Below are 56485 nucleotides of genomic sequence, written 5' to 3'. Positions count from 1 at the left end.
GGCCTCGGCGAACTCCTCGTGGCCGGGCGTGGTCCCGGAGGCTCCGGAGGCGAGCAGCAGCACGGTGTCGTTGGTGGACATGCAGCCGTCGGAGTCGACGCGGTCGAAGGTGACCCGGGTGGCGTCGCGCAGGGCCTTGTCGAGCGCCTCGGAGTCGAGGTCGGCGTCGGTGGTGAGGACGACGAGCATGGTGGCGAGGCCGGGGGCGAGCATGCCGGCGCCCTTGGCCATGCCGCCGATGGTCCAGCCGTCCTTCGTCACGACGGAGGTCTTGTGGACGGTGTCGGTGGTCTTGATGGCGATGGCGGCCTTCTCGCCGCCGTGCTCGGACAGTTGGCCGGCGGCCGTCTCCACGCCCGCGAGCAGCTTGTCCATGGGCAGCAGTACGCCGATGAGTCCCGTCGAGCAGACGGCGATCCCGCCCGCGCCCGTGCCCAGCACCTCGGCGGCCTTCTCGGCGGTGGCGTGGGTGTCCTGGAATCCCTTGGGGCCGGTGCAGGCGTTGGCGCCGCCGGAGTTGAGGACGACCGCGGTCAGCTGCCCGCTCTTCAGCACCTGCTCGGACCAGAGCACGGGAGCGGCCTTGACGCGGTTGGAGGTGAAGACGCCGGCGGCGGCCCGTCGGGGGCCGTTGTTGACCACGAGGGCCAGGTCGGGGTTGCCGTTCTCCTTGATCCCGGCGGCGATGCCCGCCGCCGTGAATCCCTGTGCTGCCGTCACACTCACGGCGCAACTCCGATCGTCGTCAGTCCCGTGGTCTCGTCGAGACCCAGGGCGATGTTCATGCTCTGGACGGCACCGCCCGCGGTGCCCTTGGTCAGGTTGTCGATGGCGCTGATCGCGATGATCCGCCCCGCGGCCTCGTCGAGGGCGACCTGCACGGCCACGGCGTTGGAGCCGTACACGGAGGCGGTGGCGGGCCACTGCCCCTCGGGGAGGAGGTGCACGAACGGCTCGTCGGCGAAGGCCTTCTCGTAGGCGGCGCGCACGGAGTCGGCGGTGACGCCGGGCGCGGCCTTCGCGGTGCAGGTGGCGAGGATGCCGCGGGGCATCGGGGCCAGGGTGGGGGTGAAGGAGACGGAGACCCGCTCGCCGGCCGCCGCGCTGAGGTTCTGGATCATCTCGGGCGTGTGCCGGTGCCCGCCGCCCACGCCGTACGGCGACATGGAGCCCATGACCTCGCTGCCGAGCAGATGGGGTTTGGCCGCCTTGCCCGCGCCGGAGGTGCCGGAGGCGGCGACGATCACCGCCTCCGGCTCGGCCAGGCCGGCGGCGTACGCCGGGAAGAGGGCGAGGGAGACGGCGGTGGGGTAGCAACCGGGCACCGCGACACGCTTGGACCCCTCCAGCGCGGCGCGGGCACCCGGCAGTTCGGGCAGGCCGTACGGCCAGGTGCCGGCGTGCGGGGAGCCGTAGAACCGCTCCCAGTCGGCGGCGTCCGCCAGCCGGAAGTCGGCACCCATGTCGATCACGAGCACGTCCTCGCCGAGCTGTTCGGCGACGGCGGCGGACTGTCCGTGCGGCAGCGCGAGGAACACGACGTCGTGCCCGGCGAGCACGTCGGGGGTCGTCTCCTGCAGCACCCGTCCGGCGAGCGGCGGCAGATGCGGCTGGAGCGCGCCCAGTCGCTGCCCGGCGTTGGAGTTGCCGGTCAGCGCGCCGATCTCCACCCCGGGATGCCCCAGCAGCAGACGCAGCACCTCCCCGCCCGCATACCCGCTCGCTCCGGCCACCGCCGCACGTACCACCATGGGAAAACCCTCCTCCTGGATGGCATGACTATACGGCTCTCCGCAGGTTTATGCAATACGATCGACGGCAGGATGGGGGGAGGCAGGAAGATGTCGATCGGTCGTGGGGCGGTGGAGATGTCGGAGCGGGGTGCGACGGGCGGGGGCCGGCCGGTGGGTGAGGTGCTGGTGTATCTGAGGGGGCGGTGGCGGGCGGAGCGGACCGTGCGGGATCTGGCGAGCGGTGAGGAAGGGCGCTTCGAGGGGACGGTCGTGTTCGGTCCGCTGGAGGGTGGTGGGCTGCTGCACCGGGAGTCCGGCCGGTTCACCTGGCGGGATGTGACCCGGCCCGCCGAGCGGACCCTGCGCTTCCTGCCGGGTCCGGGCGGCACGGCGGACGTGCGGTTCGCCGACGGGCGGCCGTTCCACGACCTGGATCTGACGACGGGCCGGTACGTCGCCGAGCACCCCTGCTCGGCGGACCTCTACCGGGGCGAGTTCACGGTGTACGACGCCGACCGCTGGCGGGCGGTATGGCGGGTGCGGGGCCCCGCGAAGGATCTGGAGCTCACCACCGACTACGCGCGCATGGGCTGAGCCGAGGCCCCTTCCAGGCGCAGGCTCCAGCGGCCCGCCCGGCCGGCCACACTGATCGTCGACAGCGAGCGGACGTCGATGCTCCAGTACGTGGCGGGCGGTGCCTTGAGCACGTACACCAGGGCCGCCCGGATCACCGAGGGCTCGGCCACCGCGACGACCGTGCAGTCGCCGTCGGCCGGCCGGGTGTCGAGCCAGCCGCCCACCCGGCCGATGAAGGCCATCAGCGACTCCCCGCCGTACGGCGTGGCCCGCGGGTCGGCGAGCCAGGCGTCCACGGCTTCCGGTTCCCGGGCCATCGCCTCGCCCAGGGTCAGGCCCCGCCAGCGGCCCATGTCGCAGTCGCGCAGGGCGAGCTGCACCAGCGGCGCGTATCCCAGACCCTCACCGGTGGCGCGGCTGCGCGGAGCCGGTGAGCAGTAGCGCAGATCGGCCGCCGCGAGCGGCAGCAGCTCGTGCGCGGCCCGTTGCACCTCGTGCCATCCGGCCTGGTCCAGCGGCCGGACGTCCTCGAAGCGCTCGGCGAGCACCGAGGAGCTCCCCGCGGCGGCGACGAACGTGACCCGAAGTGCCATGCCGCGATCGTCAGCCGCCGGAGTGAACAGGTCAAGGGGTGCCGCCCCGCCGTCACTCCGGGTGTCCCGGGCCCTACTCACCGGTGGGGCCCGCCGCCCTCACGCGAAGGGCAGCAGCATCCAGTGGTCGGGCCGTTCCAGCGGGCGGAACCCCAGCCTGGCGTAGACGCCGTGGGCGTCGTGCGTGGCCAGCACGACACGCTTCACCCCGCAGGACCGCAGCTCCTCCCGTACGGCCGTGACCAGGGCGGTGCCGACTCCCTTGCCCCGCACCGAGGGGTCGACGTACACGTCGCACAGCCAGGCGAAGGTCGCCCGGTCGGTGACGACCCTGGCATACGCCACCTGGTCCCCCGAGACGGTGTCGTAGACGCCGAAGTTCGAGGAGCCGTCCATCGCCCGGTCCTGCGTCTCCCGGGAGCGGCCCAGGGCCCAGTAGGCGTCGGTCGACAGCCATCCGTGCACGCGGGCCGCGTCGATCCTGGCGGGGTCGGTGGAGATCTCGTAGCCCTCGGGCAGGGGCGGGGTGTCGGTCATGGCGGGATGCTCGCAGGCCGCCCCGGGCAGCGTCGAACGTTTATCCCACCGCGTCTACCCCAGGACCTCGTCGCAGGCGGTGCGCAGGCGCCGTACGCCCTCCGCGAGCTCGCCGGTGCCGGCCACCGCCGCGAAGCTCAGGCGGAGGTGCCCGGCCGGGGGCTCGGCGGCGAAGTAGGGGCGGCCGGGGGTGACGGCGACGCCCGCGCGCAGGGCGGCGGTGGTCAGGGCGGACTCCGCGATGCCCTCGGGCAGCCGCAGCCACAGGTGGTAGCCGCCGGACGGGATGTGCGGCAGGGCGAGTTCGGGCAGGTGGAGGCGGAGCGCGGCGGTCATCGCGTCGCGGCGGGCCCGCAGCGCGGCGGAGACCGCGCGCAGATGGCGCGGCCACGCGGGCGAGCCGACGAGTTCCAGCGTGGCCTCCTGGAGGGGCCGGGGCACGAAGAAGGTGTCGACGACCTGGATGGCCCGCAGCCGCTCCAGCACCGGGCCGTGCGCGGCCAGGGCGCTCACCCGGAAGCTGGGCGAGGTGGCCTTGGTCAGCGAGCAGACGTGCACCACCACCCCGTCGGGGTCGTCGGCGGCCAGCGGGCGGGGCAGCGGGCCCGCGTCCTCGTGCACCAGCCGCCGGACGAAGTCGTCCTCGACGACGAAGGCACCCGCCTCGCGGGCGATGCGCAGCACCTCGCCGCGCCGCTCGGGGGCGAGCACGGCGCCGGTGGGGTTCTGGAACAGCGGCTGGCAGACGAAGACCCGGGCGCCGGTCGCCCGGAACGCGTCCGCGAGCAGGGCGGGCCGTACGCCGTCCGCGTCCACCGGGACGGGCACCGGGCGCAGGCCGGCCGCGCGGGCGATGGCGAGCATGCCGGGGTAGGTGGGTGACTCGACGAGCACGGGCGCGCCCGGCGGGGCGAGCGCGCGCAGGGCGGTGGTGAGCGCGGACTGTCCGCCCGAGGTGACCAGCACCCCGGCTGCCGTGACCGGGCCGCCGACGCTCCGCGCGAACCACTCGCGCAGCTCCGGCAGCCCCTCCATGGGCGGCCGGCCCCAGGCGCCCGGGCGGCGTCCGGCCCGGGACAGCGCCGCCGCCATGGCCCGCTCCGGCTGGAGGGAGGGGTGCAGATAGCCGCCGTTGAACTCGATCACCCCGGGCGGCGGCGCGGCCAGCGAGACCAGCACGCCGGAGGCGTCCACCGAACGCGGAACCAGTTCGGCGGCGCCGTCGGCGCTGAGGGCGACCTCCTGCCAGGAGGTGTCGCCGGCGGGGGCGGCCGGGGGCCGGCTGGGGGCGCGGAAGGCGCCGGCGCCGGGCCGGGTGACGACCAGACCCTCCGCGGCGAGCACCGCCAGCGCCCGGGAGACGGTCACGGGACTCACCCGGAACCGCTCCACCAGGGCCCGACTGGACGGCAGCTTTCCACCCGGGGAGTAGCGGTCCAGCTCTCTTCTCAGCTGTTCCGCCAGTTCGGCGACGCTGCTACGCTCTTGCATGAGAGCACAGAGTAGCGCTACCGCAGCGTCTTCGATAGCAGTGCCCGCCCTCCGGGACGGCCGCCGCTTCGGCACCCTCCAGGCCGCCCTCGGCGTCATCGCCTTCTCCCTCACCTTCCCGGCCACCGCGTGGGGCCTCGAGGGGTTCGGGCCCTGGTCGCTGGTGGCCGTGCGCAGTGTGCTCGCGACGCTGATCGCGGGCGGTTGCCTGTTCGCCCTGCGCGTATCGCCGCCCGGCCGCGAGCACTGGCCGGGGCTGGCGGTGGTCGGCGCCGGAGTGGTGCTGGGCTTCCCGATGCTGACCACCCTGGCGCTGCAGACCTCGACCACCGCGCACGCGGCCGTCGTGGTCGGTCTGCTCCCGCTGACCACCGCCCTGCTGTCCGCGCTGCGGACCGGCTCCCGCCCCTCGCGCACCTTCTGGGCGGCGGCCCTCGTCGGAGCGGTCGCGGTACTGGCCTTCACCGTGCGGCAGAGCGGCGGCGCGCTGACGACGGCCGACCTGTATCTCTTCGCGGCCCTCCTGGTGTGCGCGGCCGGTTACACCGAGGGCGGCAGGCTGGCCCGGGTGATGCCGGGCTGGCAGGTGATCGGCTGGGCGCTGATGCTGTGCCTGCCGCTCACCGTGCCCGTCGCCGCGGTCGCGCTGACCGTCGAGCCGGTGCGGCTGACCGCGCACGGCGTGGCCGGTCTGCTGTGGGTGGCGGCGGGTTCACAGTTCCTCGGGCTGATCGTCTGGTACCGGGGCATGGCGGCCATCGGCATTCCCAAGGCCAGCCAGTTGCAGCTCGCCCAGCCGCTGCTCACACTGGTGTGGTCGGTGCTGCTGCTGAACGAGCAGCTGACGGTGGCCGCCCCGCTGACGGCCGCGGCGGTGCTGGTGTGCATCGCCGTCACCCAGCGGGCACGCGGTGGAGAGGAGGGCCCCATGCGCGCAACCACGGGTGACCAGCTTGTCCAGCACGGCAGGGTGGTCGGCCAGCCGGACAAGGTCGGTGAGATCGTCGAAGTGATGGGCGAGGAGGGGAACCCGCCCTATCGCGTCCGGTTCGAGGACGGGCACGAGGGCGTGTGCTCCCCCGGCCCCGACACCGAGATCCGGCACCGGACCACGACCCGGCGGTAGATCAGCGCGGGGGCCGCGCCGGCTTGCGGTAGTGGTCGGCGACGACCCGCGCCATCGCCCCGTTCCGGTCGGCCGTCACCTCACGGGCGGCGAAGAAGACGTGACCGCTCACCTGCGGGTGCTCCGCGGCCAGCGTGAGGTGGCGGGACAGCTCGGCCGGGTCCCGCCAGGCGGCGGGCTGCGCCGGGTCGCCCGCCTTGTAGAGCGCCTCCCCCGCGTACAGCCGGGTCCCGGAGCCCTCGACGACCTCCGCCCACCAGGGGAGCAGCTCGGCGTAGTCGGCGGGGGCGAAGCCGATGTGCCAGTACAGCTGCGGGCAGATGTAGTCGATCCAGTTCTCCCGCGCCCACCTGCGGGTGTCCGCGTGCAGGTCGTCGTACGTCTGCACGCCCGCGCGGGTGTCGGAGCCCCGCTCGTCCGTCTCGGCGTTGCGCCACACCCCGAACGGGCTGATGCCGAAGCGGGTGCCTGGCCGGATGGCCCTGATCCCGGCGGCCGTCTCCCGCACGAGCCGGTTCACGTTGTCCCGCCGCCAGGCCGCCCGGTCGGGGAAGGCGCCGCCGTGGGCGTCGTAGGCGCGGTCGTCGTCGAAGGTCTGGCCGGCCACGGGGTACGGATAGAAGTAGTCGTCGAAGTGGACCGCGTCGACGGGGTAGCGGCGCACCGCGTCCAGCATCGCCTCCCGCACGAAGGCGCGGACCTCGGGCAGCCCCGGGTTGTAGTAGAGCTTGCCCGCGTAGGTGACCAGCCAGCCGGGGTTGCGGCGGGCCGGGTGGGAGGCGGCGAGCCGGGCGGGGTCGGCGTGCAGGGCCACCCGGTAGGGGTTGAACCAGGCGTGCAGCGCCAGGCCGCGGGCGTGGGCCTCCTCGACGGCGGTGCCGAGCGGGTCCCAGCCGGGATCCTCGCCCTGGGTGCCGGTGAGGTACTGCGACCAGGGCTCGTGGGGCGAGGGCCACAGGGCGTCGGCCGTGGGCCGCACCTGGAAGACCACGGTGTTGAGCCGGGCGCGCACGGCCGCGTCGAGGTGGGCGGTCAGCTCGGCCCGCTGGCGGGCGGCGCTCAGGCCCGGCCGGGAGGGCCAGTCGCGGTTGGTCACGGTGGCCACCCACATGCCGCGCATCTCGCCGGCCGCCGCTCCGCCCCGCCCCTGGCCGCCGGGCGCACCCGGTGCCGGCCGGGGGGCGGCGGACGCCCGGGGCACGGTCGCCAGCGCGGCCAGCGCCAGCCCCGCGAAACCCCTGCGTGACACCCACCCCATCGTGCCCCCTCGTACGTCGTCGAACCCGCTGGTCAGGCATCGGCTCCCGCCCAGGATGCCCCACCCGCGCGATCGATCATCGATACTTCGGAGTAACGTGCACGAACGGAGCAGGACCCGGGACCCGGCACCCTGCCACAGCCGTAAGCAGAAGCGAAAGGGACGATGTGACCGACATCGAACGCGTCGGAGTGGTGGGCTGCGGCCAGATGGGCGCGGGGATCGCCGAGGTCTGCGCCCGTGCCGGACTGGACGTGATGGTCGCCGAGACCACCGGCGAAGCCCTGGAGATCGGCCGTACCCGGCTGTTCAGCTCCCTGTCGAAGGCGGCCGAGCGCGGCAAGATCTCCGCGGAGGAGCTGGAGGCCACACAGGCCCGGCTGAGCTTCACCACCGACCTCGGCGAGTTCGCCGGCCGCGATCTCGTGATCGAGGCCGTGGTGGAGAACGAGCAGGTCAAGACGGAGATCTTCCAGGTGCTGGACCAGGTCGTGACCCGGCCGGACGCGATCCTGGCCTCCAACACCTCCTCCATCCCGCTGGTGAAGCTGGCGGTCGCCACCTCGCGGCCCGACCACGTCATCGGCATCCACTTCTTCAACCCGGCCCCGGTGCAGAAGCTGGTCGAGCTGATCCCGGCGCTCACCACCTCCGAGGGCACGCTGAGCCGGGCCCAGGTCTTCACCGAGAAGGTGCTGGGCAAGCACGCGATCCGCGCCCAGGACCGCTCCGGGTTCGTGGTGAACGCGCTGCTGATCCCGTACCTGCTCTCCGCGATCCGGATGTTCGAATCGGGCATCGCGAGCCGTGAGGACATCGACAACGGCATGGAGATGGGCTGCGCCCACCCGATGGGGCCGCTGAAGCTGTCCGACCTGATCGGTCTGGACACGGTGGCGTCGGTCGCGTACTCGATGTACGAGGAGTACAAGGAACCGCTGTACGCCGCTCCCCCGCTGCTCCAGCGGATGGTCGACGCGGGCCGGCTGGGCCGCAAGAGCGGCTCCGGCTTCTACACGTACGGCTGAGCGGCGCTCCGGGGCCCGGCACCTTCCGTCAGGTGCCCGGCCCCGGGGCGTGTCAGGGCCGGTCGTCCTGGCCGAGCCTGAGCTGGTGGAGCAGGAGTAACGCGGCGGCCATGTTGGCGGCCGGGACCTCTCCGCGGGCGACCATGTCGGGGACCAGTTTGAGGGACACCCATTCCCGGCGGTCCGACTCGAAGTCGTCGACGGGGTGCCCGACGTACTCGCCCTCGTCGGCCCAGTAGACGTGGTGCCGGGCGTCGGTGAGGCCGTTGCACGGCTCCACGCTCATGAGGTGGCGCAGGGGCCCCGGCCGCCAGCCGGTCTCCTCCTCCAGTTCCCGCGCCGCGGCCCCGGCGACGTCCTCGCCGTCCTCGACCACGCCGGCCGCGAGTTCCCAGCCCCAGCTGTCGGTGATGAAACGGTGCCGCCACAGCAGCAGGACCTCATTGGCCTCGTTCACCACCGTGGCGACGGCGACGGGCCGCAGGCGTATCAGGAAGTGGTCGAGATGCCGGCCGTCCGGGAGTTCGACATCCGCGAGATTGACGCTGAACCAGCGGTTCGAGTACACAGGCTGTTCGTTCCGTTTCGTCCACTGCACGGTTCTGCCACCTTCCGACGAGTGAGTGGCAATATCGCAGCAACGGCCGTTCCGGCAGCAGGCGCACGGGAGGCCGCCCCCGGCGCAGCGGAAGGCGCGACGACGGCGCACATCGGGACGCGGGAGCCGTGAACTGGGGGTTGTCCGACAGGGCCCTGGCTAGAGCGGTACGCGCAGTGCGCCGTCGATGAGCTCGGCCGCCTCTGCGGTGCCGGCGCAGCCGCTGCGCACGAGGTGCTCGCGCACCGCGCGGAGTCTGTCGCGCAGCCGCTGCGACTCCATTCCCCGGGCCTGTTCGGTCATCTGCACCGCGATGGCCACCGCCTTGTCGGCATTGCCCTGGCGCAGTTCGATGGTGCTCAGCATCGCCAGCCGGTGGACCCGGCCCCGGTCGTGCGCGGGGGTGTCCACGGCGGCCGCGGCGTGCTCGCCGGCCGCCGTCAGCTCACCGAGGCTCAGCAGGGCCTCCGCCACCTGGACGTTGACCAGGCCGGGCTGGACATAGCCGGTCTCGTCGGGTTCGTACCCGCGCCGGATGCGCTCGGCGGACCGCTCGGCCCGGCGGATGCAGGACAGCGCGCTCGTGCCGTCGCCCAGGTGTGCGTACGCCTTGGCCTGCATCGCGTACAGGTCGGCGGCGAGGGCCGGGGTGATGCGGGTGCCGGCGGCGCGCAGCGCGGCCTCGGCGAAGGCGACGGCCTGCCGGTACTCCCGCATGAACAGCGACTGGTTGACCAGCAGCGCGATCACATAGGCGCCGAGCCCCCGGTCGCCGCTGGCCTTCGCCAGCCGCAGCGCCTGGTGGAAGTAGCGCTGGGCGAGGCCGTGCGCGTCGGAGTCGTACGCGCAGATGCCGGCGATCGCGACCAGGCCCCCGGTGGCCCGGTGCAGCTGGCGGCCGGTGGCGTCGGTGTAGCCGCCGCGCAGCAGCGGGGCGGCCTCGGCGTTGAGGAACCCGACGATCCGGGCGCGGGTCGCCACACCGCCCGCCTTGCGGTACAGCTGCTCGTAGTGGGTACGGGCGGCGCGCAGCATGTCGAGATCGGTCGGGGTGACCCGGTGCCGGCCGCCGCGGGAGACGTCCACGTCCTCGGGCGGGTTCTCCCACTCCCACACGGGCATCACGGCGGGCGTGCCGGTGACGGCGGGCGCGCCGAGTACGTGGGGGCGGCGCTGCTGGTCGGAGCGCCACAGCGCGGTGGCCCGCTCGACGAACCCGGAGAGCGACCCGGTGTGCGGGGCCGCCGGTTCGCCGGGCACGCCGAGCCCGATGTCGTCGAGGGTGACGGGGCGTCGCAGCCGGGCGGCGAGCACCTCGCAGATCAGGTCGGGCACCTGGCCCCGGGGCCGCTGTCCCTTCAGCCATCGCGCCACGGCGGTGTGCTCGTACCTCAGGGACAGGCCGCGCGCCCGTCCGGCCTGGTTGACGTGCGCGGCCAGTCCGGCGTGCGAGACGCCGGCCTCGTCCAGGATCGCGTCGAGCAGAGTGTTGGGCTGCATGTCGGGCCCCCCGTTGGCTCGGTGCGGACAGATTAGTGGCTGCCCGTTCACATGGGGTGTGAACGGAGTGCCCGCATCCGCAGTGTGCGCGCGCTGTCGCGGAGAGTTTCCGGCCGGTTGACTGAATTGCCTCGAAAGAGGCCGGCCGGGCCGCCGGCTCCCCCTCGTACAGTGCGGCGGCCCGTTCCCGCGCCGTCCGCCCGGCTGCCTGCCCGACACTCCGTGGCGGGGCGGACGGCCCCGCCGGCCCTACGACGCCCGCAGGCGCGCCTCCTCGTGGAGGTTCGGGGCGGGGTGGCGGGCGTGGCGTTCGTTTCTGAGGACCAGGAGGGCCACATCGTCCTTCGGTGGGCCGACCGAGTGCCGGAGCAGGGCCGTGAGGACCGTGCGCAGCACCGACTGCGGGGTGGGCGGGCGGGTGCCCGCGGCCTGGGTGAGGACGTCCGCGAGCGGGAAGAAGCGGCCCTCGGTGTCGCGCGCCTCCTCGGCTCCGTCCGTGTGCAGCACGAGCGCGTCGCCCGGCAGCAGGTGCCCGCAGGGGACGGCGGGCAGTTCGGCGGGCAGCGGGAACGGGCCGAGGGGCGGCAGCGGATCGGCGCGGGCGAGCGGTTCGGCACCCTGCCCGGTGAGCAGATGCGGCCAGGGGTGTCCGCAGTTCAGCGCCCGCACCTCCCCGTCCGGGAGGATCTCCAGCAGCAGGAGGGTGACGAACTCCTCCCCCACCGCCGGGTCGGACTCGGCACGGGCCCGCTCCCGCAGGTGGCGGGCCATCGCCCGCTCCAGCCGGCGCAGTACACCGGCCAGTTCGGCCTCGTCGTGGGCGGCCTCCCGGAAGCTGCCGAGGACGGCGGCCGCGGTCCGTACGGCACCGAGCCCGTGTCCCCGGACGTCACCGATGACCGCCCGCACACCGTGCTCGGTGGCGATCACCTCGTACAGGTCGCCGCCGATCCGGGCTCCCCGGTCGGCGGACAGATGCACCGCGGCGACGGCCAGCCCGTCGACCCGCGGCGGCGGTGGCCGCAGCAGCACGCTCTGCGCGGCCTCCGCGATCCGCCGGGCCCGCCGCAGTTCGCGCAGCAGTCTGCTCCGGACGTGCATCACGAGACCGGTGATGACCGTGCACAGGACGGCGCTGCTGACCAGACGGGCGCCGAGGGCGTCGTCGTGGGCGAGCGGGCAGGCCAGCCGGTAGGTGACCCCGGCGGCGCCCCAGGCGAGGGGCACCAGCAGCGTGAAGGCCCGTGAGAGGAACCGGGGAGGGACCCAGCGGTAAGCCCCGGGCTTGAAGCGGATCATGCCGATGGCCCCCCATATAGGCCCGGACAGCGCAGACCGGCCTCGAGAGGCCGGTCTGATTCTGTCGACCGTTTGGCCTGATCCTGACGCATCACCCCGCACAGTCACCCGAACGAGTGAGGTGACCGGCGGGGACACAGAGGTGTGGGGGGCGTGCGCCACTGCGCACGCCCCCCACACCCTCGTGACCTGGTGGTCGTCAGCCCCGGAGGACCGCTCCGGTGCGGTCGGCCGCGAGGGCCACCGCCGCCTCGCGGGCCGCCGACGCCTCGTCGACGGTCAGCGTCCGGTCGTTCGCGCGGAAGCGCAGCGCGTACGCCAGCGACATGCGGCCCTCGCCGAGCTGTTCGGCGTTCTCGTACACGTCGAACAGGCGGATGGACTCCAGCAGCGCGCCGGCGCCCTCGCGCAGCGCGGCCTCGACGTCCGAGGCCGGCACGAACGCGTCGACGACCAGCGCGACGTCCTGGGTGGCGACCGGGAAGGTGGAGATGCCGGGCGCCTGCGGGGTGTCGTCGCCGACTCGCTCCAGGGCGTCCAGGTCCAGCTCCATGGCGCAGCCGCGCGCGGGCAGGCCCAGGGCCTTCAGGACGCGCGGGTGCAGCTCACCGGCGTGGCCGATGACGCGCTCGGCGCCGTCGACGGTGACGGTGAGCTCGGCGCAGCGGCCCGGGTGCCAGGGCCCGTACTGGCCCTTGCGGATGCCCAGTTCGGCGCCGGCCTCGCGGGCGACGGTCCGGGCGGCCTCGACCGCGTCGGCCCAGTCGGCCGGGCGGCCCTTGCCCCACCAGCCGGCCTGCTCGCGGGCACCGGCCAGTACGACGGCGACATGCCGGGGCTGGTCGGGCAGCGCGGCGTTCAGCGCGGCGATGTCGTCCTCGCTCGGACGGCGGTCGACCGGCAGGTTCGCGGCGGTCTTCCGCTCGCCCCGCGGCTGGAAGACCAGGCCGGTCTCGAACAGCGCGAGGTCGTGCGAGCCCCGGCCGTCGTTGCGGCGCAGCGCGCCGAGCAGGCCCGGCAGCAGCGAGGTGCGCAGCGCGGGCTCCTCGTCGCTGAGCGGGTTGACCAGCTTGACGACACGGCGGGCCGGGTCGTCGGCCGCCAGACCGAGCTGGTCGAAGACCTGCTCGCCGACGAACGGGTAGTTCGGCGCCTCGACGTAGCCGGCCCCGGCGAGCGCGCGGCCGATGCGGCGGTGCAGCCGCTGGCGGGCGGTCAGCCCCCGGCCGGCGGGCGGCCTGGGCAGCGTGGAGGGCAGGTTCTCGTAGCCCTCCAGGCGGATGACCTCCTCGGCCAGGTCGTTGGCGTCGGTGAGGTCCGGCCGCCAGGAGGGGACGGTGACGATCAGCTCGTCCTGGCCGTACACGTCGCAGCCGACCTCCTGGAGGCGGCGTACGACGGTCTCGCGTCCGTACGTCACACCCGCGACCTTGTCGGGGTGGTCCGCGGCGACGGTGACGGTGTGCGGCGCCGACGGGGCGATGACCTCGGTGACGCCGGCCTCGGCGGTGCCGCCGGCGAGCAGCACCAGCAGGTCGACGGTGCGCTGTGCGGCAGCGGCGGCGGCCTGCGGGTCGACGCCGCGCTCGAAGCGGCGGGAGGCCTCCGAGGACAGCTTGTGCCGGCGGGCGGTGCGCGCGACGGACACCTGGTCGAAGTGGGCGGCCTCGATCACCACGTCACCGGTCGACTTCTCGGCGTCGTCGTGGTCGGCGATCTCGGTGTCGGCGCCGCCCATGACGCCGGCGAGGCCGATCGGGCCGCGGTCGTCGGTGATGACGAGGTCCTCGGCGTGCAGCTTCCGCTCGACGCCGTCGAGGGTGACGATCTTCTCGCCCTCCTCGGCCCGGCGCACGCCGATGGTGCCCTGGACCAGGCCCCGGTCGTAGGCGTGCAGGGGCTGGCCGAGCTCCATCATCACGTAGTTGGTGACGTCGACGGCGAGCGAGATCGGGCGCATGCCGACCTTTTGGAGCCGGCGCTTGAGCCAGATGGGCGAGCGCGCCTCGGGGCTGAGGCCGGTCACCGTACGGGCGGTGAAGCGGTCGCAGCCGGCCGGGTCGGAGACCTTCACCGGGTAGCCGAAGGCGTTGGGCCCGGGCACGTCGAGGAGGGCCGGGTCGCGCAGCGGCAGGCCGTAGGCGATGGCGGTCTCGCGGGCGACGCCGCGCAGCGACAGGCAGTCGCCGCGGTTGGCGGTGACGGCGATGTCGAGGACCTCGTCGACCAGCTCGAGCAGCTCGATGGCGTCCTTGCCGACCTCGGTCTCCGGCGGCAGCACGATGATGCCGTGGGTGCCGTCGTCGCCCATGCCCAGCTCGTCGCTGGAGCAGATCATGCCGTGGGAGACCTTGCCGTAGGTCTTGCGGGCGCTGATCGAGAAGCCGCCGGGGAGCGTGGCGCCGGGGAGCACGACGACGACCTTGTCGCCGACGGCGAAGTTGCGGGCGCCGCAGACGATCTCCTGGGGCTCACCGGTGCCGTTGGCCTGGCCCACGTCGACGGTGCAGAAGCGGATCGGCTTCTTGAAGCCCTCCAGTTCCTCGATGGTCAGCACCTGGCCGACGACGAGGGGGCCCTTGAGGTCGGCGCCGAGCTGCTCGACGGTCTCGACCTCCAGCCCGGCCGAAATGAGCTTGGCCTGTACGTCACGGCCGGTCTCCGTCGCCGGCAGGTCGACGTACTCCCGCAGCCAAGAAAGCGGGATCCGCATCAGATCTCCATCCCGAACGGCCGGGTGAACCGGACGTCACCCTCGACCATGTCTCGCATGTCCTCGACGTTGTGGCGGAACATCAGCATCCGCTCGATGCCGAACCCGAAGGCGAAGCCGCTGTACTTCTCGGGGTCGACGCCGCAGGCGGTGAGCACCCGCGGGTTGACCATGCCGCAGCCGCCGAGCTCGATCCAGCCCTCGCTGGAGCAGGTGCGGCAGGGCCGGTCGGGGTTGCCGACGGACGCGCCCTTGCAGACGTAGCAGAGCATGTCCATCTCGGCGCTCGGCTCGGTGAAGGGGAAGAAGTTCGGCCGCAGCCGGGTCTTCATCTCCGCGCCGAACAGCGACTGCACCATGTGGTCCAGGGTGCCCTTGAGGTCCGCCATGGTCAGGCCCTCGTCCACGGCGAGCAGCTCGACCTGGTGGAAGACGGGGGTGTGCGTGGCGTCCAGCTCGTCGGTGCGGTACACGCGGCCGGGGCAGATCACGTAGACCGGCAGCTCGCGGTCGAGCAGGGAACGGATCTGCACGGGCGAGGTGTGGGTGCGCAGCACGACACCGGACTCGGTGCCGCCTTCGGGGCCTTCCACGAAGAAGGTGTCGGCCTCGCCGCGGGCCGGGTGGTCCGGGCCGATGTTCAGGGCGTCGAAGTTGAACCACTCGGCCTCGACCTCGGGGCCCTCGGCGACCTCGTAGCCCATGGCCACGAAGATGTCCTCGATGCGCTCGGAGAGCGTGGTGAGCGGGTGCCGGGCGCCGGCCGGTACGCGGTCGTGGGGCAGTGTGAGGTCCACGGCCTCCTCGACCAGGACGCGCGCGTCGCGCTCGGCCTCGAGCTCGGCCTGGCGGGCGGCGAGGCCCTTGTTCACGGCACCGCGCGCCTGGCCGACGCGCTTGCCGGCGTCGGCCTTCGCGTGCGGCGGCAGGGCGCCGATCTCGCGGTTGGCCAGCGCCAGCGGGGACGTGCCGCCGGTGTGGGCGACCTTGGCCTCCTGGAGCGCGTCGAGGGAGTCCGCGGCGGCGAAGGCGGCGAGCGCCTCGTCCCGCATGCGCTCGATCTCTTCCGGTTTCAACGCCTCGACCTCGACAGGGTCGTACGACTTATTGGGTGCCGACATCTCTTCCCGTGCTTCCGATTGTCCCCCAGCTACCGCTGGGAGGTGCCCCCAGGCTGATGGTCCCCGTACCGACTCGTGGACGGTGCGTCCAGGTTTCCGGGACACAAAGGTGCCAAAGGCCGAGTCTAACGGTGCCGGGGTGGGCGAATGCGCCCGTGGGGCGGGGGCGGTCCCTCAGGTGAGATACGCCGGTGCCGCCACGGGCAAGGTGAATCGGAACTCGGCGCCGCCGCCGGCGGCGCGTCCGACCGTGATGGTGCCGCCGTGGGCTTCGACGATGCCCTTGACGATGTACAGCCCGAGGCCCGTTCCGCCGCGTTTGCTGCCCCGCCAGAAGCGGGTGAAGACGCGGTTCATGGACTCCTCCGGAATGCCGGGCCCTTCGTCGCTCACCGTGACCGACGTGGCTGCGTTGTCGGCGTTCTCCCGTTCGCGGGGGGACGCCGAGGGCGTGATGTCGATGGTGACGGTTCCCTCGCCGTGCCGCACCGCATTTTCCAGCAGGTTGCTGAGCACCTGGTCGACCTTGTCGGGGTCGGCCCACAGGTCGGGCAGGGGGTGCTGCACCCGCAGCAGGAACCGGTCGGCCCGCTGTCCGGCGGCGACGTGGGCCTGGATGTGGCGTCCGACGGCTGCCCCGATGTCGACGGGCTGGCGGCGCACCTCCAGGCGTCCGGAGTCGATGCGCGATATGTCGAGCAGTTCGGCGATGAGCCGGGTGACCCGGTCGGCGTCGGCGTCGACGGTCTCCAGCATCAGCCGCTTCTGGTCGTCGGTGAACCGCTCCCATTTGGCGAGCAGGGTGGCCGTGAAGCCCTTGACGGAGGTGAGCGGTGAGCGCAGTTCGTGGGCGACCGTGGCGATCAGTTCGGCGTGGCTGCGCTCGGTGCGGCGCCGGGCCTCGGTGTCGCGCAGGGTGACGACGACGCGGCGGACGGGGCCGGTGGGGCGGGTGCGGACGTAGCGGGCGGAGACGAGGACTTCGCGGCCGCCGGGGAGCAGGAGGTTGCGTTCGGGCTGGCTCACGCGGATGGCGAGGCCGCCGTAGGGGTCGGTGAGCTGCCACCAGCGGCGGCCCTCCAGGTCCTCTAAGGGCAGGGCGGTCTCCAGCCGCCGGCCGAGGGCCTGCTCGGCGGGTACGGCCGTGATGCGCACGGCCGCCGCGTTGAAGCAGATCACCCGGCCGTGCTCGTCGGCGACGACGAGTCCGTCGGGCAACTGGTCGGGGTCGATGCCGAGTTCGGCGAGATCACCGGGCCGGGGCGCGGGCGGACGCGCGACCCGTCGTGCTCCCGGTGCGCTGCTCGTGCCGACACTCATCCCCGTACCCCACCTCTCGGAACGTCCTCGGGGTGCCCCGTGCTCGGGACCGGCCGAGAGCTTGGGGAGGGTCCCCGGGCTGGTCAGCCTACTAGGTGCCGGTGACGGAGCGGCACCCTCCGGCGGCGCGCTGTGCACGTGCCGACGCGTAGAGACATACGGCGGCGGCGGTGGCCAGGTTCAGACTCTCCGCCCTTCCGTGGATGGGGACGCGGACGACGGCGTCGGTGAGGGCGCGGGTCTCCTCGGGCAGCCCCCAGGCCTCGTTGCCGAAGACCCAGGCGGTCGGGCCGCCCATGGTGCCCTTGTCGAGCTCGTCGTCGAGGTCCCGGTCTCCGGCGCCGTCGGCGGCCAGCAGCCGTACGCCCGCGTCCCGGAGTCCCCGGACGGCCCGTTCGACGGGCACCCCGACGGCGACGGGCAGATGGAACAGGGAGCCGACGGAGGCGCGTACGGCCTTGGGGTTGTACAGGTCGACGGAGGCGTCGGTGAGGACGACGGCCTCGGCTCCGGCGGCGTCGGCGCACCGCAGTACGGTGCCTGCGTTCCCGGGGTCGCGTACGTGCGCGAGGACGGCGACGAGCTTCGGCCGGGCGGCGAGGATCTCGTCGAACGGCGTGTCCAGGAACCGGCAGACGCCGACCAGCCCCTGGGGGGTGACGGTGGTGGAGATGTCGGCGATGACGTCCTCGGAGGCGAGGTGGATCCGGGCACCGGCGTCCCGGGCCCCGCCGATGATGTCGGCGTACCGCTCGGCCGCCTCGGGTGTGGCGAACAGCTCGACGAGCGTGTCCCCGTACCCGGCGGCCTCCCGCACGGCCTGCGGCCCCTCGGCGAGAAACAGCCGCTCCTTCCCCCGAAAATTCCGCTTGCCGAGCCGCCGGGCAGCAGCCACACGCGAGGAACGGGGGGAGATCAGCTCGGGGCTGACGGAGGGCATCTGCTTCTTCACTTTCGTGGAGTCTCGGGAAACGCGATGGTGGAACGCTCGCCTACGCGCGCAGCACGCGCCGGACGCCGGAGCTGCCGTTCCCCGGGGGCGCGGGGAACTGCGCGACCAGCCACGACCGACCCGCGGCCGGACGACGCCGCGCCGTCAGGCAACAACAGGACCCGCAGGCTTTCCAGCTTGCGGGTCCTGCACTCACGTCCGGCTCAAAGCCAGCGCAGCGTCACGCGGCCTTCGGCGCGTTGACGTCCGCCGGCAGCGCCTTCTGCGCCACCTCGACGAGCGCCGCGAAGGCGGTCGCGTCGTTGACGGCCAGCTCGGCCAGGATCTTGCGGTCGACCTCGACGTTCGCGGCCTTCAGACCCTGGATGAAGCGGTTGTACGTGATGCCGTTGGCGCGGGCGGCGGCGTTGATGCGCTGGATCCACAGCTGACGGAAGTCACCCTTGCGCTTCTTGCGGTCGTTGTAGTTGTAGACCAGCGAGTGGGTGACCTGCTCCTTGGCCTTGCGGTACAGACGCGAACGCTGACCGCGGTAGCCGGAGGCCTGCTCGAGGATCGCCCGGCGCTTCTTGTGGGCGTTGACTGCCCGCTTGACGCGTGCCACTTGTTAACTCCTTGTAGCGGGGCCGTGGTTGTCGTCACACGGCCCGGAAACGATTGGGTCCCGGTGTCGGTGGTTCAGGCGCTGGGCGCCCGACCTCACTTGCCGAGAAGCTTCTTGATCTTCGCGGCGTCGCCCGGGGCCATCTCGGCGTTGCCGGTGAGGCGACGCGTCACGCGGGACGACTTGTGCTCGAGCAGGTGGCGCTTGCCGGCGCGCTCGCGGAGCACCTTGCCGGAGCCGGTGATCTTGAAGCGCTTGCTGGCACCGCTGTGCGACTTGTTCTTCGGCATAGCGCCGTTCTCTCCTCGTCGGTGGCGCTCCGGTGCCCGGTCACGGAAACCGGGCACGGTGGAGCGTCGTACTTGTTTCGGTTGCTTCCTGGGGCTCGCGCCCCGGGGAGTCACGCCTCGGCGGGCTCCTCGGCCGCCTCGGCGGCCTCGGTCTCCGCGGCATTCTGCGACTTGCCGGGGTTGGCCTTCGCTTCTGCCTTGCGGGCTTCCTGCGCCTGGCGGGCCTCGGCCATCGCCTCGGTCTTCTTCTTGTGCGGACCGAGGACCATGATCATGTTGCGGCCGTCCTGCTTCGGGTTCGACTCGACGAACCCGAGGTCCTGGACGTCCTCCGCGAGACGCTGCAGCAGTCGGTAACCGAGCTCCGGCCGGGACTGCTCGCGACCACGGAACATGATCGTGATCTTGACCTTGTCGCCCTGCTTGAGGAACCGGACGACGTGACCCTTCTTGGTGTCGTAGTCGTGCGGGTCGATCTTCGGCCGGAGCTTCATCTCCTTGATGACCGTGTGCGCCTGGTTCTTGCGCGCCTCACGGGCCTTCATGGCCGACTCGTACTTGAACTTCCCGTAGTCCATGAGCTTGCACACGGGCGGACGGGCGTTCGCCGCGACCTCGACGAGATCGAGGTCGTACTCCTGCGCAAGCTCCAGGGCCTTGGCAAGCGGAACAATCCCGACCTGCTCGCCGCTGGGACCGACAAGTCGCACCTCGGGAACGCGAATCCGGTCGTTGATGCGGGGCTCGGCGCTGATGGATCCTCCTCGGTAGCACCACGCGACGGTCTGGCGGACAGCCGCGTAACGTCTGTGTTCGTTAGACCTAACCGCGTCGAAGCAAAGAAAATGCCCCGGACGATCACAGGCGGGGCTCCTCGAACTACCGGAGCACCGCCACGGGGACCGCGGGGCGCGTCATCGGGCGGATCGCCGCCTCGGGGACGGGACCGCCTGACCGGTGACCCGCCGCCCTGAGGGCGGCCAGGTGGGAGTTCGAAGCCTCCACTTGTGGGCCGGGCTCGTGCGCCGCGAGGCATACGGGTCCGACCGGTCGTTACACAAGGTTAGCAGCTCCCGGTGAGGTGCACCAACCGGCCGTCCCCCGCCTCCTGGCGTCGGGGCCACGCCCGGCTGCGCCTATCGTGTGGGGCATGAGTGACACCTCCCCCTCGGACACCCCCGAGACCCCCGGCAACCCCGACTTCGACGCCATGGCCCGCGACATCGCGGAGGTCCCCGCGGTCGAGGTGATCGTGACGGTCGCCGTCAACCTGATGAGCGCCGCCGCCGTGAAGCTCGGTCTGACCGAGGAGGGGGACTCGCACAAGGACCTGGACGAGGCGCGCAAGCTGGTGCACGCGCTGGCCGGCCTGCTGGACGCCTCGGCGACCGAGATCAGCTCCTTCCACGCGGCCCCGCTGCGCGACGGCCTGAAGTCCCTCCAGCTCGCCTTCCGCGAGGCCTCCCTCGTCCCGGACGAGCCGGGCAAGGGTCCGGGCGAGAAGTACACGGGCGCGGTCTACGGCTAGGACATCGCGGACAGCTCAGGAACGTACGTACAGGGGCTCGCCCGGCGGCGTCGCCTCGGCCGGCAGGACTGCCAGGTCGAGGCCGCGCACCAGGCGGGCCCTCAGTGTCTCGTCGGCGGCGAGCCGCTGGGCCACGGCGCGGGCGGCCTCGGCTGCGGGGACGGCCGGGTCGAGGACCAGGGCGAGGGTGCCGTCGGCCGGTCCGGGCCCGAGGTGGGCGCGCAGCACGACGGGTTCCGCGGCCACGGCGGCCCGTACGGCCTCGACGACGGCCGGGTCGGCGAGCGGGTCGGTGCTGGTGCGGCCCTCGGCGAGGGCGAGCAGGGCGGGGCCGGTCAGCTCGAAGGGCACCGGGCCCGACATGTCCAGGACGATCGTGTCCGCCTTCTCGTGCGCGGCGGCCTGAAGCGCCTGGTGCAGCGGTACGGCGACGGGGCGGGCCGCCGGATCCCAGCGGGCGAGCGACTCGGTGGAGGTGAAGGCGGGCAGCGCGGTGCGGGCGCCGGCCTTCAGCGTGGGTACGGCCATGTCGCTGGTCTTCTCGCGGCGCAAGCCGTTCTCGTCCTCCTCCACCTCACCGAGCAGGGCCACGACGGGGACGAGCAGCCGGGCGCCCTTGAGCGCTTCCAGGACGGGGCCGACGGCGTTGCCGTCCTCGGCCCAGGCGGCGAGGGCGGCGCTCAGCCGGGGGTCGGCGCTGCCGTCGTCGTCGCGGAACGGGGAGTCGGGGATGTTCTTGTTCGCCACGGGCACCGAGCCTATCGGCCGGCCGTGACAGGCTCGGACGCGGCTTCTGCTTCGGTTTCGGTTTCGGATGCGGCTCGGGCTTCGGGTTCGCCTACGGGATTCGGGTTCGGGTTCGCCTACGGGCTTCGGCTTCGACGGAGGGAGACGACGGTGGCGGACGGGGCGCGGGTGTCCGTGGCGGTGCTGGACCTGGGATCCGGGGAGAGCGTCGCGCACGGCGACGGGGTGTTCGTCACGGCCAGCGTCGTGAAGGTCGACATCCTGGCGGCGCTGCTGCTGGCGGCGCGGGACGCGGGACGGGTCCTCACCGGGGCGGAGCGGTCGTGCGCGGCGGCGATGATCGTGCGCAGCGACAACGACGCGGCGTCGGCCCTGTGGGAGGGGATCGGCCGGGCGGCGGGCCTCGACGCCGCGAACGCCCGCTTCGGGCTGACGGAGACCGTGGGCGGCGACGGCACGCTGTGGGGTCTGACCCGCACCACGGCCGCCGACCGGCTGGCGCTGCTGCGGCAGGTGTTCGGCCGGGACTCGGAGCTGGGCGGGGCCGCGCGTGCGTACGTGGGGGAACTGATGGCGGGGGTCGTGCCGGAGCAGGCGTGGGGCGTGCCGTCCGTCGCGGACGGGGGTACGGCGTGGGCCGTGAAGAACGGCTGGCTGCCGCGGGACGCGACGGGCCTGTGGGTCGTGAACAGCGTCGGCCGGGTGACCGCCGGTGGCCGGGTGTGCCTGGTGTCGGCGCTGTCCGACGGCAACGCGACGAAGGAGCGGGGGGTGGCCCGGGTGGAGGACGCCGTACGGACGGCCGTCGCGGCGCTGGAGTGCGGTGCCCGTACGCCGGATGCCGGGCACCGCGCGGTCGGCGTACCGCCGCGGCACTGAACCGCCACGGCCCGCCGGTCGTACGCGGGCCGCACGGACTGCTACGGCTCCTGCCGGTCCGCGCGGCGGCCGCGCCACAGGACGACGGCGGCGACCAGCAGGACGCCACCGGCGCCGCCCGCGAGGGGGGCCGCCCAGTCGGCGGTGCCGTCGTCGGAGTCGTCGGTGTCCGGGCCGGGGCCGAAGTACTTCTCGCCGTAGGCGGCCGACCGCAGGCCGTCCGGTTCCAGACGGGCCGCGGCCTCGATCGCGGCGGCCGGGTCGACGAAGCCGAAACCCCGGGAGTCGTCGCGGCCGCCGTCGGGGGCGTTGCGGGCGGTGTCCTCCAGGAGCCGTTTGACCTGGGCCGGAGTCAGGCCGGGGCGGGCCGCCTCGATGAGGGCGGCGGCGCCGGAGACGAACGCGGCGGCGGCGCTGGTGCCCCAGCCCTCGTAGTACTTGTGGTCGGGGTCGGCGATGATCACGTCGACGCCGGGAGCACTGACCGTGGCGTACCAGCGGCGGGTGGAGAACGGGGCGCGGGTGCCGTAGCGGTCGACGGCGGTCACGGCGATGACACCGGGGTAGGCGGCCGGGTAGGAGACGCGGTCGCCCTTCTCGCCGCCGTTCCCCGCGGAGGCGACGACGATCACGCCCTTGCGCAGGGCGTACTGGATGGCCTCGTCCTCGCCGGGTTCGGGGTGTGCGGAGGCGGAGTCGTCGCCGAGGGAGAGGTTGATGATGTCGGCGCCGTTGTCGGCGGCCCAGCGGATGCCCTCGGCGAGGGCGTTGCCGCGGGTGCTGCGGGCCTTGGCGCGGGAGGGGTCGCCGTCCTCCAGGATCACGCGGACGGGCAGGATCCTCGCCTCGGGCGCGATGCCCATGACGCCTTCGGCGTTGCCGGGGCCGTGGCCGTGACCGGCGATGATGCCGGCCATGGCGGTGCCGTGGCGGGCCCAGGCGCGGTCGCCCTCGCTCGCTCCGAAGCCGACGAGGTCCTTGCCGGTGAGCACGTTGCCGGCGAGGTCGGGGTGGTCGGCCTCGACGCCGGTGTCCAGGACGGCGACGGTGACGCCCGCGCCCTTCGTGGTCCGCCACGCCTCCGCGGTGTGCAGGGCCTCCAGACCCCACTGGCGGTCGCGGATGCCGTCGGCGTGCGCGGAGGCGGCGGGCAGCAGGACGAGCGTGGCGGCGAGGAGCGTGCAGAGGGCCGCGGCGGGGCGGCGGCCGGTGAGGGGCCTCATGACGGCTGCTCCGTCGCGGTGCCCGCCTTCTTGCGCAGGCCGCGTTCGACACGGTCGGCGAGTCCTCGTGCCTCGTGGCCGAGACCTGCCTGGGCGGGGCCGGTGGTGGCTCCGGACTCCATGGCGTCCTCGGCGGGCTGCGGGCGGTCGACGGTCCGGCCGTCGGTCCAGCCGGTGACGGCGTAGACGACGACGGGGGCGTCGGTGAGCACGGAGATCGTCCAGGAGGCCCGCTGTCCGGGGCCGAAGCCGGCGGCGGCGGTGCCCTTCGCGGCGTACGGCAGGGGCATCAGGTCGGTACGGCGGTCCAGGCGTTCGGTGTCGAAGCGGCGGGCGAGGGCGCTCATGCCGGCGGCGTCGGCCTCGGTGAACAGCAGGCCGACGGTGGTGACATGGCTCCGGGTGGCGTCGGTGTAGGTGGCGCGCAGCAGGCGTGCGCAGCCGACGGGGTCGAGGACCTTGCGCAGCAGGGGGTCGAAGGCGCCCTTGCAGCCGCTGTCGGGGGCCACGGCGATACGGGTCCAGGAGCGGTCGGCGCCGCCGGGTCCCGCGCCCTTGCCCTGCACGGTGGGCGGGAACAGCTGGTCGACGGGCACGTTGTGCCACATGTCCCCGGCGGCGGCGAAGCCGTGCCGGGTGCCGGGCCCTTCGGAGCCGTCCGTGAGCCAACTGCCCGTGACGGCACCGCCGATGAGTCCCGTCCCGAGGACGAGACAGGCCGCGGCGGCCACGATCTGCGACCGGCTGCGCCGCCCGAAGGGCCGGGGCCGCGCGTGCTCGTCGTATCCCTCGGGCTCGCCGAGGGACACGACGGTCACCCGCCCGGGCCCGGGCACGCCGTCCGGTGCCATGGGCGCGCTCCAGGAGAGCGCGGGGTCGGGGACGCCGTTGGGATGCGGTGCGCCGGTGCGTTCGTCGGGTGCGGGCTGCCGTGCGGGGGCGGGGTGGTGTTCCGGGCCGGGGCCCGGGCGCGGGCCGGGCGGCGCCGGGGTGGTTCCGCCCGGCCGGTCCGCGGGGACGGGGCGCAGGCGGGTGGTGGTCTCCGACGCGGTCTCCGCGGCGGGCCGGTGGGTGGGCTGCGGGGGAACGGCGGAGGGCCGGTCCGGGGAGCGCAGGCCCCGGCCGACGGTCGGCGGGGCGTCGGGGAAACGCGCGGAGGCGCGCGGCGGCGGGGGCGCCACGGGGTTCGTACCGCCCGGCAGACCGGCCCCGGCACGGGACAGGGGGACACCCGCGGAACCGTCACCGTCAGCGGCCGCACTCCCACGGCCGGCCCGACGCCCGTCCGGCCCGGTAACCGCCGTCGTCGGATCGGTGCCGCCGAACTCGGGACCGCCCTGCGTGCTCCCGGAGTGCCGCCGCGGTTCGTCACCCGCGCCTCCGGCAGCCGGGGCCGACGGGTCGGCACCGGCAGCGGTGCCGCCGAACGCGCGCGGAAGCCGACGGGCGCCCGTGACCGGCGCGCTCCCGCTGCGCCCGTCCGGGCCCGCACCGTTCGCTGTCGGCGGGACGGTCTGGCCGGGGGCGGGGGCCGGCTCGCGGGTGTCGAAGGCTCCGGGGCCGCCCGAGGTCCGGCCCTGCGGGGCGGGCTCCGGCGGGGCCGGGGGGTGGGCGGGGCGTGGGGGGACGGTGGGGCGCGGGGGGAGGGAGGCGCGGCGCGCTTCCGTGCTCATGCACCCCCCGTTTCCTCGTGCCCGGGCCGTTCCTGCCTGCGCGGGCCGGCGTCTTCGCTGTCAGGGGCCCGGCACGGACTCGTCCCGGGCACAGATACCCGCACGGACGGCGCGTCATCCCGCCCGGACTGCCGGGCCGGCCCCGATCCGCCGTGCGTGCGCGTCACTCTACGGCGTGATCCGCGTCGGACGGGAACCAGTCGGCAGGCCCGCGGCATCTGCCCGGAACGTCCCCCTACCCTGCGGTAATCCTGTCTGGCAGGCTGCGGTCATGACTGCGCGCGCCGCTGACCGGGTCCGTTACGACAGGGCCACGGCTCAGCTCGAAGCCCCTCTCGCGATCGTGGACCTGGACGCCTTCGACGCCAACGCGGACGATCTGGTCCGCAGGGCCGGGGGCAAGCCGGTCCGGGTCGCCAGCAAGTCCGTACGCTGCCGTGCGCTGCTGGAACGGGTGCTGGCCCGGGAGGGTTTCGCGGGCGTCATGTCGTTCACGCTCGCCGAGTCGCTGTGGCTGGCCCGCTCCGGTTTCGACGACGTCCTGCTCGCCTATCCGTCCGCCGACCGGGCCGGGTACGCCGAACTCGCCGCCGATCCCAAGCTCGCAGCGGCCGTGACGGTCATGATCGATGATCCGGCGCAGTTGGACCTGATCGACGCCTCCCGCGCGGGCGGCGACGAAGTGGTGCGGGTGTGCCTGGAGTTGGACACGGCGCTCAAACTGTTCGGCGGGCGGCTGCGGGTCGGCGCCCGGCGGTCCCCGCTGCACTCCCCCGCCCACATCGCCGAGATGGCGCGCGCGGTGGCGCGGCGGCCCGGGTTCAGGGTGGTGGGGATCATGGCGTACGAGGGTCATGTGGCCGGTGTCGGTGACGCGATGGCCGGGTATCCGCTGCGGTCCTACGCGGTGCGGCTGATGCAGTCCGCCGCGCGGCGTGAACTGGCCGTGCGGCGTGCGGCGGTGGTGGCGGCGGTCCGGGAGGTCGTACCGGATCTGGAGTTCGTCAACGGCGGCGGTACGGGCAGTGTGCAGCACACGGCCGCGGAGGACGCGGTCACGGAGATAGCGGCCGGTTCGGGGCTGTACGTGCCGCGGCTGTTCGACAACTACACGTCGTTCAGCGGGCGTCCGGCGGCGCTGTTCGCCCTGCCCGTCGTACGGCGGCCGGGTGTCGGTGTGGTGACGGTGCTCGGCGGGGGCTATCCGGCGTCCGGCGCTCCCGGCTCGGACCGGCTGCCGGTGCCGTATCTGCCCGAGGGGCTGCGCTACGACGGGCGGGAGGGGGCCGGCGAGGTGCAGACCCCGCTGCTGGGCTCGCCCGCCGACGATCTGCTGATCGGCGACAAGGTGTGGTTCCGGCACGCCAAGGCGGGCGAGCTGTGCGAGCGGTTCGACGCGCTGCGTCTGGTGGAGGGCGACGCGGTGACGGCGACCGTGCCGACGTACCGCGGCGAGGGGCACACCTTCCTGTAGCGGTTCAGCCGGGCGGGCCGACGCTGCTGCCGACGCCGCCGCCGGAGGCCGCGTCGGTGACCGAGCGGATGCCCTTGGTGATGCGGTCCATGTCGGCCAGGGGCGGGCCGTCCTCCCCGGCGTCGAAGACGTACCGGACGAGGACCGGTGACTCGGTGCCGACGCTGGAGGCGAACACCATCGACTGCACATGGCCACCGGGTCCCTCGGCGGTGGTGACGCGCCAGCGCACCAGGTACCCGGCGCGGCCCGCGACCGCGACCGGGCCGGACTTCACGACCTCGTGCGACTCCAGGCCGCCGTACGGCTGTTGGCCCAGGGCGTCCTCGCCGAAGGCGTCCTCGGCCGCGTCGGAGATGTCCTCCTCGGCGAGCGTCTGGGGCGAGGTCGTGCCGCTCTCGGTCACGGTGCGGGAGATGACGAGGCCGTGGCGGCAGACGGAGCCCTCGCCGGGGCAGTCGTAGGTGCCGTCGGTGCTCATGACGACGTCGTCGACGGCGATGTGCTGGGGCCTGACCCAGCCGTCGAGGAGCGGGAAGGTGATGCCGTTGAGCTCGTCCTCGACCACGGACGGGTCGTCGGCGGGCGGCTCGGACGTGGACGGCGACGGGGGCGGCGGCTCGGTCGCCGAGGTGGTGGCGGCCGGGCCGGTGCGCGCCTCCGGGTCGCCGTCGTCCCCGCCGAGGACCACCGCGCCGGTGACGATCGCGGCGACGAGCACGGCCCCCGCGGTGGCGAGGGCGACCGTCTTCGCACGGCCGGTACCGCGGGGGCCGCCCGTGCCGCCCGCGGGCGGGCCCGGTGGCACGGGCGGAGCCCCGGGCGCGCGCCGGTGCTCGGTCCAGGCCGTGCCGTCCCACCAGCGTTCCAGGTGCGGGGCATGCGGATCGCGGTACCAGCCGGGCGGTGGCGTCATGCTCATCCGGGCACTGTAGAGCGCTCGCTAGAGCGGTGTGACGTACGCACCCGAGATTCCGCCGTCCACCAGGAAGTCGGTGGCGTTGACGAAGGAGGAGTCGTCGCTGGCCAGGAAGGCGACGGCGGCGGCGATCTCCTCGGCCTCGGCGAACCGGCCGAGCGGGATGTGCACGAGCCGGCGGGCCGCGCGCTCGGGGTCCTTGGCGAACAGCTCCTGGAGCAGCGGGGTGTTGACCGGCCCGGGGCACAGGGCGTTGACGCGGATGCCCTCGCGGGCGAACTGCACGCCGAGTTCCCGGGACATGGCGAGGACGCCGCCCTTGGAGGCGGTGTACGAGATCTGCGAGGTCGCCGCGCCCATGCGGGCCACGAAGGACGCGGTGTTGATGATGGAGCCCTTGCCCTGGCGCCGCATATAGGGGATGGCTGCCTTGCAGCACAGGTAGACGGAGGTGAGGTTGACCTCCTGGACGCGTTTCCAGGCGTCGAGGCCGGTCTCCAGGATGGAGTCGTCGTCGGGCGGGGAGATCCCGGCGTTGTTGAAGGCGATGTCGACGCTGCCGTAGGTGTCGTACGCGGTCCGGAAGAGGCCCTCGACCTGCTCGGGGTCGGTGACGTCCACGTCGACGAAGATGCCGCCGGTCTCCTCGGCGGCGGCCTTCCCGCGTGCCTCGTCGACGTCGCCGCAGACCACGTGGGCGCCCTCGGAGGCGAGCCTGCGGACGGCGGCGAGGCCGATGCCGCTGCCGGCTCCGGTGACGACGGCGGTGCGGCCGGTCAGCCGGCGGCAGATGTTCTCTTCGCTCATGTGCCCTCAGGCCTCCGTGCTGATGAAGACGTTCTTGGTCTCGGTGAAGGCGGTCAGCGCGTCCGGGCCGAGTTCACGACCGACGCCGGACTGTTTGAAGCCGCCGAAGGGGGTCCAGTAGCGGACGCTGGAGTGGGAGTTGACGGACAGGTTGCCGGCCCGGACGGCCCGGGAGACGCGCAGGGCGCGGCCGACGTCCCGGGTCCAGAGCGAGCCCGCCAGGCCGTAGTCGGTGGCGTTGGCGAGGCGTACGGCGTCGGCCTCGTCGTCGAAGGGGAGGACGACGGCGACGGGACCGAACACCTCCTCCACGGCGACGCGGGCGTCCGGGGCGACGCCGGTGAGGACGGTGGGCGGGAACCAGTAGCCGGGTCCCTCGGGGGCCTTGCCGCGGATACCGTCGAGGGCGTCCGTGCCGTAGGAGCGGACGCGGTCCAGCTGGGCGCGGGAGATCAGCGGGCCCATGTCGACGGTCTCGTCGGCCGGGTCGCCCACCCGGACGGCCTCGATCGCGGGGGCGAGCAGTTCCAGGAACCGGTCGTGGGCGGAGCGCTCGACGAGGATGCGGGTGCGGGCGCAGCAGTCCTGGCCCGCGTTGTCGAGGAAGGACAGGGGCGCGGCGGCCGCGGCGGCCTCCAGGTCGGCGTCGGCGAAGACGATGTTGGGGCTCTTGCCGCCGAGTTCCAGGGTGACGCGTGTGAGGTGTGCCGCGCTCTTGGCCCACACCTGTTTGCCCACGGAGGTCGACCCGGTGAACACGATCTTGGCGACGCCGGGGTGTTCGACGAGGGCGTCGCCGGCGACCGGGCCGTGTCCGGGGAGCACCTGGAACAGCCCCTCGGGGAGGCCGGCCTCCAGGGCGAGCGCGGCCAGGCGCAGGGCGGTGAGGGGGGTGGTCTCGGCGGGTTTGAGGAGCACCGCGTTGCCGGCGGCGAGGGCGGGCGCGGTGCCCCAGGCCGCGATGGGCATGGGGAAGTTCCAGGGGGCGATGACGCCGACGACGCCGAGGGGTTCGGGGAAGGTGACGTTCACCCCGCCCGCGACCGGGATCTGGCGGCCGGTCAGGCGTTCCACCCCGCCGGCCGCGTAGTCGAGCAGGTCGCGGACGTTGCCGGCCTCCCAGCGGGCGTTGCCGAGGGTGTGGCCGGCCTCGCTGACCTCCAGGCGGGCCAGTTCCTCGAGGTGCTCGTCGACCGTGGCGGCGAACCGGCGCAGCAGCCGGGCCCGGTCGCCGGGTGCGAGGGCGGCCCAGGCGGTCTGCGCGCGTGCGGCGCGTACGACGGCGGCGTCGACGTCGGCGGGGGTGGCGGCCGGGACGGTGGCGATGACCTCCTCGGTGGCGGGGTTGCGTACCTGGAGTCCGGTGGGCTGGTCGGGCAAGGAGGGCCTCACATGCGTTCGAAGGAGCGGCGCAGTTCCCAGTCGGTGACCGCGGCGTCGAAGGCGTCGGTCTCGACGCGCGCCATGTTGCGGTAGTGGGCGACGACCTCCTCGCCGAAGGCGGCCTTGGCGATGGCGCTGGTCTCCCACAGTTCGGCGGCCTCGCGCAGGGTGGTGGGGACGTGCTCGTAGTCGGCGGTGTAGGCGTTGCCGGGGCAGGGCTCGGGCAGTTCCAGTTTCTGCTCGATGCCGTACAGGCCGGCGGCGACCATGCCGGCCACGGCGAGGTGGGGGTTGACGTCGCCGCCGGGCAGCCGGTTCTCGAAGCGCAGGGAGCCGCCGTGGCCGACCACGCGCAGAGCGCAGGTGCGGTTGTCGCGGCCCCAGGCGACGGCGGTCGGGGCGAAGGAGCCCGGCTGGAACCGCTTGTAGGAGTTGATGTGCGGGGCGTAGAGCAGGGAGAACTCACGGAGCGCGGCGAGCTGGCCGGCCAGGAAGTGGCGCATCACCTCCGACATCGAGTCCGGTTCCTCGGGTGAGCCCGGCATGGCGCTGTCGCCCGCCGCGTCGGCGAGGGAGAGGTGGATGTGGCAGGAGTTGCCCTCGCGCTCGTTGTACTTGGCCATGAAGGTGATCGAGACGCCCTCCTGGGCGGCGATCTCCTTGGCGCCCGTCTTGTACACGGCGTGCTGGTCGCAGGTGACCAGGGCCTCGTCGTAGCGGAAGGCGATCTCGTGCTGGCCGGGGTTGCACTCGCCCTTGGCGGACTCCACGGTGAGTCCGGCGCCGGCCATCTCGTTGCGGATGCGGCGCAGCAGGGGCTCGATGCGGCCGGTGCCGAGCACGGAGTAGTCGACGTTGTACTGGTTGGCGGGGGTCAGCCCGCGGTAGCCGGCGTCCCAGGCCTGTTCGTAGGTGTCCCGGAAGACGATGAACTCCAGCTCGGTGCCGACCCGGGCGGTGTGGCCGAGGGCGGCGAGGCGGTCCAGTTGGCGGCGCAGTATCTGCCGGGGGGCGGCGACGACCGGGGAGCCGTCGGCCCAGGCGAGGTCGGCGACGACCAGGGCGGTGCCCTCGTTCCAGGGCACCCGGCGCAGGGTGTCGAGGTCGGGGTACATGGCGAAGTCGCCGTAGCCGTTCTCCCAGGAGGACATGGCGTAGCCGTCGACGGTGTTCATGTCGGCGTCGACGGCGAGCAGGTAGTTGCAGCCCTCGGTGCCGTGCCGGAGCACCTCGTCGAGGAAGAAGCGCGCGGCGAACCGCTTGCCCTGGAGCCGTCCCTGCATGTCGGGGAAGGCCAGGACGACGGTGTCGATCTCACCGCCGGCGACGAGGGTGCGCAGCTCCTCGACGGCGAGCGGGGGTGTGCGGTCTGCCACGGAGGGCCTCCTCGGGCTTCTTCGGTCAAGCCGGGAGCCATAAGGTATTGCGGGAGACCATTGCTTGGGAAGGGGGCACGGCGGGATGCCGGAAGATGCGGTCGGCGCGGTCGGGGACCGGCTGGCGCCGGTGCTGCGGCAGGTCCGGGCGGGCAACGGCTTCGAGGAGGCGCTGGAGCAGATCCTCCAGGTGGTGCGGCTGGGTCTGGTGGCGGGCGGGGAGCGGCTGCCGGCCGAGCGGGAGCTGGCGGAGCGGCTGGGGATCAGCCGGGTGACGCTGCGCGAGGTGCTGAAGGTGCTCCAGGACCAGGGGCTGGTGGAGTCGCGGCGCGGGCGGTACGGCGGAACGTTCGTGCTGCCCCGGGCGACGGACACGGGCGAGGAGGAGCTGCGGCGGCGGATCGCCGAGGTGGACATCGAGGACGTGCTGCGCTTCCGGGAGGTGCTGGAGGTGGGCGCGGCGGGCCTGTGCGCGGCGCACGGGCTGACGGACGAGCAGGGGCGGCGGCTGCGCGAGGCGCTGTCCGGCACGCAGGACGCGCCGCTGGGCGACTACCGGCGCCTGGACACGCTGTTCCACCTGACCCTGGCGGAGCTGTGCGGCTCCCCGACGCTGACCGCGCAGTACGCGGCGGTGCGGGCCACGGTGAACGACCTGCTGGACTGCATCCCGCTGCTGGTGCGCAACCTGGAGCACTCGCAGCGCCAGCACGCGGCACTGGTCGAGGCGGTGCTGGAGGGGGACGCGGACGGGGCGCGGGAGATGATGCGCGAGCACTGCGCGGGGACGGCGGCGCTGCTGCGGGGGTTCCTGGCGTGAGGGCGTGACACGTGAGGGCGCGGGGCAGGGTTTACGGCGGCTCGACGCACGGGTCTTGCGCTCACGGCGTCCCCGCCGCGAAGGTATGGGCCCACAAAGGTCTGGATCCGTTCCATTGCCCTCTTCCCCGCCCACACTCCCTGGGGAGTCGCCCCGTGAGCCTTCCGTCCACGTCCCAAGATCCCGCCGGTGAGGCGGACGACTACCTCGCGCGCAGAAGGCTCCGCCGGGGCAGCGCCGGCTGGCTGCTGCTGACCGGCCTCGGCGTCGCCTACGTCGTCTCCGGCGACTACTCGGGCTGGAACTTCGGCCTGGCCGAGGGCGGCTTCGGCGGCCTGGCGATCGCCATGCTGCTGATGGGCGCCATGTACACCTGCATGGTCTTCGCCCTCGCCGAGCTGTCCTCGATCCTGCCCACGGCGGGCGGCGGCTACGGCTTCGCCCGCCGGGCGCTCGGACCGTGGGGCGGATTCCTCACCGGGACCGCGATCCTCATCGAGTACGTGCTCGCCCCGGCCGCGATCTCCATCTTCATCGGCGACTACGTCGAGTCGCTCGGCCTGTTCGGCCTGGAGTCCGGCTGGCCGGTGTATCTGGCCTGCTTCATCGTCTTCATCGGCATCCATCTGTGGGGCGTGGGCGAGGCGCTGAGGTTCAGCTTCGTCGTCACGGGCATCGCGGTGGCGGCGCTGGTGGTCTTCGCGCTGGCCGCGCTGCCCGAGTTCGACGCCTCCTCCCTCGACGACATCCCGGTGGACGAAGCGGCGTTCGGCGCGAGTTCCTGGCTGCCGATGGGGCTGCTGGGCATCTGGGCGGCGTTCCCGTTCGGGATGTGGTTCTTCCTGGGTGTGGAGGGCGTACCGCTGGCCGCCGAGGAGACCAGGGAGCCGGCCCGTACGCTGCCGAGGGCGATCCGCTGGTCCATGGGCATCCTGGTGGTGCTGGCCGTGGTGACCTTCTTCGCGGCGGCCGGGGCGCGGGGCTCGGCGGCGATCCAGGACGCGGGCAATCCGCTGGTGGAGGCGCTCCAGCCGGACGGCGAGGCGACGGTGCTGAGCCGGATCGTGAACTACGCGGGCCTCGCGGGCCTGGTGGCGTCGTTCTTCTCGCTGATCTACGCCGGTTCGCGCCAGTTGTTCGCGCTGTCCCGCGCGGGCTATCTGCCGAGGTTCCTCTCGCTCACCAGCAGCCGCCGGGCGCCGTACCTCGGTCTGCTCGTACCGGGCGCGATCGGCTTCGCGCTGGCCGCCGGGACGGGCAACGGGGCCCGGATGCTGAACATCGCCGTCTTCGGCGCGACGATCTCGTACGCGCTGATGTCGCTGTCGCACATCGTGCTGCGCCGCCGGGAGCCGGAACTGCCGCGGCCGTACCGGACGCCGGGCGGTGTGCTGACCTCCTCGGTGGCGCTGGTGCTGGCGTGCGCGGCGCTGGTGGCGACGTTCCTGGTGGATGTGACGGCGGCGTTCATCGCCCTGGCGGTGTACATCGTGGCGCTGGCGTACTTCGGCCTGTACAGCCGCAGGCACCTGGTGGCGAAGGCACCGGAGGAGGAGTTCGCGGCGCTGGCGGCGGCCGAGGCGGAGTTGTCACGCGACTGACGCGGGAAAGGTGAGGGCATGACGGCCGGACCACTCATCGGTATCAGCACCTATGCGGAGTCCGGTGTGCGCTGGGGCGTGTGGCGGCTGGACGCCGCGCTGCTGCCGGCCGGCTATCCACGGCTGGTGCAGCGGGCGGGCGGACTGGCCGCGATGCTCCCGCCGGACGCGCCGGAGCGGGCGGCGGACGCCGTGGCCCGGCTCGACGGCCTGGTCGTCGCGGGCGGCCCGGACGTGGAGCCCGTCCGCTACGGCGCCGTGCCGGACCCGCGCACCGGGCCGCCCGCCCGGGCGCGGGACGCCTGGGAGCTGGCGCTGATCGGGGCCGCGCTGGAGCGCGGGGTCCCCCTGCTCGGCATCTGCCGGGGCATGCAGCTGCTGAACGTCGCCCTCGGCGGCACCCTGGTCCAGCACATCGACGGCCACGCGGAGGTACCGGGCGCCTTCGGGCTGCACCCGGTGAAGCCGGTCCCGGGCACCCGCTACGCGGCGGCCGTCCCGGAGGTGACCTCCGTACCGACCTACCACCACCAGGCGGTGGACCGCCTGGGCCGGGGCCTGATCCCGTCGGCCTACGCGGAGGACGGCACGGTGGAGGCCGTCGAACTCACCGCGGCCCCCTGGACCCTGGGCGTCCAATGGCACCCCGAAATGGCCGAAGACCTCCGCCTCATGCAAGCCCTGATCACAGCAACAACCCCCTGACCCCACCGACCCCCACAGCCCCGCGACTCCCGCTCCCGCAGCTCCCCGTGCCCCCGTGCCCCCGTCTCCCGCAGCTCCCCCACGCCCCCCCGTTCCTACAGCTCCCCGCTCCCGCGGCTGCCGCGGCTCCCCGCTCGCGCGGGCAGCGTGCCGCCACCCTGCCGTTCCCGCGGGCAGTCGTGCCGCAGGGCGGCACGGGTGGGCGCGACGGCACCCCGCAAGCGCCGGGCTGCGCAAACCACCCCCCCGCCCAGCCCTCACGAGGCGCACGCCAAATACCCCGCGCCCCTCACCCCCGCGTCAGCGACAACAGATCCCGCGCCGGCCCGGCAGGCACATGCCCCGTCGGCCACACAGCCCGCAGATCACGCGCCAACGCCACCCCCTCCACAGGAATCCGCACCAGCCGCCGCATCGCCAGCTCCTCCCCCACCGCCAGCTCACTCACCACCGCAGGACCCGCCCCGCTCACCACCGCCGCCTTCACCGCGGTCGTCGAGGACAGCTCGATCAACGGCCGCGCCAGCCCGCCCAGCGCGGCGTCCAGTACCTGCCGCGTCCCCGACCCCTCCTCCCGCAGGATCAACGGGGTGGCCGCCAGCTCCTCCGCCGCCAGCGGCCGCCGCCTGCGCGCCCACACGTGCGACGGCGCGGTCACGACGATCAGCCGGTCGTGGGCGATCACCGCCGAGTCCAGCCCGGCCGGGACGGTCAGCCCCTCCACGAACCCGACGTCCGCGTCCCCCGACAGCAACCGCTCCGCCACCGCCGCCGAGTTCCCCGCGAGCAGCGACACCGCCGTGTCCGGACGTTCCGCGCGCAGCGCGAGCAGCCAGCCCGGCAGGAGATACTCGGCGATCGTCATGCTCGCCGCCACCCGCAGCCGTGAGTCCCTGCGGTCGCGCAACGCCTGCGCGCCCGCGTCGAACGCCTCCGCCGCCTCCACGATCCGCCGCGCCCAGTCGGTGACCAGCGCCCCCGCGTCGGTCAGCCGCGATCCTCTCGGGGAGCGGTCGACCAGGGCCACCCCGAGCTGCCGTTCCATCGACCGGATGCGACTGCTCGCCGCCGGCTGGGTGATGCCCAGCTCCCGCGCGGCGCCGCCCAGACTCCCCAGCCGCGCCACCGCCAGCAGCAGTTCCAGCGCCCCGAGTTCCGGCACCCGGTGGCCCAGCGATCCGACGCTCACGGGGCGGTCGCCGTGGCCCTCCGTCTTGCTCATAAGGCCAGCTTATGCCGCCATAGGGGCGGACTCCCTGGTGACGGCCCACGCCCGGTACGACCGTATGACCATGCTCCTCGCCACCGCACGGCCCGCGCGTGCCGCCCGCGTCCGTCATCTCGGACCCAACTGGTACGCCTGCGTCATGGGCACCGCCATCGTGGCCGCCGCCGGTGCGGTGCTCCCGGTCCGCGTACCCGGCCTGCGCGCCGCCCTCGCCGCCGTCTGGGCCCTGTCCCTGCTGCTGCTCGTGGTGCTGCTCGCCGCCCGCGCCCTGCACTGGGTCCACCACCGCGACCGGGCCCGCTCCCAGCTGCTCGACCCCGCCGTCGTTCCGTTCTACGGCTGTCTGTCCATGGCGCTGCTCTCGGTGGGCGGCGGCGGACTCGCCGTCGGACGGGACTGGATCGGCACCGGTCCCGCCGTCGTCCTGGACGCCGTGCTGTTCGGCGCCGGTACGGCAGTGGGGCTGGCGGCCGCCGTGGCCGTGCCGTACCTCATGGCCGTACGGCACCGCGTCACGCCCGGGCAGGCGACGCCGGCCTGGCTGCTGCCGCTGGTCGCGCCGATGGTGTCCGCCGCCCTCGGACCGCGGCTGGTGCCGCACCTGCCGCCGGGGCAGCCCCGGGAGACCCTGCTCTTCGCGTGCTTCGCGATGTTCGGGCTCAGCCTGCTCGCCACCCTGCTGATGCTGCCGCTGGTGTTCGCCCGGCTGCTCACCGGCGGCCCCCTCCCCCTCGCGCTCACTCCGACGCTGTTCCTGGTGCTCGGCCCGCTCGGTCAGTCCACCACCGCGGCCGGCGCGTTCGCCGACGTCGCCCCCGGAGTCGTACCGGCGCCGTACGACCAGGGCTTCGGCCTGCTCGCCGTGCTGTACGGGGTGCCCGTGACCGGGTTCGCGCTGCTGTGGCTCTGCCTCGCCACCGCCCACGTCGTACGAGCGCGCCGCCACGGGATGCGCTTCTCCATGACCTGGTGGTCGTTCACCTTCCCGGTCGGCACCTGTGTCACCGGCTCCGCCGCGCTGTCCCGGCACACCGGACTGCCGGCCTGGGACGCGCTGACCGTCCTGCTCTACGCCGCTCTCGTCGCTGCCTGGGCCACGGCCGCGCTGCACACCACCCGCGGCCTGGTCAGCGGCGCGCTGCTCGCAGAGCCCCGGCCAGCACTGCCGGCGCCTCGGCCAGTGACGGCCCGTACCAGGTGAGGTGCCGGCCGTCGACCAGCGCGCAGGGCAGTCCGGGGAAGGCCTCGGGGCCGTCGTCGGCGGTGAAGCGGTACGGCTCGTCGGGGAGCACGACGAGGTCCGGCCGCGCCGCGCGCAGCTCGTCGAGCGGGACGCGCGGGTAGCGCTCGGGGTGGGTGGCGTACACCTGGCGGACGCCGAGGCGGGCGAGCAGATCGCCGGCGAAGGTGTCCCGGCCCAGCACCATCCAGGGACGGCGCCAGATGGGCACGACCGCCGTCAGGTGCTCCCGGGGCGGGGGCAGGGCGTCCCAGGCCGCCTCGGCCTCGTCCAGCCACCGGGGCCGTGCCGTCACCCCGCACGCCGTGAGCACCCGGTCCAGCTCGGCGAAGGCCCCGGGCAGCGTCCGGACCTCCGTCACCAGCACCTGGAGGCCCGCCGCCCGCAGGGCCGCCAGGTCGGGCCCGCGGTTCTCCTCCTCGTTGGCGATCACCAGGTCGGGGGCGAGGGCGGTGATCCGCTCCACCTCGGGGTTCTTCGTGCCGCCGACGCGTACGACGTCCAGTCCTGCCGGATGCGTGCACCAGTCGGTGGCGCCGGCGAGGGCGCCGGGGGCGGAGCGCGCCACGGCCTCCGTGAGCGAGGGGACGAGGGAGACGACCCGGGGGCGGCTCATCGCTGCGGCTTGTCCCGCAGCGCCTCGATGTCCTCGGCGACCGCGACGACCAGCAGCCGGGTCTCCGGGACCGTGGCCCGCCAGCGGTGCCGGACGCCTCCGGTCAGGTACAGGGTGTCGCCGCGGCCGAGACGGTAGGCGCGGCCCTCGGCCTCGATCTCCACGGCACCGTCCGCGACGTACATCAACTGATCGTTGCGGAACTGCAGTTCACGCCCCGCGTCATGGTCGCCGGTGAACTCCGAGGCGTGCATCTGATGGTGACCGCGCACCAGGGAGCGCACCAGGGGCTCCGCCCAGGGCGCGGCGCCCTCGGCGCGGACGACGTCCACGCTGCACGCCGGGTCGGCGGCGGCGAGGAGTTCCACCGCGGTGGTGCGCAAGGCGTCGGCGACCTTCTCCAGGGAGCTCTGGCTGGGACGCGCCCGCTCGTTCTCGATCTGGCTCAGGAACGGCACCGACAGACCGCTGCGCTCGGCCACGACGGCGAGGGTCAGCTCCAGTGCGCGGCGGCGACGCCGCACGGCGGCGCCCACCCGCAAAGGCTGTTCCTTGTGATCGCCCATCGCTCCGGCTCCCTCCTCACCGATCGTCCCGCGCCCCGCGCGCCGGCGTCCCGGCGCGCTCCTTCTGTTCGGTTGTCTGCACCCTACGCATGTTCGGCAAACCGTTTCAGGCCCCTGTCACGTCGCCGTACCGCTCGGCCGGTGCCGACCTCACGGTTCACGCCGCCCGCCCGGCGGGCCCCCCGGTTCCCCCACCGATACGAAAAGGGGGTGTTCCCGCCATTGTTCCCCGTGCCCGGCGGAAGGTCACCAGGAGGGCCGGGAAGGTTCGGGGAGAGCATCGCGCTCCGTGGTTGTCCGGATTCCGACCGTGTCCATGGCCGCTTTCGGACATGCCGGAGGGGCGGGCCCGGACCGCGCCGTCGGGGCGGTTCCGGGCCCGCCCCTCCTGGGCGGCCGGTACGGCGGCGTACCGCGGGATCACCGTTCCCGCGGTGCCGTCACTACCGCGGGGTCATGCGCCCCACGATGTCCGGGTGCTCCTCGAGCCAGGCGGCCACGGCCTCTTCCTCCTTGCCCTGACCGCGGTCCTTGATCTCCTTCTCCAGGGTGCCGAGCTCGTCCTCGCTCATCGTGAAGCCCTTGATCCACTTCGTGAGCTGCGGGTACTGCTCGGGGAACTTCTTGCTCGCGATGGTGTGGATGGTGTTGCTCTCGCCCCAGGCGCGCTTCGGGTCCTCCAGCTTGGTCAGCTCGTACTCGCTGTACGACCAGTGCGGCGACCAGAGCGTGACCGCGATGGGCTCCTTCTTGGCGTGGGCCCGCTTGAGCTCGGCCAGCATCGCCGGCGAGGAGCCGTCGACGACCTCGTACTCCTTGTCCAGGCCGTAGGCGGGCAGGACCTTGTTCTTGAGGATGTCCATCTGGCCGGTGCCCGGCTCGATGCCGACGATCCGGCCGTCGAACAGGTCGGCCTTGCCCTTGAGGTCCGCCAGCGACGTGACGTCCTTGACGTAGGAGGGGACGGAGATCTCCAGGGAGACCGGCTCGTACCAGGTGCCCAGGTCGGTGAGTTTGTCCTTGTTCGGCTCGTAGAAGTTCTTCTGCGAGTGCGGCAGCCAGGCGTCGAAGTTGAGGTCGAGGTCCCCGGAGGCGAGTCCGGTGTAGACCGGGCCGACGTCCATCTGCTTGAGGTTCAGCTTGTAGCCGCGCCGTTCCAGGACGTTCTTCCACAGGTAGGTGATGGCGACGTCCTCCTCCCAGGGGAACCACGCCACGTCCAGCGTCCGCTTCGCCTCGGCCGGGGTGTCGCCGGAGCCGGACGCGACCGGGGCCAGCTTGTCGACGATGCCCGGGTTCTCCTTCAGCCAGGCGCGGACGGCGTCCTGCTGCCGGCCCTTGCCGGCCTTGTTGATCTCGGCCTCCAGGCTGGTGAGTTCCTTCTCGGTCATCGAGAAGTCCTTCAGCCACTGGCCGACGACCGGGTTCTCCCCGGCGAAGCCCTTGCGGGACACCAGGTGCACGCCGTCGCCCTCGCCCCAGGAGCCCTTGGGGTCCTCGAGCTTCTTCAGGTCGTAGTCGCTGTACGCCCAGTGCGGCGACCAGAGCGTGACGACGACCGGTTCCTTCTTGCTGTAGGCGCGCTTGAGCTCGGCCAGCATCGCCGGCGTGGAGCTGTCGACGACCTCGTACTCCTTGTCCAGGCCGTAGTCGCCCAGGACCTTGTCCTTCAGCAGGCCCATCATGCCGGCGCTGGACTCGATGCCGGTGATCTTCCCGCCGAAGGTGGAGGCCTTGCCCTTCAGGTCCTCCAGCGAGTCGACGTCCTCCATGTACGCCGGGACGGTCAGCTCCAGCGTCGTCTCCTCGTACCAGGTGCCGAGGTCGTCGAGCTGCTCGCCGTACTTCTTCCAGTAGGCCTCGTGCGTGGTGGGCAGCCAGGCGTCGGTCTGGAAGTCGATGTTGCCCTGCGCGAGGGCGGTGTAGAGCGGTCCCGCCTCGAACTGCTTGGCCTCGACCTCGAAGCCGCGCTGCTCGAGGATCTCCTTCCACAGGAAGGTGGAGGCGACGCCCTCGTCCCAGGGGATGTAGCCGATGCTTATCTTCTTGCCGGCGCCGACGTTCTTGCCGTCGGCGGTGGTGGTGGAGTCTCCGGCGCCGCCGCCGAACAGGCTCATTCCGCCGGCGACCAGGGCGAGGACGACGATGCCGACCACGGCGACCTGCGGGCGGGGCCGGTAGGACCAGATCCTGAGTCCCTGCGCGGCGCGTGCCTTGGCGGCGGCCCGCCGGCCGAGCGGGGAGACATGGGTGCCCAGCGCGCTGGTCATGCGGTCCAGGTAGATCGCCAGGATCACGATGGCGAGACCGGACTCGGCGCCCAGGCCGATGTTGAGCTGGCCGATGGCCTCGATGACCGCGCCGCCGAGGCCGCCGGTGCCGACCATGCCGGCGATGGCGGCCATGGACAGGCCGAGCATGATGACCTGGTTGACGCCCGCCATCACCGTGGGCAGCGCCAGCGGCAGCTGGACGCGGAGCAGGGTGTTACGGGGCGTGGTGCCGAACGCCTCGGCGGCCTCGACCAGTTCCTTGTCGACCTGGCGGATGCCCAGCTCGGTCATGCGCACGCCCGGGGCGAGCGCGAAGATCAGGGTGGCGACGATGCCCGGGGCGGGGCCGGTCCCGAAGAACAGGATCGCCGGGATGAGGTAGATCATCGCGGGCAGCGTCTGCATGAAGTCCAGGACCGGCCGCACGAGGGCGCTCACCCGGTCCGAGCGGGCCGCCCAGATGCCCACGGGCACGGCTATGACCAGGGCGATCACGGTGGCGACGATGACCAGCGCCAGCGTCACCATCGAGTCCTCCCACAACTCCATGGAGTCGAGGAAGGCGAAGCCGAAGAAGGTGAGGACACCGGCGAAGGTGCCGCGCAGCCAGAACGCGATGACGGCGAAGATGCCGCAGAGGATCAGCGGCGCGGGCGCCTGGAGGACGGCGTTGACACCGTCGTAGGCGCCGGTGAAGACGGCCTTGAAGAAGTCGAACAGCCAGGTGACGTTGTCGAGCAGCCAGTCGACGGTGCTGTTGACCCAGTCGCCGAGCGGAATCCTAGGCACGGGCCATCACCTTCTCGCCGCCCTTGTCCCGGGGGGTGTCGCAGACACCGGGGTCGGACTCCTCGTCGCCGAGGAAGCCGACGAGGCGCCGGCGCGGCACGACGCCGACGACGGCGTTCTCCTTGTCCAGCACCGCCACGGGGTGCGGTACGCGGGCGCTGATCGCGCACAGGTCGGTGAACGGCGTCCCGGGCGTCGCGGTCTCGCAGCCGCAGTCGGCCTCGTCGCCGCGCACCTCGGGGTCCATGACGGCCCCGGCGGTGAGCACGCGGGAGCGGTCGACGTCCTGGGTGAAGGAGGCGACGTAGTCGTTGGCCGGGCGGATCAGGATGTCCTGCGCGGTGCCGATCTGCACGATGCGGCCGTCACGCATCACCGCGATGCGGTCGCCCAGACGCATGGCCTCGTTGAGGTCGTGGGTGATGAAGACGATGGTCTTCTTCAGCTTCTTCTGCAGTTCGATCAGCTGATCCTGCATGTCGCGGCGGATCAGCGGGTCGAGGGCGCTGAAGGACTCGTCCATCAGCAGCAGATCGGCGTCCGTGGCGAGCGCCCGGGCCAGGCCGACGCGCTGCTGCATACCGCCGGACAGCTCGTCGGGCCACGAGTTCTCCCAGCCGGCCAGGCCGCACAGGGCGAGCGCCTCGTCGGCGCGGCGTTCGCGCTCGGCGCGGGGCACGCCCTGCACTTCAAGACCGTAGGCAGCGTTGTCACGGACGCTGCGGTGCGGGAACAGGGCAAAGTGCTGGAAGACCATGCTGATCTTCTGGGAGCGGACCTGACGCAGCTCCCGGTCGGACAGCGCTGTCAGGTCCTGGCCGTCGAAGCGCACGTGTCCGGCGGTCGGCTCCAGCAGGCCGTTCAGCATCCGCAGGAGGGTGGACTTGCCCGAGCCCGACAGGCCCATGACGACGAAGATCTCGCCCGGCTCCACCGTGAACGAGGCGTCGATGACGGCGGCGGTGACGCCGTCGGCGCGCAGCTCCTCGCGGTCCGCTTCCTTCTGGCGCAGTCGTTCGACCGCCTGGTCCGGTCGTCTGCCGAACACCTTGAACAGATGCTCGGCCTCAAGCGTTGATGACACGCGTACCTCTTGTCTCGACGGCAAATGACGGAAGCGATGCCCGGCGGGCGGCTCACGCGGCCCACAACAGTTGAATCTGTAACCGGCATCGCTCCGGGCCCGCGCCTCCCCGGTTTCGCACCGGGCAAACGCGTTCGTGCGCCGCCTCACAGTGGTCGCGCAGGGCACAACTCGTTGCGGAGAGCGCACCGGGGCGCTTCCTGCGGGGCGCTGTCGGTGCCGTGCGGCATGATGCGGGACGTGACCGGACGACTGATGCTCCTCGACACCGCCTCCCTGTACTTCCGCGCCTACTTCGGCGTCCCGGAGTCCGTCCGGGCCCCGGACGGCACGCCGGTGAACGCCGTGCGCGGGCTGCTCGACTTCATCGACCGCCTGGTGAAGGACCACCGGCCGGACCACCTGGTGGCCTGCATGGACGCCGACTGGCGCCCGCAGTGGCGGGTGGACCTGATCCCGTCCTACAAGGCGCACCGGGTCGCGCAGGAGCACGCGCAGGGCCCGGACGAGGAGGAGGTGCCCGACACGCTGTCGCCGCAGGTGCCGGTCATCGAGAGCGTGCTGGACGCGGTGGGCATCGCGCGCGTGGGGGTCGCGGAGTACGAGGCGGACGACGTGATCGGCACGTTCACCGCGCGGGCGGACGGCCCGGTCGACATCGTCACCGGTGACCGCGACCTGTACCAGCTGGTGGACGACGCGCGCGGGGTGCGCGTGCTGTACCCGCTCAAGGGCGTGGGCACGCTCCAGGTCACCGACGAGGCCGCACTGCGCGAGAAGTATGGGGTGGACGGCAAGGGGTACGCGGATCTGGCGCTGCTGCGCGGTGATCCGAGCGACGGACTGCCGGGCGTGCCGGGCGTCGGCGAGAAGACGGCGGCCAAGCTGCTGGCCGAGTTCGGCGATCTGGCCGGGATCCTGGCGGCCGTGGACGACCGGCGGGCCAAGCTCACACCGACCCAGCGGGGGCGCCTGGACGCGGCGCGGCCGTATCTCGCGGTCGCCCCCAAGGTCGTCCGGGTCGCGGACGACGTTCCGCTGCCGGACGTCGACACGGCGCTGCCGCGTGTGCCGCGCGACCCGGCCGGGGCGGAGTCGCTGGCCGCCCGGTGGGGTCTGGGCGGTTCGCTCCAGCGTCTGCTGACGACGCTGTCGTCGTGAGCCGCACGCGTCACCGAACCCGGGCGCCCGCCCGTCGACCCCGGCCGAGGTGCTAACTTAGGTAAACCTAACCACCACAGCTGGGAGGCACCTCATGGCAGAGCGACCGGTCCGCGCGGCGCGCACCGCGCACACCGCCGAGGTCGTCCGCACCGAGCGGCTGACCCCGCACATGCAGCGCGTGGTGCTCGGCGGCGAGGGCCTGGCCGGCCTCGCGGCGGACACCTGCACCGATCACTACGTCAAGCTGCTGTTCCCGGCCGCGGGGGTGACCTACCCGGAGCCCTTCGACCTCCAGCGCATCCGTGAGGAGTTTCCGCGCGACCAGTGGCCGGTGACCCGTACGTACACCGTGCGGCAGTGGGACGCCGAGCACCGGGAGATGACCCTGGACTTCGTCGTCCACGGGGACGAGGGACTGGCCGGGCCCTGGGCGACGAGCGTCCGGCCCGGCGAGCTCGTACGGTTCGTCGGCCCCGGTGGCGCCTACGCCCCGGATCCGGCCGCCGACTGGCACCTCCTCGTCGGCGACGAGAGCGCGCTGCCCGCGATCGCCCGCTCCCTGGAGGCGCTGCCGCGGGGGGCCAGGGCGTTCGCCTTCGTGGAGGTGTCCGGCGCCGAGGAGGAGCAGAAGATCGACTCCGACGTGGAGGTGCGGTGGCTGCACCGCGGCGGGCGCCGGGTCGGTGAGGCGCTGGTGGAGGCCGTGCGCGGTCTCGACTTCCCCGAGGGCCGGGTGCACGCCTTCGTCCACGGCGAGGCCCACTTCGTGAAGGAGCTGCGCCGGCTGCTGCGGGTGGACCGCGGCATTCCGCGCGAGGACCTGTCGATCTCCGGCTACTGGCGCCTCGGCCACAACGAGGACGGCTGGCAGGCCTCCAAGCAGGACTGGAACGCCCGTATCGAGGCGGAGCAGGAGAGCGCCGGGGCCTCGGCCTGAGCCTCCGGCCGGGTGAACCGCGGCACGCCGCCCCGGCCCGCGCGGCGTGGCGAGCGTCCGGGGGCGGGCCGCTGGCCCAGGATCCGGGCGCGTGGCACACACCTTCGACGAACTCGTGGCCAAGCAGCGCGCGGCGGACGAGGCACACAACCGGGTCCAGCAGTTGCGGGACACCTACGATCCGCGCGCCCGCGCCCACTGGAGCGCCCACCAGCGGGCGACGTGGGAGACGGCCTGGCGGGCCTGGCGCGACCTCGCCCGTGACGTCCGCGTCGCGGTCACCGACTACGCCCGCGCCGAGGGCCGGCCGCTCCTGGAGATCGAGGCGGAGCTGATCCGGGCGGTCCGTCACGACGAGCCCCGGGACCCGGGCAGCTGACCCACCACGCACGCGGTACGCCGCAGCCGCAAGGGCCCCACCCGGTCCACCACCGCCATCGACCGCACCGCAGACACCCCACCGCCCCCGCGCCCGCACGCCACCAACACAGGCACCCCTCCGCGCCCCCAGCGACGAGCCCCGACCCAGCACCCACACACCCGGACCCCCGCTCACGTTCGCCGCCACCGGCGGCACCGCAGGCGCTCAACCGAGACCGCCCGCCGGCGGCGAGCCCCGCGCCGCGCCCGCACGCCACCAACACAGGCACCCCTCCGTGACCGCACCCCCAGCGACGAGCCCCGACCCGACACCCACACACCCGGACCTCCGCGCAGGTTCGCCTCCACCACCGGCACCGGAGGTGCTCAAGCGAGAGGGCCTGCCGGGGGCGAGCCCCGCGCCGTGCCCGCACGCCACCAGCACAGGCACCCCTCCGTGACCGCTCCCCCAGCGACGAGCCCCGACCCAACACCCACACCCCCGGACCCCCGCTCACGTTCGCCGCCACCGGCGGCACCGCAGTACTCAACCGAGACCGCCCGCCACCGAGCTCGCACGCCACCAGCACAGGCACCCCTCCGCGCCGCGCCCCCAGCGACAAGCCCCGATCCGACACCCACACACCCGGGCCTCCGCTCAGGTTCGCCGCCATCGGCGGCACCGCAGGCGCTCCACCGAGACCGCCCGCCGGGGGCGAGCCCGGCCCGGGCCGGTATGCCACCAGGGCGGGGTCTCGGCGTGCCGCACCGCGGGCGCCGGCACTCCGGCGTGGCCGTGTCCCCGTCGGCAGGCCCCTGAGCCGCGTCCGCGGGCCGCACGGCACGGCTCTCCGCCGCGGCGGAGAGCCGGCTCGGCACCGTTGCCGCACTGCCACGGCACGAGTCTCGCCGGCGGAGCTTTCACCGTGGGTCGTCCGCCGCAGGCCAGGGGTACTGCCGAGCCGGGCGCGTGCCGGTGCCGGGCGCCCGTACGCTTGCTCGGTGTGAGACGCAGACGGACCGTGCCGCCCTCTCCGTTGCCGCAGCGCGACGGGGTGGACCCCGTGCGGGTGCGGCTGCCCGCCGGGGAGCAGTGGGCCACGGTGCGGGAGCATCTGGTGCAGCGGCTGGCCGCCGGTGCCGGAGTGATCGACGAGATGTTCGCCGCGGGCCGGATCGTCGGGGCGGACGGGCGTCCCGTACCGGCCCGGACGCCGTACGAGCCCGGTATGTTCCTGTGGTTCCACCGGGAGCTGCCCGCCGAGGTGCCCGTGCCGTTCCCGCTGGAGGTCGTGCACCGGGACGAGCACATCGTCGTCGTCGACAAGCCCCACTTCCTGGCCACCACCCCGCGCGGCAGCCACGTCGCCCAGACCGCGCTCGCCCGGCTCCGCCGTGAGCTCGGCATTCCGGAGCTGGGCGCCGCGCACCGCCTCGACCGGCTCACCGCGGGCCTGGTGCTGTTCACGGTGCGGCCCGGGGAGCGGGGCGCGTACCAGACCCTGTTCCGCGACCGCCTGGTGCGCAAGGAGTACGAGGCGGTCGCGCCGTACGACCCGGCGCTGGTGCTGCCCCGGACCGTACGCAGCCGGATCGTGAAGGAACGCGGGGTGCTGACCGCCCGGGAAGTCGAGGGGGAGCCGAACGCCGTGACCCGGGTCGAACTCGCCGGCCACCGCCCGGACGGTCTCGGCCGGTACCGGCTGGTGCCCGGCACCGGGCAGACCCATCAGCTGCGGGTCCACATGAACACCCTCGGCGTGCCGATCCTCGGCGATCCGCTGTACCCGGAGGTGACCGGCCCCGTCCCGGCCGGTGACTTCCGGCGTCCGCTGCAACTGCTCGCGCGGGCACTGGAGTTCACCGACCCGGTGACGGGCGTGGAGCACCGGTTCACCAGCGGCCGGGCGCTCGCCGCCTGGACCTCGTACGAGGACTGGGCGGCCGGTCAGTAGCCCCGCCACCAGTTCAGGAAGCGCTGCCACGCGTTCCGCGGCGGGGCCGGTTCGGTCAGCGGCGGCGGGGGCACCGGCACGGGCGGCGCCGCGTACGCCACGGACGGCTCCGGCTCGGGGGCCGTCACCGTCCTCGGGCGGGCCGCGCCGATGTGCCAGGCCGGCTGCGGGGAAGCGTCGTTCTCGTGGCTGGGCCGTTGTGTCACGTCCTGCTGCGGCCGGGGCATGAAGTGGACCGGCAGCGACACGAGATGCCGCGAGGCGATCGACTCGGTGAAGGCCAACTCCTCCTCGTCGACGCTGAGTTCCACGTCGGGCAGCCGCATGAGCAGGGCGTCGACGCCGACTTCGGCGATGGTGCGGCCGATGTCCTGGCCGGGGCACTCGTGCGGGCCGCCGCCGAAGGCGAGGTGGGAGCGGTTGCCCTGCATGTCGGCGGTCGGGTCGGGGCGCACGCGTGGATCGACGTTGGCCGGGGCCGGCGCGAACAGCAGTCCGTCGCCCTTGCGGATGCGCTGACCGCCGAGCTCCGTCTCCTGCTTGGCGTAGTAGGCGAAAATGGTGCTGAACGGCGGCTCGTCCCAGAGCAGTTGCTCCACCGCCTGGGGCACGGTCATCTGGCCGCCGTTGAGCTGGGAGCGGAAGCGCGGGTCGATCAGCACCTGACGCAGCACATTGGCGAGGAGGTTGGCGGTCGCCTCGCAGGCGGCGATCAGCACCACTCTGAGGTGCTGACTGACCTCCTCGTCGGTCAGTCCGGCCGGGTGGGCGATGAGATGCCCGGCGAAGTCGTCCATCGGTTCGGCGCGGCGGCGGGCGGTGAGGCGTTCCAGCGCGCCCATGATGTACGCGTTGCTGGCGATGGCGGTCTCGGTGCCCCGGAGCATGTCGCGGGCGGCCTCGACGATCCGGTCGTTGTACTCGTCGGGCATGCCGAGGACGTGACACATCACGGCCATCGGCAGGTGCTCGGCGTACTGGCGGACCAGGTCCGCCTCGCCCACCTCGCAGAACTGGTTGACGACCCGCTGGACGCTGCGGTTGACGTGCCGGCGCAGTCCGCGGAAGTCGGTCGCCGCCACGGCGGTGTCGATGGCGCCGCGCAGCCGTTTGTGCTCGTCGCCCTCGGCGTGCGCGCACATCGGCTGCCAGGCGATGTGCGGCATCAGCGGATGGTCGGGCTTGACCAGGCCCTCGCCGAGCGGGGACCAGATGCGGCTGTCCTTGCAGTACTGCGCGGGGGTGCGCACCAGTTGCTGGCTCTCGGTGTGGCCGAGGACCACCCACAGCGGCACGTCGTCGTGGACCAGCACGGGCGCCACCGGGCCGTGTTCGGCCCGCAGCTCCTCGTACAGCTTCCGCAGGTCCGCCGACTCGTGCAGCCGGGCGAGCCCGCCGGGGCCCCGGCCGTGCGCGGGGCAGCCGGGCGGCGGCTCGGGCCGGGCGCCGTCCGTGCCGGTCGGGGAGTCTCCCGTCAGGGAGTGGGGTTCAGGCGTCACAGTGGTCGCTCCGGAGAGGGGAAGCAGCGGGCTGGGGGGAGGGATCCCGGGGATCAGGTGAGCGAGCGGGTCATGGCGAGGGAGTGCAGGAACCGCATCAGGGTCATCAGCACGTCACGGCTGGAGGCGCGGCGCCGCACGTCGCACTCCACGATGGGGATGTGCTCGGACAGGTCGAGGGCCGACCGCAGGTCTGCGATCGGGTAACGCGGGCCGTCCGGAAAGGAGTTGACGGCGACGACGAACGGCACTCCGCGTTCCTCCAGGCGCCCCATGACGTCGAAGCTGACTTCGAGGCGGCGGGTGTCGACGAGGACGACCGCGCCGAGCGCCCCCTCGAACAGTCCGTTCCACAGGAACCAGAAGCGCTCCTGGCCGGGGGTGCCGAAGAGGTACAGCACCAGCTGGTCCGTGATCTTGATGCGGCCGAAGTCCATGGCGACGGTGGTGGCCGTCTTGGACGCCGAGCCGAAGTTGTCGTCGACCCCGATGCCGGCCTGCGTCATGGTCTCCTCGGTGGTCAGCGGTTTGATCTCGCTGACCGAGCCGACCATGGTCGTCTTGCCGACCCCGAATCCGCCGACGATGACGATCTTCACCGCGGCCTCGGCCGTATGCGGCAGCTGATCCTCGGCCCGGGGTCCCGGGATGGTCTCAGAGCCTTTGAAGTCCATGCATCACCGCTTCGAGAAGGGAACGGTCGGGGAGCGCCTTGCGGACGATCGAGGAGCGCGCCTGGACCAGTTCCGCCGCCAGCATCTCGGTGAGCAGCACGGTCACCACGCTGAACGGCAGGCTGAGGTAGGCCGACAGTTCGGCCACGGACAGGGGGGCGACGCAGAGCCGCAGCAGCGCCGCCTGCTCGGGGGTGGCGGAGGGCGGCGGGTCCGGGGAGCGCGCCACGATCAGCGTCACGAGGTCGATGTCCGCCCGGTCGCCGTCCGGGCCGGCGACCACGTACAGCCGCTCGGGGTTGCCACCCTCGCCCTCCTTCCCGGCCGGTGCGGCCGGCCGCGGAGGGGGGCCGTCCTGGGGGGAGCGCCTCTGGCGTTGCGGAGGACTCATACGGTCTGCCCGTTCCGTCGCGGCGGACTGGTCAGATGGGCGCCGATGCGGACGACGAGGTCGCGCATCATGCCGCCCATCCGGCCGGGCTCGCACGTCATGTCGGAGAGCACCGCGAGATAGGCGTTGGCGCCGGCCGCCATGAGGTAGAAGTAGCCCTCGTCGATCTCGATGAGCACCATCTTCATCTCGCCGTCGCCGTGCGGGAGTTCCTGGGCGACGGCCCCGGCGAGGCTCTGCACGCCCGCGCAGGCGGCGGCGACCCGGTCGGCGGCGTCGGGCTCACCGCCGTAGCGGGCGATGCGCAGGCCGTCGGCGGAGAGCACCACGATCATCTCGACGCCGGGTACGCCGTCGGCGAGCTCCTTGAGCATCCAGTCGAAGTTGGCTCGTTGCTGGATCACTTGAGGTCCCCCTCGTCATCGGCCTCGGTGCGGGCCGGTTCGTTGATGAGATGCAGGTAGGCGGTCGGGTTCCGGGTGAAGTCGGTGGGGTGGACGCCCGGGTCGAGGTCCTTCTTCAGGCCCTCCCAGAAGGCGTCGACCCACAGCCCGGGTTCGCGGTCGTTCTGCTTCTTCTTCTCGGGCTCGGGCCGGGCCCAGATGTCGTGGTACTCCTCGCCGCGTTCCCTGGCCTCCCGCTCGGCCCGTTCGACGGCCGCCTGCTCCGCGTACCGCTGGGCCAGGGGGGTCTTCACCCGGCTGCGGCGCTGGGGCAGTCCGCCGGCGGTCCACTCGGTGACCTCGGGGACGTCGTCCTCCAACGGGACCGTGTCGGGGATACGGGGGCTGGTGGGGCGGCGCCTCTTGGGTGCGCGCTCGGGGCCCGGGAGGGCGTCGACCGGGCGGGGCACGGCGGTCGCGCCGATGCCGTGGGCGAGGCCCACTCCGGGCTGGTCGGTGATCATCTCGCTCGGTACGACCAGGACGGCGCGGACCCCCCCGTAGGCCGAGGCCCGCAGGGAGACCTGCATGTCGAACGCCGTGCAGAGGCGGCCGACGACGGCGAGACCGAGGCGCGGGTTACCGCTGATCTCCTGGAGGTCGACGCCCCGCTTGGCCTGCTCCAGAATCCCCTCGATCCGGGCCCGGGCCTGCTCGTCGAGGCTGACTCCGGCGTCCTCGATCTCGATGGCGACGCCGGTCTGCACCTCCGTGGCGGTGACGCTGACCTTGGAGGTCGGGGGCGAGTAACGGGTGGCGTTGTCGAGGAGTTCGGCGGCCGCGTGGATGACCGGCTCGACGTGGATGCCCTTGATGTTGATCTTGGCGATGGACTTCAGGTCGATGCGGCGGTACTCGAGGATGCGGGACATGGCGCCGCGCAGCACGCTGTAGAGGGCGACGGGCTTGGGCCACTGGCGTCCGGGCCGGCCGCCGCCGAGGACGGAGATGGAGTCGGCGAGGCGGCCGATCAGCGCGGTGCCGTGGTCGATGCGCAGCAGGTCGTCGAAGACCTCGGGGTTGCGGCCGTGGTCCTCCTCCATCTCGCGGAGTTCCTTGGCCTGCTGGTGGACGATCGCCTGGACGCGGCGGGCGATGCTGACGAAGGAACGCTGGGCGGAGTCACGCAGCTTCTCCTCCTCGTCGATGATGTTCAGCATGGTCCCGAGCAGGGCGATCTGGTACTTCGGCAGGTCGCGCCAGGCCGGGTTCAGCCGGGGCAGGCCGCGGAGCACCTCGCCGGGGTCGTTGCCGCTGTGCAGGTAGTCGAGGGCGGCGGGGACGACCTGCTGGGTGAAGTACTGCGTCTCCGTGTCGTGGGCGGCGATCCGCGCCTCCAGGTTCGCGCGGTGACGGTCGTACTCGGCGCGGGCCTCCCGCAGCACGCGGCCGCGGCGCACCGCCTCGGCCGCGGCGGTGGTCACGAGCAGGGTCGCGACGGCACCGCACACACCGACAGCGGTCCGGGCGGACTCCGTCACCAGGGCGACGGCGGCTCCGGTCGCCGCGGCCATCACTATGGCCGGCAGCAACAGCACGCGTGCGTAAGGAAGTTGGACACTCGCCATGTGAGCCCTCTGATGCGAATCGACTGATGACCGGGGAACGTGCACATAGGGGAACAAGCGCACGAATCCATCTCAACTCGGTGCGCTGCGGGCGAGCTTAGTCCGACGGGATCATCGCGAAGTCATATTCGGCGAGTGCCGGAAATGACCTCTGAGGCAGGAGTACGCTCAGGTCATTTGCACGCTTCGCTTCTTTTCGAACACAGCGCGTCACGGCGTGCGGACGTACGAGGAACACTCACCGTCACGGGTGAGGAAGCCCCCGCGGCCCCCTGAGCCTGCCCGTTCAGCGGGCCGGTGATGCGGCCCATGGGGGCGCGGGGAACGCACAAGCCCGGCGCGCACGGGGCGCACCGGGCTTCGGGCGGTGGGTGTCGGTTCGGTCAGCCCACCGAGGAGTAGGCGACGACGCCGCGCAGCAGTCCGTCGACGGCCTTGCGCGCGTTCCTGGCGACCGTCGAACCCTCGACGGCCGGGGCGGCGGCCGAGATCTGGCCGAGTACGTCGATGACCTGCTTGCACCAGCGCACGAAGTCACCGGCCGGCATCTCCGCCTCGCGCAGTACCTCGTCCAGGCCCTTGCCCGAGGCCCACATGTAGGCGGCCCAGGCGAAGCCGAGGTCGGGTTCGCGCTGGCCCACGCCCTCGGTCTGGCTGATCCGGAAGTCCTCCTCCAGGGCGTCCAGCCGGCCCCAGATGCGGACCATCTCGCCGAGCGCCGCCTTGGCCCTGCCCGAGGGCAGCTTGGGCGCCATCGCGTCGTCGGCGACCCGTGCCTCGAACACCAACGCCGACACGCACGCGGCCAGTTCGGCGGGGGCGAGCCCCTCCCAGACGCCCTCGCGCAGGCATTCGCTGGCCAGCAGGTCGAGTTCGCCGTACAGCCGCGCCAGCCGCTTGCCGTGCTCGGTGACCTCGTCGCCGCGCAGGTAGTCCATCTCGGTCAGCAGCGCCACGATCCGGTCGAAGGTGCGGGCGATGGTGTTCGTCCGGCCCTCGATCCGGCGCTCCAGCTGCGAGGTGTCACGCAGCAGCCGGTGGTAGCGCTCGGCCCAGCGGGCGTGGTCCTCGCGGTCCTCGCAGCCGTGGCACGGGTGCGCCCTCAGCTCCTTGCGCAGCCGCGCGATCTCCCGGTCGTCGGCCGCCTGGGACCTCTTCTTGCGGTGCCGCTCCGGTGCGATGTGCCCGGCCTTGGTGCGCAGCGCCGAGGCGAGGTCCCGGCGGGACTGCGGGGAACGGGGGTTGAAGGACTTCGGGATCCGCATCCGCTCCAGCGCCTCCACCGGCACCGGGAAGTCGATCGACGCCAGCCGCTTGACCTGCCGCTCGGCGGTCAGCACCAGCGGGCGCGGACCGTCGTGGTACTCCACGCCGCGGTGCCCGCCCGAACGCCCCGCGGGCAGCCCCGGATCGAGCACCAGCGCCAGCCCCGCGTACTTGCCGGTGGGTACGTGGATGATGTCACCGGGCTTGAGCCTCTCCAGCGCGACGGCGGCCTCCGCGCGGCGCTGCGCCGCGCCCTGCCGAGCCAGCTCCGTCTCCCGGTCCTTCAGTTCGCGGCGCAGCCGCGCGTACTCCTCGAAGTCGCCGAGGTGGCAGGTCATGGAGGCCTTGTAGCCCTCGAGACCCTCCTCGTTGCGCTGCACCTGGCGCGAGATGCCGACGACCGACTTGTCCGCCTGGAACTGCGCGAAGGACGTCTCGAGCAGTTCCCGCGAGCGGTGCCGGCCGAACTGCTCGACCAGGTTGACCGCCATGTTGTACGACGGCTTGAAACTGGACCGCAGCGGATACGTGCGCGTACCGGCCAGTCCCGCCAGGTGCTCGGGGTTCATCCCGCGCTGCCACAGCACCACCGCGTGGCCCTCGACGTCGATGCCGCGCCGGCCGGCCCGGCCGGTCAGCTGGGTGTACTCGCCGGGGGTGATGTCGGCGTGCTGCTCGCCGTTCCACTTGACCAGCTTCTCCAGCACCACCGAACGGGCGGGCATGTTGATGCCGAGCGCCAGGGTCTCGGTGGCGAACACGGCCTTCACCAGGCCGCGGACGAACAGTTCCTCCACGACCTCCTTGAACGTCGGCAGCATGCCCGCGTGGTGCGCCGCGATGCCCCGCTCCAGGCCCTCCAGCCACTCGTAGTAGCCCAGGACGTGCAGGTCCTCGGCCGGGATGGAGGAGGTGCGCTCCTCGACCAGGGAGCGGACCGCCGCCCGTGCCTCCTCGTCGTTGAGCCTCAGGCCCGCGTACAGGCACTGCTGGACGGCGGCCTCGCAGGCGGCGCGGCTGAAGATGAAGGTGATGGCGGGCAGCAGGCCCTCGGCGTCGAGCCGCTCGATGACCTCCGGCCGGCTCGGCGTCCACACGCGCGAGCGCTGTCTGCGCTCCCGCTCCCGGTCGGCCTCGCGCATGGTGCCCCGCCCGCGCCGGCGGTCGCCCCAGGACGGGCGGCTCGCCTCCAGGCGCGCCATGCGCGTGAGGTCGGGGTTGACGGCCCTCTTACGGCCCTCGCCCTCCTCGAACAGGTCGTAGATCCGGCGACCGGCGAGCACGTGCTGGAACAGCGGCACGGGCCGGTGCTCGGAGACGATCACCTGGGTGTCACCGCGGACGGTGTCCAGCCAGTCGCCGAACTCCTCCGCGTTCGACACCGTCGCCGACAGTGACACCAGGGTCACCGACTCGGGCAGGTGGATGATCACTTCCTCCCAGACGGCGCCGCGGAAGCGGTCGGAGAGGTAGTGCACCTCGTCCATCACCACGTAGCCGAGGCCGAGGAGGGTCTGCGACCCGGCGTACAGCATGTTCCGCAGCACCTCGGTGGTCATCACGACCACCGGGGCGTCGGAGTTGACGCTGTTGTCGCCGGTGAGCAGGCCCACCTTGTCCGTGCCGTAGCGGCGGCACAGGTCGGCGTACTTCTGGTTCGACAGCGCCTTGATGGGCGTCGTGTAGAAGCACTTCTTGCCCTGCTGGAGGGCGAGGTGGACGGCGAACTCGCCCACGATCGTCTTGCCGGAGCCGGTGGGCGCGGCGACCAGCACGCCCTTGCCCGTCTCGAGCGCCTGGCAGGCCTCGATCTGGAAGGGGTCGAGGCCGAAGTCGTACATCTCGCGGAAGGACGCGAGCGCCGTGGCCTGCTCGGCAGCGCGCCTGCGTGCTGCCGCGTACCGCTCGGCCGGGGAGAGATCCTCTGTCATCGTGCTTTCGAGCGTACCGGGCCGCACCGACAACAGGACGATCATTATCGGTAACCGTCCCCGTGGGCGGCGAGGACCCCCGGGAATCAGGGGCCGACGACCCGCAGGGCGCCCTGGACACACCGCGCGGTCAGCGGCAGGGGCCCCACCGGCTCCCCGTCCGCGTACCCGGTGACCTGCTCGGCGGCCAGCTCCACGCTCCTCGCGCGCAGCACGGTGATCGCGGGGTGGCCGACGTGCGTGCCCCGGTAGACCCTGGGGAACACCCGCAGCAGCGTGGCGCGGCTGCACTCGCCGACCATCGTGATGTCGAACAGCCCGTCGGTGAGATCCGCTCCGGGGCATATCCGCATGCCGCCGCCGTACGACGGCCCGTTGCCGACGGCCACCAGGGTCGCCTCGATCTCGCGGACCTCGCCGCCGTCGAGGGTGATCCGGTACGGCAGCGGCCGGAAGGCCGCCAGTTCGGCGACCATGGCGACGTCGTACTTCAGGCGCCCGAGCGGCAGCCGCATCCGGTTGCCGCGGTCGTTGACCCGGGAGTCGAAGCCGGAGGCGAGCACGGCGCCGAACCAGCGGTCGCCGATCCGGCCGAGGTCGATGTCGCGGACCCGGCCGGCCTTGAGGGCGTCGGCGATCATCCGGCCGGCGGCGGCGGGTTCCCTCAGCGGCATGCCGAGCGCGCGGGCGAAGTCGTTGCCGGTCCCGGCGGCGACCAGGCCGAACGGGGTGCCGGTGCCGACGACGGCCTGCAGCGCGAGGTTCGCCATCCCGTCGCCCCCGACGGCGACCAGGGCGCCGGTCCCCTCGTCGATCGCGGCGCGCGCCCGGGCCAGGGCGTCCTGGGGGTCGTCACCGAGGACGGTCCGCACCGAGAAGCCGGCGTCCCGCAGCGCGGAAGCGGCCGGCAGCGCCGCACGGGCGCCCCGGCCGCGGCCCGCGGTGGGGTTGACGAAGAGAGTGATCTCGCTGGTCACGGGAGTGACCCTATGAGCTGCGAGCCGATCCTCAGGTCACGTCGTCATAACCGTTGACCCGGTCCCTGGTCGCCTGCTCGGGCAGCGCGGGCACGGGCTCGACGGGGTCGATGGCCTCCGGCGTCAGGTCCAGCTCGGACGCCTCGTCGTCGGCGGGGCCCATGGCCTCCAGGCGGCGCCTGCGGCGGTCGTTGAGCAGGGCCACGGCGACCGCACCGAAGTACAGGACCCAGATCGGTCCGGCGAGCGCGACCATCGTCAGCGGGTCGGTGCTCGGCGTGGCGATGGCCGCGAACAGCGTGATGCCCATGATCATGCCGCGCCACCAGCCGAGCATCCGCTTGCCGCTGAGGACACCGGTGAAGTTGAGCATGACCAGCAGCAGCGGCAGCTCGAAGGAGAGACCGAAGACCACCACCATGCGCGTCACGAGATCGAGCAGGTCGTCCAGCGGCAGCAGGTTGTCGACGCCGAACGGCGTGAAGGTGATGAGCACCTCGGCCGTCGTCGGCAGCACCGCGTACGCGAAGTAGGCGCCGCTGAGGAAGAGGGGGAAGCCCGTCGCGACGAACGCGTAGGCGTACTTCCTCTCGTGCCGGTGCAGCCCCGGGGCGACGAAGGCCCACAGCTGGTACAGCCAGACCGGCGAGGCCAGTACTATGCCGGCCATCAGGGAGACCTTCAGCGCCAGCGTGAACGGCGTGAGCAGACCGTTGATCGTGATCTGCGCGCACGGCTCCCTGCTGTCCGAGCGGGCGAGCTCCGCGAAGGACTTCTCGCACCCGACGGACTTGAAGACGGGCTCGGTGAAGAAGTTGATGATGTCGTTGTAGAAGAAGGCAGCGGCGATCGTCACCAGGACGATGGCCAGCAGGGCCTTCGCCAGCCGGTTGCGGAGCTCACGAAGGTGCTCCGCGAGGGGCATCCGCCCCTCGGGATCCTTCTCCTGCTTGCGGGCAGACTTGAGCAACCCACGTTCCCATCTCGTACGGCGGGCCGGAGTTCACCGGCCCCGCGTCAGCGCTTGGTCGTGTCCGTCGGCTCCGCCACCGGGCGGGAACTGGTCACGTCGCCGGGAGCGGCCTGGATCGTGCGCTGCGCCGCGGGCTCCTCCCCGGGGGCCGGCGGGTCGGCGGGAGCGGAGGACTTGTCCTCCTTCATCGCCTTGGCCTCGCTCTTGAGGATGCGGGCCGACTTGCCGAGCGACCGCGCCATGTCCGGGAGCTTCTTCGCGCCGAACAGCAGGATGACGACTACGAGGATGAGAATGATCTCGGGTGCGCCGATCTTGCCACCGAACATAAGTCTTTACCTTCTCACCGAGGCTGCTGGAGGTGGGGTGCTGTCCGACCGGCCGGACATCCGTCCGAACGACCGTGCTGACAGCGATCGTAACGCTCAGGGGTAAACGTGCGGCAATCCCCGTGCGTACTCCCGTCCGCGACCCGGGCCTCGTTCTCCGCGCCGCGCTCAGCAGCGTACCTGCCCCGCCCCACGCCCCGACAGGCCGCGACGCCCGCCTACCGCGCCGTTCCCGCGGGCAGTCGTGCCTCCCCCCCCGTTATGTTTTTCGCGGTCCTGCAATGGGGCTGCTGGCCTCCGGGCCCGGTATGACTGTGTCCCCTCTGTCGAACGGATGACCTGGGGGGT

51 protein-coding genes and 1 pseudogene (1 of these 52 cut by a window edge) are annotated in these 56485 nt (G+C 72.9%); 15 read left to right on the top strand and 37 right to left on the bottom strand.

The genetic code is table 11. From position 1 onward, the window contains the following. On the bottom strand, positions 1–726 hold the 5' portion of the coding sequence (argJ, locus tag ACZ434_RS20970) for a bifunctional glutamate N-acetyltransferase/amino-acid acetyltransferase ArgJ (RefSeq protein ID WP_468457951.1). It extends 426 nt beyond the left edge of the window; the window shows 726 of its 1152 coding nt (coding positions 1–726); it begins with the start codon at positions 724–726; the stop codon falls past the left edge of the window. Further along, the gene (gene argC / locus ACZ434_RS20965) at positions 723–1751 is read right to left on the bottom strand and encodes an N-acetyl-gamma-glutamyl-phosphate reductase (protein WP_468457950.1); all 1029 of its coding nucleotides are present in this window, start codon (positions 1749–1751) and stop codon (positions 723–725) included. The genes argJ and argC overlap by 4 nt, the downstream gene beginning before the upstream one ends. A gap of 90 nt (positions 1752–1841) precedes the next feature. Between argC and ACZ434_RS20960 the strand changes: the two genes are divergently transcribed. Beyond that, the gene (locus ACZ434_RS20960; protein WP_468457948.1) at positions 1842–2327 is read left to right on the top strand and encodes a DUF6314 family protein; all 486 of its coding nucleotides are present in this window, start codon (positions 1842–1844) and stop codon (positions 2325–2327) included. Here the strand turns inward: ACZ434_RS20960 and ACZ434_RS20955 are convergent. From ACZ434_RS20955 to ACZ434_RS20945, 3 genes are all read right to left on the bottom strand, one after another. Next, complete coding sequence (locus tag ACZ434_RS20955; protein WP_468457946.1) at positions 2309–2902, bottom strand: histidine phosphatase family protein; 594 nt, start codon at positions 2900–2902, stop codon at positions 2309–2311. The genes ACZ434_RS20960 and ACZ434_RS20955 overlap by 19 nt on opposite strands. A gap of 99 nt (positions 2903–3001) precedes the next feature. Then, positions 3002–3439: a GNAT family N-acetyltransferase gene (locus tag ACZ434_RS20950; RefSeq protein ID WP_468457945.1), complete on the bottom strand. Its 438-nt coding sequence runs from the start codon at positions 3437–3439 to the stop codon at positions 3002–3004. A 54-nt stretch (positions 3440–3493) separates the two neighbouring features. Next, the gene (locus ACZ434_RS20945) at positions 3494–4930 is read right to left on the bottom strand and encodes an aminotransferase-like domain-containing protein (protein ID WP_468457943.1); all 1437 of its coding nucleotides are present in this window, start codon (positions 4928–4930) and stop codon (positions 3494–3496) included. On the opposite strand from ACZ434_RS20945, the pseudogene ACZ434_RS20940 reads away from it, so the two are divergent. Both ACZ434_RS20940 and ACZ434_RS20935 read left to right on the top strand, forming a co-directional pair. After that, positions 4929–5843: pseudogene (locus ACZ434_RS20940) on the top strand (DMT family transporter); the annotation flags it as partial. The gene ACZ434_RS20945 and the pseudogene ACZ434_RS20940 sit on opposite strands and share 2 nt — an antisense overlap. Positions 5844–5858: 15 nt before the next feature. After that, the gene (locus ACZ434_RS20935) at positions 5859–6056 is read left to right on the top strand and encodes a DUF1918 domain-containing protein (protein ID WP_468458274.1); all 198 of its coding nucleotides are present in this window, start codon (positions 5859–5861) and stop codon (positions 6054–6056) included. 1 nt (position 6057) lies between these two features. Here the strand turns inward: ACZ434_RS20935 and ACZ434_RS20930 are convergent, their stop codons facing one another. Next, positions 6058–7314 (bottom strand): glycoside hydrolase family 10-like protein, encoded by a 1257-nt coding sequence (locus tag ACZ434_RS20930; RefSeq protein WP_468457941.1) that lies wholly within the window; start codon positions 7312–7314, stop codon positions 6058–6060. A gap of 167 nt (positions 7315–7481) precedes the next feature. On the opposite strand from ACZ434_RS20930, the gene ACZ434_RS20925 reads away from it, so the two are divergent. Then, entirely contained in the window at positions 7482–8342 is an 861-nt protein-coding gene (locus ACZ434_RS20925) for a 3-hydroxybutyryl-CoA dehydrogenase (protein WP_468457939.1), read from the top strand. 52 nt (positions 8343–8394) lie between these two features. Here the strand turns inward: ACZ434_RS20925 and ACZ434_RS20920 are convergent, their stop codons facing one another. The 10 genes from ACZ434_RS20920 to infC all read right to left on the bottom strand — a co-directional run bounded on the left by ACZ434_RS20920 (position 8395) and on the right by infC (position 19494). After that, positions 8395–8940 (bottom strand): NUDIX hydrolase, encoded by a 546-nt coding sequence (locus ACZ434_RS20920; RefSeq protein ID WP_468457938.1) that lies wholly within the window; start codon positions 8938–8940, stop codon positions 8395–8397. Between the two features lie 159 nt (positions 8941–9099). After that, complete coding sequence (locus ACZ434_RS20915) at positions 9100–10440, bottom strand: transcriptional regulator (RefSeq protein WP_468457936.1); 1341 nt, start codon at positions 10438–10440, stop codon at positions 9100–9102. A 249-nt stretch (positions 10441–10689) separates the two neighbouring features. Further along, complete coding sequence (locus ACZ434_RS20910; RefSeq protein WP_468457935.1) at positions 10690–11739, bottom strand: PP2C family protein-serine/threonine phosphatase; 1050 nt, start codon at positions 11737–11739, stop codon at positions 10690–10692. Positions 11740–11938: 199 nt separating this feature from the next. Beyond that, entirely contained in the window at positions 11939–14452 is a 2514-nt protein-coding gene (gene pheT / locus ACZ434_RS20905) for a phenylalanine--tRNA ligase subunit beta (RefSeq protein ID WP_468457933.1), read from the bottom strand. Further along, the gene (gene pheS / locus ACZ434_RS20900) at positions 14452–15573 is read right to left on the bottom strand and encodes a phenylalanine--tRNA ligase subunit alpha (RefSeq protein ID WP_468457931.1); all 1122 of its coding nucleotides are present in this window, start codon (positions 15571–15573) and stop codon (positions 14452–14454) included. Before pheS ends, pheT begins: the two co-directional genes overlap by 1 nt. A 174-nt stretch (positions 15574–15747) precedes the next feature. Next, complete coding sequence (locus tag ACZ434_RS20895) at positions 15748–16893, bottom strand: sensor histidine kinase (RefSeq protein WP_468457929.1); 1146 nt, start codon at positions 16891–16893, stop codon at positions 15748–15750. Between the two features lie 91 nt (positions 16894–16984). Beyond that, positions 16985–17833, bottom strand: a complete 849-nt coding sequence (locus ACZ434_RS20890) for a TrmH family RNA methyltransferase (RefSeq protein ID WP_468458272.1) — start codon at positions 17831–17833, stop codon at positions 16985–16987. Positions 17834–18065: 232 nt separating this feature from the next. Further along, positions 18066–18449, bottom strand: coding sequence for a 50S ribosomal protein L20 (rplT, locus tag ACZ434_RS20885; RefSeq protein WP_004933571.1), 384 nt, complete (start codon positions 18447–18449; stop codon positions 18066–18068). A 95-nt stretch (positions 18450–18544) separates the two neighbouring features. Beyond that, positions 18545–18739, bottom strand: coding sequence for a 50S ribosomal protein L35 (rpmI, locus tag ACZ434_RS20880; RefSeq protein WP_003977225.1), 195 nt, complete (start codon positions 18737–18739; stop codon positions 18545–18547). A gap of 110 nt (positions 18740–18849) precedes the next feature. Beyond that, on the bottom strand, positions 18850–19494 hold the full coding sequence (gene infC / locus ACZ434_RS20875) for a translation initiation factor IF-3 (RefSeq protein WP_468458270.1): 645 nt from the start codon (positions 19492–19494) through the stop codon (positions 18850–18852). A 395-nt stretch (positions 19495–19889) separates the two neighbouring features. On the opposite strand from infC, the gene ACZ434_RS20870 reads away from it, so the two are divergent. Beyond that, positions 19890–20267 carry a DUF1844 domain-containing protein gene (locus ACZ434_RS20870; protein WP_468457927.1) on the top strand — a complete coding sequence of 126 codons (378 nt, stop codon included), beginning with the start codon at positions 19890–19892 and terminating at the stop codon, positions 20265–20267. Between the two features lie 15 nt (positions 20268–20282). On the opposite strand, the gene ACZ434_RS20865 is transcribed toward ACZ434_RS20870, so the two are convergent. Continuing rightward, positions 20283–21014 carry an SseB family protein gene (locus ACZ434_RS20865; RefSeq protein ID WP_468457925.1) on the bottom strand — a complete coding sequence of 244 codons (732 nt, stop codon included), beginning with the start codon at positions 21012–21014 and terminating at the stop codon, positions 20283–20285. A gap of 150 nt (positions 21015–21164) precedes the next feature. Here ACZ434_RS20865 and ACZ434_RS20860 point away from each other — a divergent pair, with 150 nt between their 5' ends. Next, positions 21165–21893 (top strand): serine hydrolase, encoded by a 729-nt coding sequence (locus ACZ434_RS20860; RefSeq protein ID WP_468457923.1) that lies wholly within the window; start codon positions 21165–21167, stop codon positions 21891–21893. Positions 21894–21934: 41 nt separating this feature from the next. Here ACZ434_RS20860 and mycP read toward each other — a convergent pair whose 3' ends face one another. Together mycP and ACZ434_RS20850 are read right to left on the bottom strand one after the other, a co-directional pair. Continuing rightward, positions 21935–23116 (bottom strand): type VII secretion-associated serine protease mycosin, encoded by a 1182-nt coding sequence (gene mycP / locus ACZ434_RS20855; RefSeq protein ID WP_468457921.1) that lies wholly within the window; start codon positions 23114–23116, stop codon positions 21935–21937. Further along, positions 23113–24297 carry a hypothetical protein gene (locus ACZ434_RS20850; protein ID WP_468457919.1) on the bottom strand — a complete coding sequence of 395 codons (1185 nt, stop codon included), beginning with the start codon at positions 24295–24297 and terminating at the stop codon, positions 23113–23115. Before ACZ434_RS20850 ends, mycP begins: the two co-directional genes overlap by 4 nt. 763 nt (positions 24298–25060) lie before the next feature. On the opposite strand from ACZ434_RS20850, the gene ACZ434_RS20845 reads away from it, so the two are divergent. Continuing rightward, positions 25061–26263 (top strand): amino acid deaminase/aldolase, encoded by a 1203-nt coding sequence (locus ACZ434_RS20845; RefSeq protein WP_468457917.1) that lies wholly within the window; start codon positions 25061–25063, stop codon positions 26261–26263. A 4-nt stretch (positions 26264–26267) separates the two neighbouring features. Here the strand turns inward: ACZ434_RS20845 and ACZ434_RS20840 are convergent, their stop codons facing one another. The 4 genes from ACZ434_RS20840 to ACZ434_RS20825 are packed head-to-tail and all read right to left on the bottom strand — an operon-like array spanning position 26268 to position 30748. Then, positions 26268–27179, bottom strand: coding sequence for a DUF2510 domain-containing protein (locus ACZ434_RS20840; protein WP_468458268.1), 912 nt, complete (start codon positions 27177–27179; stop codon positions 26268–26270). 27 nt (positions 27180–27206) lie between these two features. Next, positions 27207–27989, bottom strand: coding sequence for a 3-oxoacyl-ACP reductase (locus ACZ434_RS20835; RefSeq protein ID WP_468457915.1), 783 nt, complete (start codon positions 27987–27989; stop codon positions 27207–27209). A 6-nt stretch (positions 27990–27995) separates the two neighbouring features. Further along, positions 27996–29369 carry an aldehyde dehydrogenase family protein gene (locus ACZ434_RS20830; protein ID WP_468457913.1) on the bottom strand — a complete coding sequence of 458 codons (1374 nt, stop codon included), beginning with the start codon at positions 29367–29369 and terminating at the stop codon, positions 27996–27998. An 8-nt stretch (positions 29370–29377) separates the two neighbouring features. Next, positions 29378–30748, bottom strand: coding sequence for a glutamine synthetase family protein (locus ACZ434_RS20825; RefSeq protein WP_468457911.1), 1371 nt, complete (start codon positions 30746–30748; stop codon positions 29378–29380). Positions 30749–30833: 85 nt separating this feature from the next. On the opposite strand from ACZ434_RS20825, the gene ACZ434_RS20820 reads away from it, so the two are divergent. The 3 genes from ACZ434_RS20820 to ACZ434_RS20810 all read left to right on the top strand — a co-directional run bounded on the left by ACZ434_RS20820 (position 30834) and on the right by ACZ434_RS20810 (position 33874). After that, a complete protein-coding gene (locus ACZ434_RS20820) occupies positions 30834–31568 on the top strand; it encodes a FadR/GntR family transcriptional regulator (RefSeq protein WP_468457909.1) in 735 nt (244 codons plus the stop codon). A 155-nt stretch (positions 31569–31723) separates the two neighbouring features. After that, complete coding sequence (gene eat / locus ACZ434_RS20815) at positions 31724–33169, top strand: ethanolamine permease (protein ID WP_468457907.1); 1446 nt, start codon at positions 31724–31726, stop codon at positions 33167–33169. Between the two features lie 18 nt (positions 33170–33187). After that, positions 33188–33874, top strand: coding sequence for a gamma-glutamyl-gamma-aminobutyrate hydrolase family protein (locus tag ACZ434_RS20810; protein WP_468457905.1), 687 nt, complete (start codon positions 33188–33190; stop codon positions 33872–33874). Between the two features lie 289 nt (positions 33875–34163). Here the strand turns inward: ACZ434_RS20810 and ACZ434_RS20805 are convergent, their stop codons facing one another. After that, on the bottom strand, positions 34164–35096 hold the full coding sequence (locus tag ACZ434_RS20805) for a LysR family transcriptional regulator (protein ID WP_468457903.1): 933 nt from the start codon (positions 35094–35096) through the stop codon (positions 34164–34166). A gap of 70 nt (positions 35097–35166) precedes the next feature. Here ACZ434_RS20805 and ACZ434_RS20800 point away from each other — a divergent pair, with 70 nt between their 5' ends. After that, on the top strand, positions 35167–36303 hold the full coding sequence (locus ACZ434_RS20800; RefSeq protein WP_468458266.1) for a TDT family transporter: 1137 nt from the start codon (positions 35167–35169) through the stop codon (positions 36301–36303). Here the strand turns inward: ACZ434_RS20800 and ACZ434_RS20795 are convergent. The 4 genes from ACZ434_RS20795 to ACZ434_RS20780 form a co-directional block, all read right to left on the bottom strand. Continuing rightward, complete coding sequence (locus tag ACZ434_RS20795) at positions 36230–36958, bottom strand: helical backbone metal receptor (protein WP_468457901.1); 729 nt, start codon at positions 36956–36958, stop codon at positions 36230–36232. The genes ACZ434_RS20800 and ACZ434_RS20795 overlap by 74 nt on opposite strands. Next, on the bottom strand, positions 36955–37524 hold the full coding sequence (locus ACZ434_RS20790) for a helix-turn-helix domain-containing protein (RefSeq protein WP_468457899.1): 570 nt from the start codon (positions 37522–37524) through the stop codon (positions 36955–36957). Before ACZ434_RS20790 ends, ACZ434_RS20795 begins: the two co-directional genes overlap by 4 nt. A 443-nt stretch (positions 37525–37967) precedes the next feature. Further along, on the bottom strand, positions 37968–40586 hold the full coding sequence (locus tag ACZ434_RS20785) for an ABC transporter permease/substrate binding protein (RefSeq protein ID WP_468457896.1): 2619 nt from the start codon (positions 40584–40586) through the stop codon (positions 37968–37970). Beyond that, a complete protein-coding gene (locus ACZ434_RS20780) occupies positions 40579–41670 on the bottom strand; it encodes a quaternary amine ABC transporter ATP-binding protein (protein ID WP_468457894.1) in 1092 nt (363 codons plus the stop codon). The genes ACZ434_RS20785 and ACZ434_RS20780 overlap by 8 nt, the downstream gene beginning before the upstream one ends. A 231-nt stretch (positions 41671–41901) precedes the next feature. On the opposite strand from ACZ434_RS20780, the gene ACZ434_RS20775 reads away from it, so the two are divergent. The 4 genes from ACZ434_RS20775 (at position 41902) to ACZ434_RS20760 (ending at position 46086) form a co-directional block, all read left to right on the top strand. After that, positions 41902–42831, top strand: a complete 930-nt coding sequence (locus ACZ434_RS20775; protein ID WP_468458264.1) for a 5'-3' exonuclease — start codon at positions 41902–41904, stop codon at positions 42829–42831. A gap of 94 nt (positions 42832–42925) precedes the next feature. Continuing rightward, entirely contained in the window at positions 42926–43771 is an 846-nt protein-coding gene (locus tag ACZ434_RS20770) for a siderophore-interacting protein (protein WP_468457892.1), read from the top strand. A 91-nt stretch (positions 43772–43862) separates the two neighbouring features. Further along, the gene (locus tag ACZ434_RS20765; RefSeq protein ID WP_468457890.1) at positions 43863–44150 is read left to right on the top strand and encodes a hypothetical protein; all 288 of its coding nucleotides are present in this window, start codon (positions 43863–43865) and stop codon (positions 44148–44150) included. A 985-nt stretch (positions 44151–45135) separates the two neighbouring features. Then, positions 45136–46086, top strand: coding sequence for an RluA family pseudouridine synthase (locus ACZ434_RS20760; RefSeq protein WP_468457888.1), 951 nt, complete (start codon positions 45136–45138; stop codon positions 46084–46086). On the opposite strand, the gene ACZ434_RS20755 is transcribed toward ACZ434_RS20760, so the two are convergent. The 9 genes from ACZ434_RS20755 to tatA form a co-directional block, all read right to left on the bottom strand. After that, entirely contained in the window at positions 46080–47585 is a 1506-nt protein-coding gene (locus ACZ434_RS20755; protein WP_468457886.1) for a cytochrome P450, read from the bottom strand. The genes ACZ434_RS20760 and ACZ434_RS20755 overlap by 7 nt on opposite strands. A gap of 53 nt (positions 47586–47638) precedes the next feature. Further along, entirely contained in the window at positions 47639–48259 is a 621-nt protein-coding gene (locus tag ACZ434_RS20750) for a GTP-binding protein (RefSeq protein ID WP_468457884.1), read from the bottom strand. Beyond that, positions 48240–48650 carry a DUF742 domain-containing protein gene (locus tag ACZ434_RS20745; protein WP_468457882.1) on the bottom strand — a complete coding sequence of 137 codons (411 nt, stop codon included), beginning with the start codon at positions 48648–48650 and terminating at the stop codon, positions 48240–48242. Before ACZ434_RS20745 ends, ACZ434_RS20750 begins: the two co-directional genes overlap by 20 nt. Beyond that, a complete protein-coding gene (locus tag ACZ434_RS20740) occupies positions 48647–49054 on the bottom strand; it encodes a roadblock/LC7 domain-containing protein (protein ID WP_024885160.1) in 408 nt (135 codons plus the stop codon). Before ACZ434_RS20740 ends, ACZ434_RS20745 begins: the two co-directional genes overlap by 4 nt. Further along, positions 49051–50661, bottom strand: a complete 1611-nt coding sequence (locus ACZ434_RS20735) for a sensor histidine kinase (RefSeq protein WP_468457879.1) — start codon at positions 50659–50661, stop codon at positions 49051–49053. The genes ACZ434_RS20740 and ACZ434_RS20735 overlap by 4 nt, the downstream gene beginning before the upstream one ends. Before the next feature lie 383 nt (positions 50662–51044). Further along, entirely contained in the window at positions 51045–53903 is a 2859-nt protein-coding gene (locus ACZ434_RS20730; protein WP_468457877.1) for a DEAD/DEAH box helicase, read from the bottom strand. Between the two features lie 41 nt (positions 53904–53944). Beyond that, positions 53945–54835 carry a diacylglycerol kinase gene (locus ACZ434_RS20725; RefSeq protein WP_468457875.1) on the bottom strand — a complete coding sequence of 297 codons (891 nt, stop codon included), beginning with the start codon at positions 54833–54835 and terminating at the stop codon, positions 53945–53947. A gap of 31 nt (positions 54836–54866) precedes the next feature. Then, the gene (tatC, locus tag ACZ434_RS20720) at positions 54867–55805 is read right to left on the bottom strand and encodes a twin-arginine translocase subunit TatC (protein WP_468457873.1); all 939 of its coding nucleotides are present in this window, start codon (positions 55803–55805) and stop codon (positions 54867–54869) included. Between the two features lie 47 nt (positions 55806–55852). After that, a complete protein-coding gene (gene tatA, locus ACZ434_RS20715; protein ID WP_215205977.1) occupies positions 55853–56137 on the bottom strand; it encodes a Sec-independent protein translocase subunit TatA in 285 nt (94 codons plus the stop codon). Positions 56138–56485 lie beyond the last annotated feature (348 nt).

Source organism: Streptomyces sp. NPDC030893, assembly GCF_055571535.1.
The sequence above is the reverse complement of the archived record's forward strand: the minus strand, read 5'-3'. Positions and strand labels throughout refer to the sequence as shown.

What these genes read in the sequence shown, in the direction of transcription:
- argC (WP_468457950.1), bottom strand. Translation starts at nt 1,751, where the DNA reads ATGGTGGTACGTGCGGCGGTGGCCGGAGCGAGCGGGTATGCGGGCGGG.
- ACZ434_RS20960 (WP_468457948.1), top strand. Translation starts at nt 1,842, where the DNA reads ATGTCGATCGGTCGTGGGGCGGTGGAGATGTCGGAGCGGGGTGCGACG.
- ACZ434_RS20955 (WP_468457946.1), bottom strand. Translation starts at nt 2,902, where the DNA reads ATGGCACTTCGGGTCACGTTCGTCGCCGCCGCGGGGAGCTCCTCGGTG.
- ACZ434_RS20950 (WP_468457945.1), bottom strand. Translation starts at nt 3,439, where the DNA reads ATGACCGACACCCCGCCCCTGCCCGAGGGCTACGAGATCTCCACCGAC.
- ACZ434_RS20945 (WP_468457943.1), bottom strand. Translation starts at nt 4,930, where the DNA reads ATGCAAGAGCGTAGCAGCGTCGCCGAACTGGCGGAACAGCTGAGAAGA.
- ACZ434_RS20935 (WP_468458274.1), top strand. Translation starts at nt 5,859, where the DNA reads ATGCGCGCAACCACGGGTGACCAGCTTGTCCAGCACGGCAGGGTGGTC.
- ACZ434_RS20930 (WP_468457941.1), bottom strand. Translation starts at nt 7,314, where the DNA reads ATGGGGTGGGTGTCACGCAGGGGTTTCGCGGGGCTGGCGCTGGCCGCG.
- ACZ434_RS20915 (WP_468457936.1), bottom strand. Translation starts at nt 10,440, where the DNA reads ATGCAGCCCAACACTCTGCTCGACGCGATCCTGGACGAGGCCGGCGTC.
- ACZ434_RS20910 (WP_468457935.1), bottom strand. Translation starts at nt 11,739, where the DNA reads ATGATCCGCTTCAAGCCCGGGGCTTACCGCTGGGTCCCTCCCCGGTTC.
- pheT (WP_468457933.1), bottom strand. Translation starts at nt 14,452, where the DNA reads ATGCGGATCCCGCTTTCTTGGCTGCGGGAGTACGTCGACCTGCCGGCG.
- pheS (WP_468457931.1), bottom strand. Translation starts at nt 15,573, where the DNA reads ATGTCGGCACCCAATAAGTCGTACGACCCTGTCGAGGTCGAGGCGTTG.
- ACZ434_RS20895 (WP_468457929.1), bottom strand. Translation starts at nt 16,893, where the DNA reads ATGAGTGTCGGCACGAGCAGCGCACCGGGAGCACGACGGGTCGCGCGT.
- ACZ434_RS20890 (WP_468458272.1), bottom strand. Translation starts at nt 17,833, where the DNA reads ATGCCCTCCGTCAGCCCCGAGCTGATCTCCCCCCGTTCCTCGCGTGTG.
- rpmI (WP_003977225.1), bottom strand. Translation starts at nt 18,739, where the DNA reads ATGCCGAAGAACAAGTCGCACAGCGGTGCCAGCAAGCGCTTCAAGATC.
- ACZ434_RS20870 (WP_468457927.1), top strand. Translation starts at nt 19,890, where the DNA reads ATGAGTGACACCTCCCCCTCGGACACCCCCGAGACCCCCGGCAACCCC.
- mycP (WP_468457921.1), bottom strand. Translation starts at nt 23,116, where the DNA reads ATGAGGCCCCTCACCGGCCGCCGCCCCGCCGCGGCCCTCTGCACGCTC.
- ACZ434_RS20845 (WP_468457917.1), top strand. Translation starts at nt 25,061, where the DNA reads ATGACTGCGCGCGCCGCTGACCGGGTCCGTTACGACAGGGCCACGGCT.
- ACZ434_RS20840 (WP_468458268.1), bottom strand. Translation starts at nt 27,179, where the DNA reads ATGACGCCACCGCCCGGCTGGTACCGCGATCCGCATGCCCCGCACCTG.
- ACZ434_RS20835 (WP_468457915.1), bottom strand. Translation starts at nt 27,989, where the DNA reads ATGAGCGAAGAGAACATCTGCCGCCGGCTGACCGGCCGCACCGCCGTC.
- ACZ434_RS20820 (WP_468457909.1), top strand. Translation starts at nt 30,834, where the DNA reads ATGCCGGAAGATGCGGTCGGCGCGGTCGGGGACCGGCTGGCGCCGGTG.
- ACZ434_RS20810 (WP_468457905.1), top strand. Translation starts at nt 33,188, where the DNA reads ATGACGGCCGGACCACTCATCGGTATCAGCACCTATGCGGAGTCCGGT.
- ACZ434_RS20805 (WP_468457903.1), bottom strand. Translation starts at nt 35,096, where the DNA reads ATGAGCAAGACGGAGGGCCACGGCGACCGCCCCGTGAGCGTCGGATCG.
- ACZ434_RS20800 (WP_468458266.1), top strand. Translation starts at nt 35,167, where the DNA reads ATGCTCCTCGCCACCGCACGGCCCGCGCGTGCCGCCCGCGTCCGTCAT.
- ACZ434_RS20795 (WP_468457901.1), bottom strand. Translation starts at nt 36,958, where the DNA reads ATGAGCCGCCCCCGGGTCGTCTCCCTCGTCCCCTCGCTCACGGAGGCC.
- ACZ434_RS20790 (WP_468457899.1), bottom strand. Translation starts at nt 37,524, where the DNA reads ATGGGCGATCACAAGGAACAGCCTTTGCGGGTGGGCGCCGCCGTGCGG.
- ACZ434_RS20775 (WP_468458264.1), top strand. Translation starts at nt 41,902, where the DNA reads ATGCGGGACGTGACCGGACGACTGATGCTCCTCGACACCGCCTCCCTG.
- ACZ434_RS20770 (WP_468457892.1), top strand. Translation starts at nt 42,926, where the DNA reads ATGGCAGAGCGACCGGTCCGCGCGGCGCGCACCGCGCACACCGCCGAG.
- ACZ434_RS20750 (WP_468457884.1), bottom strand. Translation starts at nt 48,259, where the DNA reads ATGGACTTCAAAGGCTCTGAGACCATCCCGGGACCCCGGGCCGAGGAT.
- ACZ434_RS20745 (WP_468457882.1), bottom strand. Translation starts at nt 48,650, where the DNA reads ATGAGTCCTCCGCAACGCCAGAGGCGCTCCCCCCAGGACGGCCCCCCT.
- ACZ434_RS20735 (WP_468457879.1), bottom strand. Translation starts at nt 50,661, where the DNA reads ATGGCGAGTGTCCAACTTCCTTACGCACGCGTGCTGTTGCTGCCGGCC.
- ACZ434_RS20730 (WP_468457877.1), bottom strand. Translation starts at nt 53,903, where the DNA reads ATGATCGTCCTGTTGTCGGTGCGGCCCGGTACGCTCGAAAGCACGATG.
- tatA (WP_215205977.1), bottom strand. Translation starts at nt 56,137, where the DNA reads ATGTTCGGTGGCAAGATCGGCGCACCCGAGATCATTCTCATCCTCGTA.